Origin of the sequence: Pseudoclavibacter sp. CFCC 11306 (genome assembly GCF_008831235.1) — a bacterium.
GTDB lineage: Bacteria > Actinomycetota > Actinomycetes > Actinomycetales > Microbacteriaceae > Pseudoclavibacter_A.
This window is the reverse complement of record NZ_WBKF01000001.1, coordinates 345,680-403,152: the sequence shown is the minus strand read 5'-3', so window position 1 is coordinate 403,152 and position 57,473 is coordinate 345,680. Positions and strand designations below refer to the sequence as shown.

Annotated in this window: 48 protein-coding genes, 3 tRNA genes and 1 other RNA gene (2 of these 52 running past the window's edge); 28 read left to right on the top strand and 24 right to left on the bottom strand. The window is 64.9% G+C overall.

Going from position 1 to position 57,473, the window contains the following annotated elements; translation table 11 throughout:
• The 3 genes from F8O09_RS01775 to rnpB form a co-directional block, all read left to right on the top strand.
• A protein-coding gene (locus F8O09_RS01775) for a hypothetical protein (RefSeq protein WP_158053727.1) crosses the window boundary here: on the top strand, positions 1–11 show its end. It extends 934 nt beyond the left edge of the window; only the last 11 of its 945 coding nucleotides appear in the window; its start codon lies beyond the left edge, outside the window; its stop codon occupies positions 9–11.
• Positions 12–57: 46 nt separating this feature from the next.
• Positions 58–870: a Nif3-like dinuclear metal center hexameric protein gene (locus F8O09_RS01770; protein ID WP_158053726.1), complete on the top strand. Its 813-nt coding sequence runs from the start codon at positions 58–60 to the stop codon at positions 868–870.
• Between the two features lie 58 nt (positions 871–928).
• Positions 929–1,312: RNase P RNA component class A (gene rnpB / locus F8O09_RS01765), an RNA gene on the top strand.
• 55 nt (positions 1,313–1,367) lie between these two features.
• Here rnpB and F8O09_RS01760 read toward each other — a convergent pair.
• Together F8O09_RS01760 and map are read right to left on the bottom strand one after the other, a co-directional pair.
• Positions 1,368–2,189 carry an ROK family protein gene (locus F8O09_RS01760; RefSeq protein ID WP_158053725.1) on the bottom strand — a complete coding sequence of 274 codons (822 nt, stop codon included), beginning with the start codon at positions 2,187–2,189 and terminating at the stop codon, positions 1,368–1,370.
• Positions 2,190–2,191: 2 nt separating this feature from the next.
• Positions 2,192–3,073, bottom strand: a complete 882-nt coding sequence (gene map / locus F8O09_RS01755) for a type I methionyl aminopeptidase (protein WP_158031439.1) — start codon at positions 3,071–3,073, stop codon at positions 2,192–2,194.
• Between the two features lie 53 nt (positions 3,074–3,126).
• Between map and F8O09_RS01750 the strand changes: the two genes are divergently transcribed.
• The 3 genes from F8O09_RS01750 (at position 3,127) to F8O09_RS01740 (ending at position 7,773) form a co-directional block, all read left to right on the top strand.
• Positions 3,127–3,312: an SPOR domain-containing protein gene (locus tag F8O09_RS01750; RefSeq protein ID WP_158053724.1), complete on the top strand. Its 186-nt coding sequence runs from the start codon at positions 3,127–3,129 to the stop codon at positions 3,310–3,312.
• Positions 3,313–3,449: 137 nt separating this feature from the next.
• Positions 3,450–4,787 carry a type I glutamate--ammonia ligase gene (gene glnA / locus F8O09_RS01745; protein ID WP_158031441.1) on the top strand — a complete coding sequence of 446 codons (1,338 nt, stop codon included), beginning with the start codon at positions 3,450–3,452 and terminating at the stop codon, positions 4,785–4,787.
• Positions 4,788–4,803: 16 nt separating this feature from the next.
• Entirely contained in the window at positions 4,804–7,773 is a 2,970-nt protein-coding gene (locus tag F8O09_RS01740) for a bifunctional [glutamine synthetase] adenylyltransferase/[glutamine synthetase]-adenylyl-L-tyrosine phosphorylase (protein ID WP_158053723.1), read from the top strand.
• A 118-nt stretch (positions 7,774–7,891) separates the two neighbouring features.
• On the opposite strand, the gene glnA (F8O09_RS01735) is transcribed toward F8O09_RS01740, so the two are convergent.
• Complete coding sequence (gene glnA, locus F8O09_RS01735; RefSeq protein WP_158031443.1) at positions 7,892–9,316, bottom strand: type I glutamate--ammonia ligase; 1,425 nt, start codon at positions 9,314–9,316, stop codon at positions 7,892–7,894.
• Between the two features lie 142 nt (positions 9,317–9,458).
• Here glnA (F8O09_RS01735) and F8O09_RS01730 point away from each other — a divergent pair, with 142 nt between their 5' ends.
• Positions 9,459–9,878: an RDD family protein gene (locus tag F8O09_RS01730; protein ID WP_158037971.1), complete on the top strand. Its 420-nt coding sequence runs from the start codon at positions 9,459–9,461 to the stop codon at positions 9,876–9,878.
• On the opposite strand, the gene F8O09_RS01725 is transcribed toward F8O09_RS01730, so the two are convergent.
• Positions 9,869–10,576, bottom strand: coding sequence for a DUF4191 domain-containing protein (locus F8O09_RS01725; protein WP_158053722.1), 708 nt, complete (start codon positions 10,574–10,576; stop codon positions 9,869–9,871). The genes F8O09_RS01730 and F8O09_RS01725 overlap by 10 nt on opposite strands.
• Before the next feature lie 242 nt (positions 10,577–10,818).
• Here F8O09_RS01725 and F8O09_RS01720 point away from each other — a divergent pair, with 242 nt between their 5' ends.
• Positions 10,819–11,814, top strand: coding sequence for a hypothetical protein (locus tag F8O09_RS01720; RefSeq protein ID WP_158053721.1), 996 nt, complete (start codon positions 10,819–10,821; stop codon positions 11,812–11,814).
• A 41-nt stretch (positions 11,815–11,855) separates the two neighbouring features.
• Here the strand turns inward: F8O09_RS01720 and sucB are convergent, their stop codons facing one another.
• Positions 11,856–13,649, bottom strand: coding sequence for a 2-oxoglutarate dehydrogenase, E2 component, dihydrolipoamide succinyltransferase (gene sucB, locus F8O09_RS01715; protein ID WP_158053720.1), 1,794 nt, complete (start codon positions 13,647–13,649; stop codon positions 11,856–11,858).
• A gap of 35 nt (positions 13,650–13,684) precedes the next feature.
• Positions 13,685–15,058, bottom strand: a complete 1,374-nt coding sequence (gene lpdA / locus F8O09_RS01710) for a dihydrolipoyl dehydrogenase (RefSeq protein WP_158053719.1) — start codon at positions 15,056–15,058, stop codon at positions 13,685–13,687.
• A gap of 225 nt (positions 15,059–15,283) precedes the next feature.
• Between lpdA and F8O09_RS01705 the strand changes: the two genes are divergently transcribed.
• Positions 15,284–16,231, top strand: a complete 948-nt coding sequence (locus tag F8O09_RS01705; protein WP_158053718.1) for a proteasome assembly chaperone family protein — start codon at positions 15,284–15,286, stop codon at positions 16,229–16,231.
• Positions 16,232–16,282: 51 nt separating this feature from the next.
• On the opposite strand, the gene F8O09_RS01700 is transcribed toward F8O09_RS01705, so the two are convergent.
• Entirely contained in the window at positions 16,283–17,152 is an 870-nt protein-coding gene (locus F8O09_RS01700; protein ID WP_192496696.1) for an SDR family NAD(P)-dependent oxidoreductase, read from the bottom strand.
• A gap of 220 nt (positions 17,153–17,372) precedes the next feature.
• Between F8O09_RS01700 and F8O09_RS01695 the strand changes: the two genes are divergently transcribed.
• Both F8O09_RS01695 and F8O09_RS01690 read left to right on the top strand, forming a co-directional pair.
• On the top strand, positions 17,373–18,875 hold the full coding sequence (locus F8O09_RS01695) for an RNA polymerase sigma factor (protein WP_158053717.1): 1,503 nt from the start codon (positions 17,373–17,375) through the stop codon (positions 18,873–18,875).
• Between the two features lie 4 nt (positions 18,876–18,879).
• Positions 18,880–20,970 carry a DNA gyrase/topoisomerase IV subunit B gene (locus F8O09_RS01690; protein ID WP_158053716.1) on the top strand — a complete coding sequence of 697 codons (2,091 nt, stop codon included), beginning with the start codon at positions 18,880–18,882 and terminating at the stop codon, positions 20,968–20,970.
• A gap of 11 nt (positions 20,971–20,981) precedes the next feature.
• Here F8O09_RS01690 and F8O09_RS01685 read toward each other — a convergent pair whose 3' ends face one another.
• Positions 20,982–23,489 carry a DNA topoisomerase (ATP-hydrolyzing) subunit A gene (locus F8O09_RS01685; RefSeq protein WP_158053715.1) on the bottom strand — a complete coding sequence of 836 codons (2,508 nt, stop codon included), beginning with the start codon at positions 23,487–23,489 and terminating at the stop codon, positions 20,982–20,984.
• Between the two features lie 68 nt (positions 23,490–23,557).
• Between F8O09_RS01685 and F8O09_RS01680 the strand changes: the two genes are divergently transcribed.
• Complete coding sequence (locus F8O09_RS01680) at positions 23,558–24,706, top strand: alkaline phosphatase family protein (protein ID WP_192497513.1); 1,149 nt, start codon at positions 23,558–23,560, stop codon at positions 24,704–24,706.
• Between the two features lie 28 nt (positions 24,707–24,734).
• Here the strand turns inward: F8O09_RS01680 and sepH are convergent, their stop codons facing one another.
• Positions 24,735–25,961 carry a septation protein SepH gene (gene sepH, locus F8O09_RS01675; RefSeq protein ID WP_192497512.1) on the bottom strand — a complete coding sequence of 409 codons (1,227 nt, stop codon included), beginning with the start codon at positions 25,959–25,961 and terminating at the stop codon, positions 24,735–24,737.
• 160 nt (positions 25,962–26,121) lie between these two features.
• Between sepH and F8O09_RS01670 the strand changes: the two genes are divergently transcribed.
• Positions 26,122–26,412, top strand: coding sequence for a DUF4193 family protein (locus tag F8O09_RS01670; RefSeq protein ID WP_158031456.1), 291 nt, complete (start codon positions 26,122–26,124; stop codon positions 26,410–26,412).
• On the opposite strand, the gene F8O09_RS01665 is transcribed toward F8O09_RS01670, so the two are convergent.
• Positions 26,367–26,840 (bottom strand): DUF3093 domain-containing protein, encoded by a 474-nt coding sequence (locus tag F8O09_RS01665; protein WP_158053712.1) that lies wholly within the window; start codon positions 26,838–26,840, stop codon positions 26,367–26,369. The two genes, F8O09_RS01670 and F8O09_RS01665, sit on opposite strands and share 46 nt — an antisense overlap.
• Before the next feature lie 58 nt (positions 26,841–26,898).
• On the opposite strand from F8O09_RS01665, the gene dut reads away from it, so the two are divergent.
• From dut to dxs, 5 genes are all read left to right on the top strand, one after another.
• A complete protein-coding gene (gene dut / locus F8O09_RS01660; protein ID WP_158053711.1) occupies positions 26,899–27,327 on the top strand; it encodes a dUTP diphosphatase in 429 nt (142 codons plus the stop codon).
• A gap of 47 nt (positions 27,328–27,374) precedes the next feature.
• Complete coding sequence (locus tag F8O09_RS01655; protein ID WP_158031459.1) at positions 27,375–28,100, top strand: DUF3710 domain-containing protein; 726 nt, start codon at positions 27,375–27,377, stop codon at positions 28,098–28,100.
• Positions 28,093–28,782, top strand: coding sequence for a DUF3159 domain-containing protein (locus tag F8O09_RS01650; RefSeq protein ID WP_158053710.1), 690 nt, complete (start codon positions 28,093–28,095; stop codon positions 28,780–28,782). The genes F8O09_RS01655 and F8O09_RS01650 overlap by 8 nt, the downstream gene beginning before the upstream one ends.
• A gap of 90 nt (positions 28,783–28,872) precedes the next feature.
• Positions 28,873–31,557, top strand: a complete 2,685-nt coding sequence (acnA, locus tag F8O09_RS01645; protein WP_158042948.1) for an aconitate hydratase AcnA — start codon at positions 28,873–28,875, stop codon at positions 31,555–31,557.
• Between the two features lie 162 nt (positions 31,558–31,719).
• Positions 31,720–33,762, top strand: a complete 2,043-nt coding sequence (dxs, locus tag F8O09_RS01640; protein WP_158053709.1) for a 1-deoxy-D-xylulose-5-phosphate synthase — start codon at positions 31,720–31,722, stop codon at positions 33,760–33,762.
• 23 nt (positions 33,763–33,785) lie between these two features.
• Here dxs and F8O09_RS01635 read toward each other — a convergent pair whose 3' ends face one another.
• Complete coding sequence (locus tag F8O09_RS01635) at positions 33,786–35,006, bottom strand: HRDC domain-containing protein (protein WP_225732804.1); 1,221 nt, start codon at positions 35,004–35,006, stop codon at positions 33,786–33,788.
• Between the two features lie 20 nt (positions 35,007–35,026).
• Positions 35,027–35,626, bottom strand: a complete 600-nt coding sequence (locus F8O09_RS01630; protein ID WP_158031463.1) for a DUF3000 family protein — start codon at positions 35,624–35,626, stop codon at positions 35,027–35,029.
• 63 nt (positions 35,627–35,689) lie between these two features.
• On the opposite strand from F8O09_RS01630, the gene F8O09_RS01625 reads away from it, so the two are divergent.
• On the top strand, positions 35,690–37,060 hold the full coding sequence (locus tag F8O09_RS01625) for an alpha/beta hydrolase family protein (RefSeq protein WP_158031464.1): 1,371 nt from the start codon (positions 35,690–35,692) through the stop codon (positions 37,058–37,060).
• Positions 37,061–37,066: 6 nt separating this feature from the next.
• Here F8O09_RS01625 and F8O09_RS01620 read toward each other — a convergent pair whose 3' ends face one another.
• Positions 37,067–37,564: a SufE family protein gene (locus tag F8O09_RS01620; RefSeq protein WP_158053708.1), complete on the bottom strand. Its 498-nt coding sequence runs from the start codon at positions 37,562–37,564 to the stop codon at positions 37,067–37,069.
• 89 nt (positions 37,565–37,653) lie between these two features.
• Positions 37,654–38,565: a sulfurtransferase gene (locus F8O09_RS01615; protein WP_158053707.1), complete on the bottom strand. Its 912-nt coding sequence runs from the start codon at positions 38,563–38,565 to the stop codon at positions 37,654–37,656.
• Between the two features lie 308 nt (positions 38,566–38,873).
• Here F8O09_RS01615 and zapE point away from each other — a divergent pair, with 308 nt between their 5' ends.
• The 7 genes from zapE (at position 38,874) to F8O09_RS01580 (ending at position 43,060) form a co-directional block, all read left to right on the top strand.
• Positions 38,874–39,914 carry a cell division protein ZapE gene (zapE, locus tag F8O09_RS01610; RefSeq protein ID WP_158053706.1) on the top strand — a complete coding sequence of 347 codons (1,041 nt, stop codon included), beginning with the start codon at positions 38,874–38,876 and terminating at the stop codon, positions 39,912–39,914.
• Between the two features lie 168 nt (positions 39,915–40,082).
• Positions 40,083–41,300 (top strand): ammonium transporter, encoded by a 1,218-nt coding sequence (locus F8O09_RS01605; RefSeq protein ID WP_158031468.1) that lies wholly within the window; start codon positions 40,083–40,085, stop codon positions 41,298–41,300.
• 389 nt (positions 41,301–41,689) lie between these two features.
• Positions 41,690–41,762 (top strand) — tRNA-Gly (locus F8O09_RS01600).
• Between the two features lie 99 nt (positions 41,763–41,861).
• A tRNA-Cys gene (locus F8O09_RS01595) sits at positions 41,862–41,935 on the top strand.
• A 56-nt stretch (positions 41,936–41,991) separates the two neighbouring features.
• Positions 41,992–42,068, top strand: a tRNA-Val gene (locus tag F8O09_RS01590).
• Positions 42,069–42,353: 285 nt separating this feature from the next.
• Positions 42,354–42,581, top strand: coding sequence for a hypothetical protein (locus F8O09_RS01585; RefSeq protein WP_158053705.1), 228 nt, complete (start codon positions 42,354–42,356; stop codon positions 42,579–42,581).
• A gap of 92 nt (positions 42,582–42,673) precedes the next feature.
• Positions 42,674–43,060 (top strand): nuclear transport factor 2 family protein, encoded by a 387-nt coding sequence (locus F8O09_RS01580; RefSeq protein WP_158053704.1) that lies wholly within the window; start codon positions 42,674–42,676, stop codon positions 43,058–43,060.
• A 723-nt stretch (positions 43,061–43,783) separates the two neighbouring features.
• Here F8O09_RS01580 and F8O09_RS01575 read toward each other — a convergent pair.
• From F8O09_RS01575 to F8O09_RS01555, 5 genes are all read right to left on the bottom strand, one after another.
• On the bottom strand, positions 43,784–45,193 hold the full coding sequence (locus F8O09_RS01575) for an MFS transporter (RefSeq protein ID WP_158053703.1): 1,410 nt from the start codon (positions 45,191–45,193) through the stop codon (positions 43,784–43,786).
• Between the two features lie 236 nt (positions 45,194–45,429).
• The gene (locus F8O09_RS01570; RefSeq protein WP_225732803.1) at positions 45,430–47,028 is read right to left on the bottom strand and encodes a cytochrome b; all 1,599 of its coding nucleotides are present in this window, start codon (positions 47,026–47,028) and stop codon (positions 45,430–45,432) included.
• A complete protein-coding gene (locus F8O09_RS01565) occupies positions 47,025–48,086 on the bottom strand; it encodes a ubiquinol-cytochrome c reductase iron-sulfur subunit (RefSeq protein WP_158031472.1) in 1,062 nt (353 codons plus the stop codon). The genes F8O09_RS01570 and F8O09_RS01565 overlap by 4 nt, the downstream gene beginning before the upstream one ends.
• A 14-nt stretch (positions 48,087–48,100) precedes the next feature.
• Entirely contained in the window at positions 48,101–48,934 is an 834-nt protein-coding gene (locus tag F8O09_RS01560; RefSeq protein WP_158031473.1) for a cytochrome c, read from the bottom strand.
• 17 nt (positions 48,935–48,951) lie between these two features.
• A complete protein-coding gene (locus tag F8O09_RS01555; protein WP_158031474.1) occupies positions 48,952–49,590 on the bottom strand; it encodes a heme-copper oxidase subunit III in 639 nt (212 codons plus the stop codon).
• Between the two features lie 157 nt (positions 49,591–49,747).
• On the opposite strand from F8O09_RS01555, the gene trpD reads away from it, so the two are divergent.
• Positions 49,748–50,824, top strand: coding sequence for an anthranilate phosphoribosyltransferase (gene trpD, locus F8O09_RS01550; protein WP_158053702.1), 1,077 nt, complete (start codon positions 49,748–49,750; stop codon positions 50,822–50,824).
• Here trpD and F8O09_RS01545 read toward each other — a convergent pair.
• Both F8O09_RS01545 and F8O09_RS01540 read right to left on the bottom strand, forming a co-directional pair.
• A complete protein-coding gene (locus F8O09_RS01545; RefSeq protein ID WP_158053701.1) occupies positions 50,809–51,093 on the bottom strand; it encodes a hypothetical protein in 285 nt (94 codons plus the stop codon). The genes trpD and F8O09_RS01545 overlap by 16 nt on opposite strands.
• 234 nt (positions 51,094–51,327) lie before the next feature.
• A complete protein-coding gene (locus F8O09_RS01540; protein WP_158031477.1) occupies positions 51,328–52,113 on the bottom strand; it encodes an SDR family oxidoreductase in 786 nt (261 codons plus the stop codon).
• Between the two features lie 189 nt (positions 52,114–52,302).
• Here F8O09_RS01540 and F8O09_RS01535 point away from each other — a divergent pair, with 189 nt between their 5' ends.
• Positions 52,303–52,575, top strand: coding sequence for an RNA polymerase-binding protein RbpA (locus F8O09_RS01535; protein WP_225732802.1), 273 nt, complete (start codon positions 52,303–52,305; stop codon positions 52,573–52,575).
• Here F8O09_RS01535 and lnt read toward each other — a convergent pair.
• The 3 genes in view from lnt to tatC are tightly spaced (at most 43 nt apart) and all read right to left on the bottom strand, a layout consistent with a single transcriptional unit that may run on beyond the window.
• The gene (gene lnt / locus F8O09_RS01530; RefSeq protein WP_158053700.1) at positions 52,550–54,193 is read right to left on the bottom strand and encodes an apolipoprotein N-acyltransferase; all 1,644 of its coding nucleotides are present in this window, start codon (positions 54,191–54,193) and stop codon (positions 52,550–52,552) included. The genes F8O09_RS01535 and lnt overlap by 26 nt on opposite strands.
• Positions 54,193–56,625 (bottom strand): DEAD/DEAH box helicase, encoded by a 2,433-nt coding sequence (locus F8O09_RS01525; RefSeq protein WP_192497511.1) that lies wholly within the window; start codon positions 56,623–56,625, stop codon positions 54,193–54,195. The genes lnt and F8O09_RS01525 overlap by 1 nt, the downstream gene beginning before the upstream one ends.
• A 43-nt stretch (positions 56,626–56,668) precedes the next feature.
• Positions 56,669–57,473: the 3' portion of a twin-arginine translocase subunit TatC gene (gene tatC, locus F8O09_RS01520; protein ID WP_225732801.1), read on the bottom strand. It continues 56 nt past the right edge of the window; the window shows 805 of its 861 coding nt (coding positions 57–861); its start codon lies beyond the right edge, outside the window; its stop codon occupies positions 56,669–56,671.

Below are 57,473 nucleotides of genomic sequence, written 5' to 3'. Positions count from 1 at the left end.
CCACCAGTTAGCCTGTCCAGCCCTGAAACACCCATCTCGCGCCGTCAGGAGACGCCCATGACCACATCGTTGCAGCAGATCGTCGATGTCGCCGAGAGGCTCTGGCCGCCCTCGTTGGCCGAGGCGTGGGACAACCCCGGACTCGCTGTGGGCGATCGCACGGCGACGGTCACACACGTGCACCTCGCGCTCGACGTCACAGCTGAGACGCTCGCCGAGGCCCGACGGTCTGGCGCGCAGATGCTCTTCACACATCACCCCTCGCTCTTTCGCCCGGTGCGCACGCTCGATGCCGCATCCGCCGCCGGCGGTCTGCTCTTCGCAGCCGCTCGCGACGGCATCGCCCTCTTCAGCGCGCACACGAACGCCGACAGCGCGCCTGGCGGTGTGAACGCAGTGCTCGCCGATCTCATCGGTCTGCGAGAGCAACGCCCGCTCGTGCCAGCCGACGACGCGAATGGGGATGCTGGGCTAGGGCGCTTGGGGCGGCTGCCGGCGGGTACGACTTTGGGAGAATTCGCCTCTGACATCGCTCGCGTGCTGCCGTCGACGGCCTCGCAGGTGCGAGTCTCGGGTGACTTCGAACGTGAGGTCAGCACCGTGTCGCTGTGCAGCGGGGCAGGCGACTCGCTGCTGCTGCTGCCGCAGGTGCAGGCCACCGATGTCTATGTGACTGCCGATCTGCGTCACCACGTGACCCTCGACGCGCGTGCCGCAGGCCTGCCCGCTGTCGTGAATCTCTCACACTGGGCCAGCGAATGGGTGTGGCTGCCGGTCGCAGCCAGACAGCTTGCGGAGCGCCTGCCGCAGGTGCGTTTCACCGTCAGCGACCTGCGCACCGATCCCTGGGACTTCACGATCGCCCAGTGACCCGTTTCGATGCGGATGCAGAGTTCGGGGCGTCAGGGGAGTAGACTCTCTCGCTGGACGGGATGCTCATGCGATCGCGTGCCAGAGAGATCTGGTCCGAGGAACGTCCGGGCTCCACAGGGCACGATGGTGGGTAACGCCCACCCGGGGCAACCCGAGAGCAAGTGCAGCAGAGAGCAGACCGCCAGCGGCGACCCCGGTCGCAGCTGGTAAGGGTGAAACGGTGGTGTAAGAGACCACCAGTGGGCATGGTGACATGCCCAGCTGGGTAAACCTCATCGGGAGCAAGACCAAGCATGGAGGTGGGCGGCCCGCCTGTACCTCCGGGTAGGTTGCTGGAGCGTGTCAGCAATGGCACGCCGAGAGAGATGATCGCACCCGGTCACGGCACCTCGTGTGTTGCGGCCGGCGACAGAACCCGGCGTATCGAGCATCCCGTCCACACCTCGAATGCACCGGCACAGCATGAGGCCGCCGCATCGCCGGCAGCCCTGCCGTCAGCCGGTGGCGACCACGGCGAACTCCGCAGCCCCGATGATGCCTGCGTTCTGGTTGTACCGGGCGATGTGCACCGGCGTCTGGACGTCGAGATGCGGCAGAAAGAGCTCCGGCGCACTCGAGATGCCGCCGCCGATGACGAACAGCCTCGGGGAGAACAGCCGTTCCAACGCCTGGTAGTACCGGCTCAGTCGCGCGCCCCATTCGGCGAAGCTGATTCCGTCACGCTCGCGGGCCACCGGCGAGGCCACCCGTTCATAGTCGGGTTCTCCGTCGATCTCGAGATGCCCCAGCTCGGTGTTCGGAATCAGCAGACCGTCTTGGATCAGTGCCGACCCGATGCCTGTGCCGAGCGTGGTCACGATCGTGAGACCGCGTTGGCCGCGGGCGGCGCCGCTGTGGGCCTCAGCCCATCCGGCGGCGTCAGCGTCGTTGACGATCGCGACCGGCACGCCGAACGCGCGGCTGAAGTGGGCCGCTGCGTCGTGACCGATCCACTGCGTCGAGACGTTGGCCGCCGACAGCGTGATGCCGTCGACGACGACAGAGGGCAGCGCGACGCCGATGGGCATCTCGATGTTCCATCCGCCAGCCGCCGCATCACGAGCGGCGATTCCCTCGAGGCCGAAGGTGCCGAGCACCGCCGGCTGCTCCAGCAGAGCGGCGACCAACTGCTGGGCAGCGCTCACCACCTGTTCCGGCGTGGCCTGCTCCGGCGTCTCGACGGTCAGCCGGTCGCTGAGCAGTTCTCCTGTGGTCGTGTCGACGATGGCAGCCTTGATTCCGGTGCCGCCGACGTCGATTCCGATCGCCTGCGCCACGATCAGCTGTTCTCGACCAGCGAGCCGGTCAGGATCTCGGCGCCGTCGGCGTGGATGACGATGGTGTGCTCGAACTGCGCGGTGAGCGACTTGTCGGCGGTGACGACCGTCCAGCCGTCTTTCCACGTCGTCCAGCGCGGGCTGCCGATGGTGAGCATGGGCTCGACGGTGAAGACCATGTTCTCTTCTATGACGTCGGTGAAACGCTCTGGATCGTCGTAGTGGGGGATGATCAGTCCCGAATGAAACTGCCGCCCCACCCCATGGCCGGTGTACTCGCGGACACTGCTGTAGCCGAAGCGCTTGGCGTACTTCTCAATGGTGCGGCCGATCACGGAGACCTGCCGGCCGGGCTTCGCCGCCCGAATGCCGCGAAGCGTGGCCTCAAGCGTGCGGTCGACCAGGTCACGGGCCTCCTGGCTCACCTCACCGACGAAGAAAGTGCGGTTCGTGTCGCCGTGCATGCCGTTCTTGAAAGCGGTCACGTCGACGTTCACGATGTCGCCCTCTTCGAGCACGGTGTCGTCGGGGATGCCATGGCAGATCACCTCGTTGACCGAGGTGCACAGGCTCTTCTGAAACCCGCTGTACCCGAGCGTCGAGGGGTAGGCCCCGTGCGACACCATGTACTCATGCCCGACCCGGTCGATGTGATCGGTGGTGATTCCCGGACGGATCTCGGCGGCGATCGCGTCGAGGGCGCCAGCGGCGATTCGGCTCGACTCGCGGATGCGCTCGATCTCTTCGTCGTTGTAGGTGTCGCCGAAGCCAGTCTCATCGAAGTCTTTGACGTCGACGTAGAACGGGCGTTCGATGTCGGCCGGAACGGTGAGACGAGGAGTATGGAGACCAGGGATCATATGGCCTTGTGCATCTTTAGGCATGAGGCGATTGTACGCTGAGCAGTGACAGCACCGCAGAAATCACGGAGGAACCCATGAGCGAACAGAAGAACTTCTGGTACAACACGCGCACCGGCGAGGTCGAAGAGGGCCCGCAGTCGCTGGGCACCGACCGCATCGGGCCGTTCGCCACGCGGGACGAAGCCGCCCGCGCGCTCGAGATCGTGGCGGCACGCGCCAAGCAGTGGAACGACGAGGACGCAGCCGACGCCCAAGACTGACCCGGCATCCGTCGGCGGATGCCGTCGCCCTGTTCGCTTGTCGCGTCGCGGCCGATCTCATGCGGCTCGATGGCCTAGAGTTGTCGTGTCACTGCCGCCGCTGCGCGCACCCGGTGTCATCGTGTGAAAGGGTCCCCATGAACAAGCAGATCGACTTCGTGCTCCGCACCATCGAAGATCGCGGAGTCCGTTTCGTCCGGCTCTGGTTCACCGATGTCGTGGGCTCGCTCAAATCGGTCGCGGTCTCGCCGGCCGAGATCGAGGGAGCTTTCGAAGAGGGCATCGGATTCGACGGGTCGGCCATTCAGGGCTTCTCGCGTGTCTCAGAGTCCGACATGCTGGCGTTCCCAGATCCGACCACGTTCCAGCTGCTGCCATGGCGCGGTCAGATCGATCCCACGGCGCGTATGTTCTGCGACATCACGACGCCAGACGGGCAGCCCGCCGCCTCCGACTCTCGCAATGTGCTGCGTCGCACCCTCGCACACGCGGCAGAGAAGGGGTTCTCGTTCTACGTGCACCCTGAGATCGAGTTCTACCTGCTCGAACGCGATTCGGTCGACAACTGGCCGCTGCGTCCCGCCGACCACGCCGGGTACTTCGACAACGAGCCGGGCGGCACCGCGAACGACTTCCGACGCCAGGCAGTCAGCGTGCTGGAAGAACTCGGCATCTCGGTCGAGTACTCGCACCACGAGGTCGGTCCGGGCCAGAACGAGATCGACCTGCGCTACGCTGATGCGCTCACCATGGCCGACAACATCCAGACCTTCCGCACAGTGGTCAAAGAGGTCGGCATCGAGCAGGGTGTGCATGCCACGTTCATGCCCAAGCCCTTCCCGAATCAGCCCGGATCTGGCATGCACACGCACTTCTCGCTCTTCGAGAGCGACAACAACGCCTTCTACGACCCCAGCGGGCAGTACGAGCTCTCGCACACCGCCCACCAGTTCATGGCCGGCATTCTGCGGCACGCGGCCGAGATCACCGCGGTCACGAACCAGTTCGTCAACTCGTACAAGCGACTCTGGGGCGAAGATGAGGCGCCGAGCTCCATCGCCTGGGGCCACAACAACCGGTCGGCGCTGCTGCGCGTTCCGCTCTACAAGCCCGGCAAAGGTCAGAGCACCCGCATCGAGTACCGTGCGATCGATTCGGCGGCGAACCCATACCTGGCCTACTCGCTGCTGCTCGCCGCCGGCCTCAAAGGCATCGAAGAAGACTATGAGCTGCCCGCCGAGGCCGAAGACAACGTGTGGGAGCTCACCCGCACCGAACGTCGTGCCCTGGGCATCAAGGATCTGCCCGGCAGCCTCGAGCAGGCGCTGCAGCTCATGGAAGAGAGCGAGCTCGTCGCTGAGACGCTGGGGGAGCAGGTGTTCAACTACGTGCTGCTCAACAAGCGCAAGGAGTGGCGCGACTACCGTGCGCAGGTCACCGACTACGAGCTGTCGCACAATCTGAACAGACTCTGATCTCGAACGGCCGCTGATGAGTCACGCCCCGACGCTGACACGTCTCGAACTCGCCCGCGTCGGGTTCGCCGAGCCGAGCAGGGCGTTCGATCTGCTGCATGAGCAGCAGACGGCGCTGTCAGACGTCGTCTGCCGACGTCTGACAGCGTTCTCGACGGCCGCAGACCCAGATACGGCCCTCACCGAGTTCATCGGCATCGCCGAGCGTCACCCGGCGGTGCTCGACGTCGACGAAGCGGCGTTCACCCGACTGCTGCGTCTGATCGGCGGATCTCTCGGGCTCAGCGAGTTTCTGCTGCGTGACCCTGCCGAGCTGCACTGGTTCCTGACCCATGACGAGTCGCCGCTGACCCGTGACGAGTACCGTGAGAGCCTTGCCGAAGCCGTCGCTGCCGCTCGATACGAGACGGCGACCGGAGCATGTGCGACCCCGGCATCCGCTGCACACAGCGTCTCGGCTGCCGCACTCGCCCTGCGCACCCGGTACCGACGACACATCGCGCAGCTGGCGCACTGGGATTTCGCCACACCCGACCCCCGCGACGTCGTCGCACGAGTGAGCGTCGCCCTGGCCGATCTCGCCGATGCTGCGATGGATGCCGCCCTGCAGCTCGCCCGTGAGGAGTGCCGTTCGCAGCTGGGAGACCGCGTCGACCACGTGCGCATCGCGGTGATCGCGATGGGCAAGACCGGCGCACGCGAGCTGAACTATCTCAGCGACGTCGATGTCATCTACGTCGCCGAGCCGGTCGACGACGCCGACCCGACCCGAGCCCTGGTGACCGCCACGCGCATCGTGCAGTCGATGATGCGAATCATCTCGGCGGGCGGTGTCGAACCCGGCCTGTGGGAGGTCGATGCGAATCTTCGTCCCGAGGGCAAGGACGGTGCGCTCGTGCGCACCGTGGCGTCGCATCTGGCTTACTACGAACGGTGGGCGAAGGGCTGGGAGTTCCAGGCGTTGCTCAAGGCACGCGCCATGGCGGGCGACGTCGAGCTCGGTCGCGAGTACATCGACTCGATTCGCCCGATGGTGTGGCGATCGGCTCGGCAGGAGAACTTCGTCGAGTCGGTGCAGGCGATGCGCGAACGGGTGAGCGACCACATCCCGCCCGAGCAGGTGGCCAGACAGATCAAGCTCGGCCCAGGCGGGCTGCGCGACGTCGAGTTCACCGTACAGCTGCTGCAGCTGGTGCACGGACAGCACGACGAACGAGTACGGGCTCGCGGCACGCTGGAGGCGCTGCGCCAGCTCGCCGACAACGGCTACATCGGACGACGCGAGGCCGAGGACTTCGCCCAGGACTACCGCACCCTTCGGGTGTTCGAGCATCGCCTGCAGGTGCGACGCATGCGGCGTACCCATCTCATGCCGACCGATCCCGAAGAGCTCCGCATTCTGGCCCGCTCCAGCAGGCTCGCCGCAGATGCCGACGAACTGCTGACCGTTTGGACCGAGGTGAAGCGCTCGGTGCGCGATCTGCACACCCGCATCTTCTACAGCCCGCTGCTCGCGGCGGTCGCCCGCATCCCCGGTGCCGATTTCCAGCTCACTGAGCAGCATGCTCGCGAGCGTCTCAGCGCGATCGGCTATCGCGATCCCGCAGGCGCGCTCGATCGCATCACCGCGCTGACGACAGGAGTGAGTCGGCGCGCCGAGATCCAGCGCCATCTGCTGCCGCTCATGCTCGAGCTGTTCGCCGAGGGCACTGATCCGGATTTCGGGCTGTTGGCCTTCACCCGGGTCAGCGAGTCGATCGGAGAGGCCTATTGGTATCTGCGGATGCTGCGGGACTCTCCGGTGGCCGCCCGCCGGTTCGCTGTAGCCCTGTCTCGTTCGCGCTTCATCGGCGACGCGCTCGCCAGTCAGCCCGAGGCTGCCAAGTGGTTCGACGACGACGACGGAGTGCAGCCGCGCACCTTCGAAGTGATGCGACACGAGATGCTCGCGATCGTCGCTCGGCACCCGAAGGCCGACGACCGAGTGGTCGCGCTGCTGCAGCAGGTGCGTCGCCGCGAAGTGCTGCGGCTGGCCATCTGGAGCGTCGTTCACGAGGTGCCGGCCGAGACCATCTCACCGGCGCTCTCCGACATCTACCGGGCGCTGCTGACGGCACTGCTTGAGTGGCTCGATGCCGAAGAGCGGTTCGGCGTGCGCCTGGCGGTCATCGGGCTCGGGCGCTTCGGCGGGGCCGAGATCGGGTTCTCGTCCGATCTCGACGTCATGTATGTGTATGAGGCCGTGCACGAGCGCCCCAACATCCGTGCTGCGGCGCAGGCGCTCGGCAAGGCCGTGCAGGATTTTCGCATGCCGGTCGAACTCGACCTGGATCTTCGGCCGGAGGGGCGCAAAGGCGCCATCGCCCGCACGCCAGAAGGGCTCGCAGCCTACTATGAGCGCTGGGCAGAGCCGTGGGAGCGTCACGCACTGCTGCGGGCGGCCCCGGTCGCCGGCGACCCCGAGCTGCTCGACCGAAGCTTCGCCTCGATCAACGCCGTACGGTGGGAGAGACCGCTCACTCGCGATGACGAGCGCCAGATCAAACGGCTCAAAGCGCGCATGGAATCCGAACGGCTGCCGCGAGGCGTCGACTCGTCACGCCATGTGAAACTGGGCCGAGGTTCTCTCACCGATGTGGAGTGGATCGTGCAGCTGTATCAGCTGCGCCTTGCCGCACACGACACGACCGTGCGCACGACGCACACCCTCGCTGCGCTCTCGGCGCTCGAGACCGCCGAGGCGATCTCTCAAAGCGATGCCGAGACCCTGCGCCACGCGTGGCTGCTCGCCTCGCGGGTACGCGACGCCAACATCCTCGCGACGGGCACGGCCAGCGATGTGCTCGCCGAACCGGGCAGCGCCCTGGAGCCCACCGCACGCGTGCTCGGCTACGCGAGTGGGCAGAGCGCACGCCTCGACAACGACTATCTGCGTGCGACCCGGCGCTCCCGACGTGTGTTCGAACGGCTGTTCTACGGCGAGTGACCACTGCAGGCCGCGAGGCACGAAGATGCCGCCGAGAAATGCGGAACGCCGCTGCCTGATCGGCGCCCGGTCGGGCGACACGGTCAGGCAGCGGCGTTGCCGTCTGCGAGTTCAGCGATCAGCAGCCGTAGTACAGCTCGAACTCGTAGGGGTGCGGGCGCTGAGCGAGCGGCTTGAGCTCGGTCTCGCGCTTCATCTCGATCCAGGAGCTCAACACCTCGTCGGTGAACACGTCGCCAGCACGCAGGAAGTCGCTGTCGGCTTCGAGTGCGTCGAGCACACGGTCGAGCGATCCGGGCACCTGCGGGATGCCCTTGGCCTCCTCGGGAGGCAGCTCGTAGAGATCCTTGTCGACCGGCTCGTGCGGCTCGATCTTGTTCTTGATGCCGTCGAGGCCGGCCATGAGCTGAGCGGCGAAGGCGAAGTACGGGTTGCCCGAGGCATCGGGCGCACGGAACTCGAGGCGCTTCGCCTTCGGGTTGGTGCCGGTGATCGGGATTCGCACGGCCGCCGAACGGTTGCCGGCACTGTACACCAGGTTGACCGGAGCCTCGAAGCCCGGAACGAGGCGGTGGTACGAGTTCACCGTGGGGTTCGTGAATGCCAGCAGCGCCGGAGCGTGCTTCAGGATGCCGCCGATGTACCAGCGTGCGACATCGGAGAGTCCGGCGTACCCGGTCTCGTCGTAGAACAGCGGTTTGCCGGCGTTCCACAGCGACTGGTGGGTGTGCATGCCCGAGCCGTTGTCGTTGAAGAGCGGCTTCGGCATGAAGGTCGCCGTCTTGCCGTTGCGGTGGGCCACGTTCTTGACGATGTACTTGAACTTGAGCAGGTCGTCGGCTGCGTTGGTGAGCGTGCTGAAGCGGTAGTTGATCTCACACTGGCCGGCGGTGCCCACCTCGTGATGGCTGCGCTCGACCTGCAGGCCGGCGGCGATCAGTTCGGTCACGATCTCGTCGCGAACATCGACCAGTTTGTCGACGGGAGTGACGGGGAAGTAGCCGCCCTTGTACGGGGTCTTGTTGCCGAGGTTGCCGCCCTCTTCTTCGCGGCCGCTGTTCCACGCAGCCTCGTTGGAGTCGACTTCGTAGAAGCTGCGCCCTGACGAGATCTCGTAGCGCACCGAGTCGAAGATGAAGAACTCGGCCTCGCTGGCGAAGATCGCAGTGTCGGCGATGCCGGTCGAAGCGAGGTATTCCTCGGCCTTCTTCGCCGTCTGGCGGGGATCCTTCGAATAGATCTCGCCGTTGCGCGGGTTGAAGATGTCATGGTTGAAGATCAGCGTCTTCTCTTTGCGGAAGGGATCCAGGTATGCCGTGGTGACATCGGGGATCAGCTGCATGTCGGATTCGTCGATGCTCGCGAAGCCACGGATCGAGCTGCCGTCGAAGAGCTGACCGTCGACGAAGTAGTCTTCGTCGACGAACTCGGCAGGCAGATTGAAATGCTGCTGCACTCCGGGCAGATCAGTGAAACGAACGTCGATGAACTTGACGCCTTCGTCTCTGATGTACTTGAGAGCTTCTGAAGAATCTTTGAACATACCTGCGACTCCATGTGCTTTAAGGAAACCCCGGGTGTTCTCCGGAGTGATGAGTTTCAGCGTATGAAACGCTGATTACTCAACGGTATCCCGAATATTTCGCGCATGTTACGAGGCGCGCTCGGTTGACTAGAATCGTGGGATGCAGAACAACTCCCCGAATTCGTCGTCAGAATCGATCGATCCCTCATCGGCGGTGCCCAGCGACGCGTTGGCCGGTCTGCCAAGACGACTGCTCGGCCTCGGGCTCGACTGGGGGATCGCCACCCTGATCTCTTGGGCCTTCGCTCATGGCAACGGAATGGTCACAATGGCAGTCTGGGTCGTCATGCAGCTGACCCTCGTGTCGACCTTGGGCATGGGGTTCGGGCATCTCGTCTTCGGCATGCGCGTGGTCAACGTCGCCAACGCCGGTCGCCCTGGAGTCCTCCAGGTGCTCATTCGCACCGTGTTGCTCGCCCTCTTCGTGCCGGGGCTGGTATGGGGCAAAGACGGCCGCCCGGCGCACGATCGTGCAGCCGGAACGGCCGTCGTCTTAGCTGGCAGAACGGCTCAGCGCTGACCTTTGTGGCTCGGGCGCACCTTGTTCGGATCCATGCCCTTCGGCACACCGTATCCGTGTTCGAGCGAGGTGAGTCGATTCGCGACGGCTGCCACCTCGGCACGGGTGAGCCGGGGCTTGAACTTCGCGAGTCGACGATTGATCTGGCGCAGTCGAACAGTGCCGTCCGAGCCGTCTCCGACGACGATGCGGTTGACGTCGATGTTCGGAACGACTCGACGAATCTTAACCTGCTCGTCGTTCAGCAGACGCTGCACGCGAGTGGCGTCTCCCTCGCCGATGAGCACGATGCCCGGGCGACCGATCGCACGGTAGACGGCGTCCTGCGTGCGCGGGTTCACCGCGACAGGCAGCTCGGAGCCCTGCCAGGAGCGCTTCAGAGTGGAGCGCAGCACGGCGCCGACCGCACCGGGCTTGCCCTCGATCTGAGTGTAGGCGACTGCTTCAGCCCGACGCCCGAGCACGATCAGCGCGACCAGGATGCCGGTGAGCAGGCCCAGCAGAATCCAGGCGATCAGTCCGAAGACGTTGTCCCGGCTGATCAGCACGGCGATGACGATGCCCACGAACAGTGGGCCGAGGAACGCCAGCAGCAGCCAGCCGATCGTGCTTTTGTCGGCTTTCACCGTCATGGTGAGCACCTGCCAGAGCTGCTTCAGGCGCCCTGGTGATTTCGTGGAGGACTTGGTCTTGGACATGCTTTCTAGAATACCGAGAATCGGGGGATGCCGTGGGCACTCCGCAGATTGCCATCACGCAATACCGCGAATCCGGTCTCTGCACAGCCCGACAACGTCGTCATCGGGATGCACATGCCCACGCGGAAGGTGCCGCGGGAACTGCGATCGGTGTGAAGTGGGGGCATGCCATTCGTCACAGTTCCTGCGCACCGCTCGTCCTCTGCCTGGTGGCGTTCCGAGTCTGCCTTGGGCAGGTCACGATGAACGTGGCGCACGCCCCGGAGATCATGGTCGCCCCCGGTTCAGCGCAGCATCAGGTCTATGGGTTTCTGCGTCATCCTCATCTGCGCAGCGCTGAGGCGGTGAGCACGCACGGCACGCCTGCGGCGAGAGACCGGCACGCAGTCATGAAGCCCGATCGCGCCGAAGGAGTCCTGCTTCTGCTCTCGTCGACCGTTGGGACGCTGAACGAAGTCCTGACGAGACGGCCGCTGCAGTCCGCACATCTGTTCCACATCGCTCTCGCAGTGCTCAGCGCCCTGCACTATCTGGCTCAGAACGGCTGGAGGTGTGCATCACTCGACGCCGACGATCTCGCAATCGACTCGGTCGGGCGCATTCGGCTGGACGCTCGCGACGCGCTGAGACCTGCAGGCTTCCGGCAGTTCGATTCGTCTGATCTCGCCCTGGTCAGAGCGCTCCTGACGCATCTTGCCGCGAGCTGTTCCGAGCGGCCCGACGCTCACGAGGCGGATGGCGAGTTGCAGCAGCTCTTCGACATGATCGAACTCGGCGTCCCGCTGCGTGAGGCCTTTCTGCGCAGCCGATGCCTCTCTCAGGCTCGACTGCTGCCGGTCGGTCGCACCGTCGAGGCTGCCGAGCTTCGCGTTCGACAGTCTCATCGCTCGAAGCCCGGAAGAAGGCGCAGGCTCCGCCGTCCGAAGACGGAGCGGGTCGCGAAGCAGGCGGGCGGGTCGGCGCCGAGGTCGGCGAAGCAGGCGCAGAAAGACCGTGCACGCCGTCGCGGGACGGCTGGTCGGCTGGTCGGTCTCGCCACGCTGCTGGGCCGGCTCCAAACGCTGCTCGGTCGTTGTGACGCACAGCTGCAGCTCGGCGTGGACTGGTGCGAACGTCGTGCGCGGGCGGTCAGCGAGGATCTCTCCACCCAGCCGCTCCTTCTGCGACTCCTGACGCCAAAAGCAATGGCCACGGCTGTGGTAGCCGTGGCCATGCTCTTCGCGCTCTTCGCCCCCTGACAGTCAGGGAGCTTCAGTCGGGGTCTGGTTCCCGGTCAGGGTCAGATGCCGAGTGCTGACGAGAAGTCAGCCTGTTCGACGATTGCCTTGACCTCACCGAGGAACCGAGCGGCGTCTGCTCCGTCGATGATGCGGTGATCGTACGAGAGGCTCAGGTACGCCACCGAACGAATCGCGATGACGTCTTGACCGTCGACGGTCAGCACGCGCGGCTGCTTGGTGACGGCACCGGTCCCGAGGATCGCCGACTGCGGCAGCGAGAAGATCGGGGTGTCGAGCAGCGAACCGCGTGAGCCGGTGTTCGTAATGGTGAACGTTCCGCCGACGACGTCATCAGGCTTCAGTGAGCCGACGCGTGAGCGCTCGGCGACCTCTGCGATGCTCTTCGCCAAGTCAGCGAGGCTCTGCTTGCCTGCGTCGTGCACGACTGGCGCGTAGAGACCTTTCTCGGTGTCGACGGCGAACGCGATGTTCTCGCGATCGTGGTACACCACTTCGTCACCGTCGATCGACGCGTTGACAGCGGGGTGAGCCGGCAGCGCCTGAGCCACGGCATATGCGAAGAACGGGAGGTACGACAGCTTCTGTCCGGTCTTCTGCTGGAACTCAGCCTTGTGCTGCTGCCGGAACGAGGCGACAGCAGTCAGGTCGACCTCGACCACCGAGGTGAGCTGTGCCGCGGTCTGCATCGAATGCACCAGGTTGCGGGCGAGCACCTGGCGCAGACGTGACAGCGGGACGCGCTGACCGCGAAGGTCTGAAGGCTTCGGCAGCTCATAGCCGCGCTTCGGCTCAGGAGCAGACGAGGCCGCAGCCGTCGAGGCGGGTGAGGGCTGAGTGGCCTGGGCCGCCTGCGCGTTGAGCACGTCCTCCTTGCGGATGCGTCCGCCGACGCCGGTTCCGGTGACCTGGTCGAGATCGATGCCGAGACGCGATGCGAGCTTGCGCACGATAGGGGTCACATAGGCGTGTCCGCTGAGCGCGGCGACCTGACCGCTGCGACGCTCTGCCGAGCTCTGCTCTGCGGCCGGAGCCGGCGAAGCAGGCTCGGTCTCAGTCGCGGCTGCAGGCGCCGACTCCGGCTGCGGCGCGGCGGACGAGGTGGCTGGCTCGGGCTGCGGAGCAGGTGCCGCCTCCGGTGCAGGTGCCGCTTCCGGAGCCGGTGCCGCTTCCGGAGCCGGTGCGGCTTCGGCCGCAGCAGGCTCAGCGGCCGGAGCGGCACCGTCACCGACGACGGCAAGCACGGCGCCGACCTCGACGGTCTCGTCCTCCTGCACGAGAATCTGCTGCAGTGTGCCTGAGATGGGGGAGGGCACCTCGGTGTCGACCTTGTCCGTCGAGACCTCCAGCAGCGGCTCGTCTTCGTCTACGTGGTCGCCGACCTGCTTCAGCCAGCGGGTGACGGTGCCCTCGGTGACCGACTCGCCCAGAGCCGGAAGCACGATCTGCTCGCCTGTGGCAGACGCACCTGCAGCAGGCGCAGCGGCGGAGGCTTCCGCTTGTGCGGGTGCGGGTGCGGCGGCGGGCGCTTCGGGAGCGGGCTCGGGCTGCGACTTGGCGGGTGCGGCTTCTGTCTGTGCAGGAGCCTCAGCCGCTGGCCCGTCACCGACGACTGCAAGTACGGCGCCGACCTCGACGGTCTCGTCTTCCTGTACGAGAATCTGCTGCAGTGTGCCTGAGATGGGGGAGGGTACCTCGGTGTCGACCTTGTCCGTCGACACCTCCAGCAGCGGCTCGTCCACCTCGACGTGGTCGCCGACCTGCTTCAGCCAGCGGGTGACGGTGCCCTCGGTGACCGACTCGCCCAGAGCCGGAAGTACGATCTGCTCACTCATATGTGGTGTCTCCTTGTTGGTTCTGGTCGATCAGTCTAGATGGCGTGGAGTGGTTTGCCGGCCAGGTACAGGGCGGCCTCGCCGATGGTCTCAGTCTGCGTGGGGTGCGCATGGATGAGCTGGGCGACGTCTTCAGGGTAGGCCTCCCAGTTGACGATGAGCTGCGCCTCGCCGACCAGTTCGCCGAGCCGGCCGCCGATGCCGTGAACGCCTACGATCGGCCCGTCGACGCGGCGCACGAGCTTCACGAAGCCGCCTGTGCCGAGAATCGAGCTCTTCGCATTGCCTGCGAGGTTGTATTCGTAGGCGCTGACCTGGTCGTCGCCGAACTCCGCCTTGGCCTTCGCCTCGGTCAGACCGACAGAGAAGACCTGAGGCTCGCAGTAGGTGACCTTCGGCACGTTGACGTCTGCGACCGGAACTGGGTGGAGACCCGCGATCTGCTCGGCGACGAAGATGCCCTGCTGGTACGCACGATGGGCGAGCTGCAGGCCCGGAACGATATCACCGACGGCGTAGACGCCGGGAACGCTCGTCTGCAGCGTCTCGTCGACGGGCACGAAGCCACGATCGAGGGTGACCCCGACCTCTTCGAAGCCCATGTTCTGCGTGACGGGGCCGCGTCCGACGGCGACGAGCAGATAGTCAGCCTCGAGTGAGGTGCCGTCTTCGAGGGTGACTGTGACGCCAGTGGTCGTCTGAGCGGCCTGTTTGAAGCGCACGCCGAGGTGCTGCTTGATGCCACGCTGCTTGTAGACGCGCTCCAGGTACTTGCTGATCGACAGCTCTTCGTTGGGCACCAGATGGTCGAAGCCTTCGACGATCGTGACGTCGGCGCCCCAAGAGTTCCACACGCTTGCGAACTCGACGCCGATCACGCCGCCGCCGAGCACGATCACGCGCTTGGGAATCTCGGTGAGCTCCAGCGCCTGTTCTGATGTGATGATGCGCCCGCCGATCTCGAGACCGGGAAGCGACTTCGAGTACGACCCCGTGGCCAGGACGACGTTCTTGCCCCGATAGGTCTCAGAGCCGACCGTGACCGTGTGCGCATCGGTCAGGCGCCCCTCGCCGGCGACGACTTCGACGCCTCGAGCCTTGACCAGCCCCTGCAGGCCCTTGAACTTGGACGAGATGATGCCCGCACGAAACGAGTTGACGCCTTGGATGTCGACGCCCTGCAGTGCGGCCTCGATGCCGTACTTCCCAGCGGTGCGCACCTCGTCGGCGATCTCAGCCGTGTGCAGCAGTGCCTTCGTCGGCACGCAGCCACGGTGCAGACAGGTGCCGCCGAGCTTGTCTTTCTCGATGAGAGCAACGGTGCTGCCCAGTTCGCGTGCCCGCAGCGCAGCGGCGTAACCGCCACTGCCGCCGCCGAGAACCACGAGGTCAAATTCATGCTCAGACAAGTTTCGCTCCTTGCGTTCCGCAGTGTTGAGGGGGAGGCACTCCGCTTCCTGCATCGAGCCTACTACGAGCGCCATGACTGTCAGGACATGACGCAGCCGCACGGCCGGTCGTATTCGATACCGAGTCGAGAGCTGACTCCCACCGCATCCGGCCGTATGATTTCGTGCGCTGCGGGCGAACACCCAACCGGCCGATCGGCGCCCGTCAACCGGTAGAATCGCCACATGTCTTTCCGTCATCCCCTCTATACGCTGCGCGCTCAGTTGCAGGATCTGCCCCGCGGCATCCCGCTCGTCGCCGCGTTGAAGGGGTATGCCGATGCCGGCTCGGTCGTCGAAGTGTTCACCGAGAACCTGATGTCTCGCCTGCAGCCTGAGACGATCGTGGAATTCGATCCCGACGATCTGCTCGACTACCGGTCGCGGCGACCGGTCGCCCAGCTGGTGGTCGACCACATCACCGAGATCACTGTGCCGTCGCTCACGCTGGAGCTCGTGCACGACCAGACGGGCGCGCCTTTCTATCTGCTGCGAGGCTTCGAGCCCGACTTCCGCTGGCTGGCCTTCCTCGACGACTTGGTGGCGCTGCTCGACGACCTCGAGGTCTCAGAGGTCACCTGGGTGCATTCGATTCCCATGCCGGTTCCGCACACGAGGCCGATCGGCACCGCTGTTTCGGGCACTCGGCGCGACATGATCGATCAGTTCGGCGTCTGGCAGCCCACCACGACGATGCCCGCCAGCGTACTGCACATGCTCGAGAACCGTCTGAGCGAAGCCGGCTACGAGGTGACCGGCTTCGTCATGCTGACACCGCACTACCTCGCCGAGACCGAGTGCCCGCCAGCAGCGGTGGCCGCGACAGAGCGCGTCGCCGTGGCCACAGGGCTCGCACTGCCCACGGACGAGCTGCGCGACCAGGCGAAGGAGTTTCTCACGAAGCTCGACGAGCAGGTGAGTGAGAGCGACGAATTGCAGACCATGGTGCAGAACCTCGAAGAACGTCACGACGAGTATCTCGCCTCACGCGCGCCGACCCTCGACCAGACCGATGTGCCCAGCGCCGACGAGATCGGCGCCGAGTTCGAGAGCTTCCTCGCCAAGCACCAGGACAGCGGCAAGCGCTCGAACGACGGCGACGGCTCTGACAACGGCCTGCCGCCGATCGTCTGATATCACCGGTCACGCATATCAACGGTCATCAAGTCGCAGAGCGACTCACGACTACCACGTCACGCGGGTGAGCTGGTCGGAGATTCGCCACAGACGCTTGGCCTCGGTCTGCTCTTCGGGCAGCTGCAGCCCCGTCACCCGGACTGGATAGCCCGAGTGATCGGCAGCGACTGCAGGTGCGAACAGCTCGCCGCCATTGCCATGATCGTCGATGACCAACTGGGCAGCCGCCTCGCCGGCGATCTGGTCGAGCGATGGGCCGAAGCGGCGCAGCGGATGCGTCAGTCGGTTCGCGAGCAACGGCTCACGCTGCAGCGCGACCGACCGAACCCCATGCGGGTACTGGCGCGCGCGAGTGCTGCGGCATCGCCGATCGAGCTCACGGGCGAAGAGCAGTTGTGCTCGCTTGCTCTGCGCGAAGGCTCGCGAACCCTTGTAGCCGTTGTCGAAGCGCAGATCATGGAAGCGGATGCTGGTCGAACGGTAGCGTGCCGACGTGAGTGAGACGACCTTGGCCTGCTGAGCCGCTCCGGGCAGCAGTAGACCGGTCAGAGCGAAATGGCCGAGGAAGTTCACGCCGAAGTTCCACTCGAAGCCGTCTTCGGTCAGCACGCGCCGGCCGATTCCGGAGACCTCGGCGAGATTCAGCAGTGCGCTCCAGGGGTCGTGGCTGACCAGATACTCTGCGGCCGCCTCTTTGATCTCGCTGATCGAAGCCAGATCGAACTCAAGCACATCGACCTGGGCGTTGGGCTTCTGTTCGCGGATCTCGTCGGCGACGCGGTCTAGTCGTGTCTTCGAGCGGCCCGCGAGGGTCACCGCGAGGCCTGCTTCGGCGAGTGCCGCTGCGGCGCTGCGCCCCACACCGGCGTCAGCACCGGTGATGAGTGCTGTGGCAGGCTGGGCAGTCTTCGAGGTCACGTCGTCGATTGTACCCACGACCTGCGACGCGCCGCCCCGATCGTACCCCGGTTTCGAATCACGAAAGCATCACGATTCTCTTCGAGCGGCCCGGCAATAAGTCGGGAATAGCGGCACTCGGCGCAATGTTGTACACAATCGGCGGGGATACATGCCTGCTGGCCAACCCGTGCGATAATGGGTTGTTCGAGTGCGCGTTGATCAGGAAGGTTCGAAGCCAGTGGCTGAGAAGAAGAGTGCGTCCACGGCCCCAGCGGCCGACGAGAAACAGACGACGGCCAAGAAGGCCGCTGCCAGAAAGACGAGCACTGCTTCAGCGTCTGCGACCACCGGAGCGAAACGCTCCACAGCGAAGAAGACGACACGGGCGAAGGCCTCCACGACGAAGGCTGCGACAGCCAAGACCGACAGCAGCAAGTCCGGCAGCACGAAGACCGAGCCCAGCCGGGCCACGGCCGCCAAGTCCGGCACCGCCAAGACGACGGCGAAGAAGACCACCGCAAAGGCTGCCGCGTCAGAGCCCGCCGCAAAGACCTCCGCACGACAGACGGCGGCCAAGAAGAAGGCCCCAAGCAGAGCCAAGGCCGATTCGGCCAAGGCGACCGCAGCATCCGCTGACGCTGTGACGACGAGCGGAGAGTCAAGCGTCGACACGAAGCCTGCAGCCGGCAGCGCCACAGCCGATCACGAGGCCGCCCCAGCCAAGTCGAAGCCCTCGAATCTGCCGAGCGGGGGCTACGTGCTCTCGATGAAGGAGGAGGAAGAAGTCCCGTCGATCTCGACCGCGATCACCGGCGCGACCGTCGACCCGGTCAAGGACTACCTCAAGCAGATCGGCAAGGTCGCGCTGCTCAACGCCGTGCAAGAGGTTCAGCTGGCCAAGCGCATTGAGGCTGGCCTCTACGCACAGGAGCTTCTGCGCCGCGACGAGGCCGGCGAGCTCAAGAAGCACTACAGCCCGGCTGAACGCCGCGAGCTCAAATGGGTGTCACGCGATGGCACCAAGGCGAAGAACCACCTGTTGGGCGCCAACCTGCGCCTGGTCGTCAGCCTCGCCAAACGCTACACCGGTCGTGGCATGCAGTTCCTCGACCTCATCCAAGAGGGCAACCTCGGCCTGATCCGCGCCGTCGAGAAGTTCGACTTCACCAAGGGTTTCAAGTTCTCGACCTACGCCACTTGGTGGATTCGTCAGGCCATCACTCGCGCCATGGCCGACCAGGCGCGCACCATCCGCATTCCCGTGCACATGGTCGAGGTCATCAACAAGCTGGCCCGCGTGCAGCGCCAGATGCTGCAGGATCTCGGCCGCGAGCCCACGCCCGAGGAGCTCGCCGAAGAGCTCGACATGACGCCTGAGAAAGTGGTCGAGGTACAGAAGTACGGCCGCGAGCCCATCTCGCTGCACACCCCTCTGGGCGAAGACGGCGACTCCGAGTTCGGTGACCTGATCGAAGACACCGACGCCGTCGTGCCGGCTGACGCCGTGGGCTTCACAATGCTGCAGCAGCAGCTCGAGAGCCTGCTCGACTCACTGAGCGAGCGCGAGGCGGGCGTCATCCGCATGCGCTTCGGCCTGGGCGACGGGATGCCCAAGACTCTCGACCAGATCGGCGACACCTTCGGCGTCACCCGCGAGCGCATTCGCCAGATCGAGTCGAAGACCATGGCCAAGCTGCGCCACCCGTCGCGTTCGCAGGCCCTGCGCGACTACTTGGAGTAAAGCGGTGGCGGCGGCAGACTATTCGGCCAGTCAGCTCTCAGTTCTCGAAGGTCTCGAGGCTGTGCGCAAGCGGCCCGGCATGTACATCGGCTCGACCGATTCACGCGGGCTCATGCACTGCCTCTGGGAGATCATCGACAATTCGGTCGACGAGGCGCTCGGCGGGTTCGGCGAGTCGATCGAGATCGTCGTCCACGACGACGAGAGCATCGAGGTTCGCGACCACGGTCGCGGCATCCCGGTCGACATCGAGCCCAAGACCGGGCTCAGCGGCGTCGAGGTCGTGCTCACGAAGCTGCATGCCGGCGGCAAGTTCGGGGGTGGGTCATACGCCAGCTCCGGGGGTCTGCATGGCGTGGGCGCCTCGGTGGTCAACGCACTGAGCGAACGTCTCGATGTGCAGGTCGATCGCGACGGCAAGACCTGGCAGCTCTCGTTTCATCGGGGCACGCCCGGCTTCTTCGACGATGCTCAGGGCATCGGCCCGAAATCGCCGTTCACGCCGCTGGCGGATGCCGCCTCGGCTGATCGGCTGCGTGTCGTCGGCAAAGTGTGCAAGGGCGTCACCGGCACGCGAATTCGGTATTGGGCAGACCCGCAGATCTTCACGAAGGGGTCGCGATTCAGCCTCGCAGACCTCGAGGATCGGGCCCGGCAGACGGCGTTTCTGGTGCCCGGACTCGAGCTGGCGCTGAACGACGAACGCAGCGAGGAGGTCGCCGAGGAGCGCTTCCGCTTCGACGGCGGCATCAGCGAGTTCGTCGACTACCTCGGTGCCGACACGGCGGTGACCGACACCTGGCGCATCGAGGGCGACGGCGACTTCACCGAGACCGTTCCTGTGCTCGGCGACGGCGGAGAGATGATCGACACCGAGGTCGAGCGCACCTGTCACGTCGATGTGGCTCTGCGGTGGGGAACCGGCTACGACACGACGGTCAAGTCGTTCGTGAACATCATCGCGACGCCCAAGGGGGGCACCCACCAGACCGGCTTCGAGCAGGCGCTGCTGAAGACGCTGCGCGCACAGGTTGCCACGAACTCGCGCCGTCTCAAAGCGGGCACTGACAAGGTCGAGAAAGACGACGTGCTCGCGGGGCTGACCGCAGTGGTGACCGTGCGGGTTCCGGAGCCTCAGTTCGAGGGTCAGACCAAAGAGGTGCTGGGAACTCCTGCCGTACGCCAGATCGTCAGCCGCATCGTCTCGAAGGGGCTGACCGAGCGGTTCACCTCGAAGAAGCGCGACGACAAGGCGCAGTCCTACCTGCTGCTCGAGAAGGTCGTCGCAGAGATGAAGTCGCGCGTCTCGGCGCGCACCCACAAAGAGACGCTGCGCCGCAAGAACGCGTTGGAGTCGTCGAGCCTGCCTGCCAAGCTGGTTGACTGCCGATCGAACGAGTCGAATCAGACCGAGCTCTTCATCGTCGAGGGCGACTCGGCGCTGGGCACTGCGAAGATGGCACGCAACAGCGAGTTCCAGGCGCTGCTGCCGATCAGAGGCAAGATACTGAACGTGCAGAAGGCCAGCGTCGCCGAGATGCTGAACAACGCCGAGTGCGCCAATATCATCCAGGTGGTCGGCGCAGGTTCCGGACGAACCTTCGACCCGGAGCAGGCTCGCTACGAACGCATCATCATGATGAGCGACGCCGACGTCGACGGCGCACACATCCGCACCCTGCTGCTCACGCTCTTCTTCCGCTACATGCGCCCGATGGTCGAGGCGGGACGCGTCTTCGCCGCGGTGCCGCCCCTGCATCGCCTCGTGGTGCCGCGCAGGGGTAAGCGTCCGGCTGAGACGATCTACACATATTCCGAAGACGAGCTGCACGAGAAGATCGCGATGCTGCGCAAGCAGGGTCGCACCTACAAAGAGCCCATTCAGCGGTACAAAGGCCTGGGCGAGATGGACGCCGATCAGCTCGCCGAGACGACGATGGACCCACAGCATCGCCTGCTGCGGCGCGTCAAGCTGAGCGACCTGCATGCCGCCGAGGGCGTCTTCAACGTGCTGATGGGCTCAGAGGTGAATCCTCGCCGCGAATTCATCATGGATGCCAGCGGCGAGATCGATCGCGCGAACATCGACGCCTGAGTCGGCACCTGTCAGCAGTGCCCGCCGACGGTGAGCACCGGGGAGGTCAGCACTTCGCCGGACGCGTCTCTGCGAACGAGAGTGAGGGGCAGCTCGACGGCGGCACCTTTCGCACCTGAGGCCAGAGGAACGCCGGCGCCCACCCAGGCACGTGCGAGCTGGTCTTCGCCTTTGAGCATCCTCTGTGCCCGCACCCCGCCGGTGCCACGCCCTTTGGCCGGAAACTCGCTGAACGGCGAGATCTTGGCCGACCCGGGCACGATGTCGGCGAATGCGGTCGAATCGTTGGCGATGGTCAGCACAGTGGCCTGCCCGGCAGTGATCACCGCCTTCGGAATGACGCCGAACCACAGAATCTCATCGTCGGCGCCCAGTCGCATGCCGGCCATTCCCTGTGCACTGCGCCCTTGAGGGCGCACGCTGCTCGCGACGAAGTGCAGCAGCTGAGCCTGACGCGAGACGAAGACGAGTTCGTCATCGTCAGCAGCCGGTGCCGCACCGACGATGCGGTCGCCCTTCTTGAGTGCGATGATCTCCCAGTCGGGTTTGTCAGGCACGTCTCGCTGCACACGCTTGACCACACCGGAGGCGGTGCCGACGGCCAGCGGACGCGAATCGTCGAGAGACACCACCGTCACGACGCGTTCGCCCTTCTCGAGGGTCACGAGCGTCTCTGGGCGCACACCGCCGGAGAACTGCACGAGGCCAGGAGCACCGGCGGGGATGCCCAGCACCGACGCTCGAAGCATGCGGCCTCGGTCGGTGACGACGCCGAGCTCGGAGCGTGTGGTGGTCTCAAGTCGTGCCGCCAGGCCGTCTGATCTGCGCCGGCTGCCGCCGTCGAGCTGGTCTCCGACCTGGAGTGCGGGCTCGGCCACGATCTCAGGCTCAGCCGTCGGCTGAGCCTCGGCAGCAGCGTCGTCGCCTTGCTCGTCTGCGAGCGCTTGGCGCACCAGCTTGCCATTCGCGCCCAGCAGCACTGCACATGGCTCGTCAGGAATCTCAAGAGGCACGTCGGCAGCCACTGTGCGGGCGTCTTCGGTCAGCAGCACGGTGCGGCGCGGCTGGGTGAGCACCTTGGCGACCTCGTCGAGTTCGCGAGCCACTTGGTCGCGCAGTCGACGTTCGCTGCCCAGCAGCTCGCTGAGTTTCTCGATGCGTCGCAGCAGGTCGTCTCGCTCGGCCTCGAGCTCGATCTGGCTGAACTTCGTCAGGCGGCGCAGCCGCAGTTCGAGGATGTAATCGGCCTGAGGCTGGCTGAGGTCGAAGACGCTCATCAGTCGGGCGCGGGCCGTCTCGGTGTCGTCGCTGGAGCGGATCAGCGCGATGACCTCGTCGATGTCGACGATCGCGATCAGCAGGCCTTCGACGAGATGCAGACGTTCCTGCGCCCGGTCGAGACGATGCTGGCTGCGCCGTCGCACGACCTCGATGCGGTGCGCGTTGTAGACGCCGAGCAGCTCGACGAGCCCGACGGTGCGTGGTCGACCGTCGATCAGCACGACGTTGTTGATGCCGAAGTTCGTCTCAAGCGGCGTGTGCCGGTAGAGCGACGAGAGCACGGCCTCGGGGGAGAAACCGGTCTTGACGTCGATGATCAGGCGCAGGCCGTTGTTGCGATCGGTGAGGTCGTGCACGTTCGAGATGCCCTGCAGCTTCTTCGCCGTCACACCGTCTTTGATCTTCTGAATGACCGACTCGGGGCCGACCATGTACGGCAGCTCGGTGATGACGATGCCCTGCCGACGCGCACTCACCCGCTCGATTGACGCCTTGGCACGCATGGTGAAGATGCCGCGGCCGCGTTCGTATGCGTCGTGCACGCCGTCCAGGCCGACGATGCTGCCGCCGCTCGGCAGATCGGGGCCGGGCAGCAGACGCATGAGGTCGTCGACGGTGGCATGCGGATGCCGAAGCAGATGCACAGCCGCCGCGATCGCCTCGCGAGGGTTGTGCGGTGCCATATTCGTCGCCATACCGACTGCGATGCCGCTCGTGCCGTTGATCAGCAGGTTCGGGAAGGGCGCCGGAAGCACACTCGGCTGCTGCAGCTGGTTGTCGTAGTTGGGTACGAAGTCAACGACGTTCTCGTCGAGACTGTCAGTCATCAGCATCGCGGCGGCCGTCAGGCGCGCCTCGGTGTAGCGTGACGCCGCGGGGCCGTCGTCCAACGAGCCGAAGTTGCCGTGACCGTCGACCAGCGGCACCTCCATCGCGAAGTCACGCGAGAGTCGCACGAGCGCGTCGTAGATCGCGGAGTCGCCGTGAGGATGCAGCTTTCCCATCACCTCGCCGACCACACGAGCCGACTTCACATGACCCTTGTCGGGGGAGAGACCCATCTCGCGCATCATGTAGAGGATGCGCCGTTGCACGGGCTTCAACCCGTCGCGAGCATCCGGCAGTGCGCGCGAGTGAATCACCGACATCGCGTACTCGACGTAGCTGCGCTGCATCTCTGTCGTGACGTCGATGTCTTCGATGCGCTGCTTCGGCTGATCGGTCGCGGTGCTGCTCATGGTCTCCAGTCTGCCTGCTCGGTCTGCACCGGCCTGGGGTCGTGCGCCTGCTGTGCGAGACTGTACCGGTGAATCGGATTCTACCCGCACCCACCGACAACACCGCGTTCATCGAAGACGTGGCGCGAGAAGGCCTCGAGGCCGTCTCGGGTCGGCGCACCCGCTCGACGCTCGACCTGCCCGCATGCGATCACTTCGCCGTCGTGCTCGTCGACGGGTTGGGCAGCCACAACCTTCAGGCCCGATCCGGGTACGCGCGCCACCTGTTGCAGGCCGACCGTCAGCATCCGCATCGCCCGCTCAGCGCGCGGCTGCCCACCACGACAGCTGCGTCGCTCACCTCGTTGGCGACCGGCCTCGCCCCGGCGCAGCACGGCATCGTCGGCTACAGCGTCTACGATCGCGACGCCGGGATCGTGCGCAATCAGCTGAGCGGCTGGGGCCCTGAGATGTCTCCAGAGGCCTGGCAGCCGCACTCGACCCTGTTCGAGCGGGCAAGCGGCGTCGACGTCGAGGCCTTCGCCATCGGCCCAGCCGAGTACGAGCACAGCGGCTTCAGCGCAGCGACCCTGCGTGGCGCGCGTTACGTCGCGGCCGACGATCTCGAAGACCGGTTCGCCGCCCTCGCCGACATCCGACGACATGCGAAGCGGTCGCTCGTCCAGGTCTACGTGCCAGAGCTCGACAAGATCGGCCACCGCAGGGGCTGGGAGTCACCTCGTTGGTCAGAGATGCTCGAGCAGATCGACGCGGTGACGGCAGACGCCCGTCTCGAGCGCCGCGGCTGGAGCACCGTGCTCACCGGCGACCACGGAATGCTCGACATCGACGAGGCCGACCACGTGCTGCTCGCCGAATGGTCGGGAGCCGAATCCATTCTGGCGACGGCAGGAGAGCCGCGCTGCGTGCAGCTGGTGCTGAAGGACGAAACGGACCATCCCGCCGCAGCGCTCGACCTGCAGCGCCATCTGGACGACGTGGCCGGCACCGGAGAGTTCGTCACGTGCACGCGTGCCGAGCTGTGTGACAGCGGGCTGCTCGGCCCGTCGATGGATGCGATGGCTCGGCACCGGCTCGGAGACGTCGCAGCGATCGCGCTGGGAGACCACGCGGCGATCTATCGTGGGCTGCCGGCCGATGAGGCGTCACGGCGCATGGTCGGCCAGCACGGCGGCTTCAGCAGGTGGGAGCGCGAGGTGCCTCTGATCCGCTGGTGAGCGAGGCGACGCGCCTGCGCCGCCAAGACTACTTCTCGTCGTGCGGCTTGGTGCCGAACACGATCTCGTCCCAGCTCGGCAGACTCGGCCGACCCTTGCGCGGGGCGCCTGCGTCGGGAGCGGCAGCGGTGTGATCGGCCTGATCGTCGGACGGCGCGGAGGCGTCGGGCAACTGCTCTGGAACGACGTGCAGCCGCGTCTGCGGTGCCGGACGCAGCCCGGCCGTCTCTTCGACCTCGGGCTTCTTGTCGGCGTCGTGGCGACGCCGCAGCGCCTGCAGCAGGTCTTCGGTCTCACTGTGCACTTTCGGGCGTTCGCCGCGAAGTCCGTCAGCAGCAGTGCGCCCGACGTGGTCCGTCGGCGCCACACGCTCCGACCGACCAAGTCGATCGCTGCGTCCCTCGCGGCCGAGTCGAGCCTGGACGTCGCTCGTGGAGTCATGCGCGGCCGCCGAATCGTCTGCCTCGGAGCGATCTTCATGCTGACCATGCCGGGTGCGTATGGCGTTCTCCCACAGCCGGGCGCCATCGGCGCGTGCAGTGGTCGGATCAGGGATCTGAGTCGATGACGATGCCGCAGCGGCAGCGTCGTCCTCCTCGCTGCTCTCGAGCGGAAAGGTGTCGACAGTCGTCGCCGCATCGACCAGGCGCAGCCGCACCGGTTTCACCGGCTCGAGATCCTGTGCGCTTGAGAGCTGATCGGCCTCTTCGTTCGCAGGGGTCAGCTGGCGACGGCGAGGATCGAAGAACCAGCGCGCGGCTCGATCGGCGTCATCAGCGGTGTACGCGACCTGAACGGTCCATCGGCCGTCGTCTTCGCGCCAGCTCGACCACATCGTGTGCTCGGCGCCGCGGTTGACCAGTCGGTGAGCGATGATGTGGCCGAAGGTCGACGTCTCTGCGCCCTCTTCGTTGAAGTGCAGCGGAACCTCTTGAGCCATGTCGACCATGTGCTCCAGCTCGGCGATCACAGGAGCCTCGAACTTGGCGATGTACTCCGCCTCGACGCCGAAGTGATCGGCGACCTGTTCGCTGGTGAGCCCGGAGCGCAGCAGCTGCTGCACGTCACGCGGCGCCGGCAGCGCACTGCGCGGTGCTGCGGAGGGAAGGGCGCGTCGCACCCGAATCGCCTGCCTCAGCTCGGGCGTCACCGGTACGGCGAACTGCTCGCCCTGGGGATCGACCAGCAGCAGCCGATCGTCCTCGGTTCCGACGAATTTCAGCTCGCGCACCATGGCCTCCTCGCGGTCTCTCATCACTGTCCCTGACATCTTGCCACCTGCGCAGGCCGGAGGTCTGCAGGCTTGCCGTGTTTTCTGCGGCGTCGTGCCGGAGCCAAATCGAATCGCACGGTTTGCGAAACGTCAGACAATGATGCATGCTATCTGCGCCACAGCAAGCAGAACGGACACAGACATGGCCACAGACTACGACGCGCCTCGGCGCCAAGAGGACGAATCCGACTCACTCGACGCGCTGAAGCAGAGCATCCCGTCGAAGCCGAAGACGACCGCCGATGACGAGAACGACACCAGCGAGTACGCGCTGGCCGACGGACCCGATCTGTCAGACGCCGAGCTCGACGTCGTCGTCCTGCCTCCGCAGGAGAACGAGTTCACCTGCGTGGAGTGCTTTCTGGTGAAGCACCGCACGCAGTTCGATCACGAGAGCTCACTCGGGCCGGTCTGCAAAGACTGCGCCGCCTGAGCCAGCCGGATCTCGGCGGCCAGCTCGTCTGCATGCCGTGATCCGATCAGCCAGTACGGCGTCGGATCCTCTGGGTCGATCACTGGAATCCGGATGAGGTCCACCCCGCCTCTGAAGGCTACGAACGCGCGCATGTCGAGCTGCCCGCGAATCTGTTCGAGGGCTTCATCGCCTCTGCGGTAGACAACGGGGTCGCCCAGAGCCGCGACCGGAATGCTCGCGCGACCGACCGTCAGGCGGTCGGAGGCCAGCGTGATCAGGGGAGAGGCCAGCCAGCTCATGGCGGCGAAGAGCACGAAGAGCACCGGGCCGACGATGAACCCGGTCACCGGACTCACCTTGTAGAAGACCGTCGCGAAGGCGGGGATTATCAGCAGCAGCGCGATATAGGCCCCGCCATGAGGTCGCAGACGTTCTCGATAAATCATCAGTCACCGGTTCTTCATACGCTGACCCACACGCACACGGGCATGTAGGCTGGACACCGTGAATTCTAACGTCCAGGTGCTCTTCGCCGGAGCAGCCGCGCCCGTTTACGCACGTCCCGGAGACGCAGGAGCCGACCTCTGCTCCAACGAATCGGCGACCGTGCCCGCCAAACAGAGGGCAGTCATCGGCACCGGCCTTTCGATCGCTCTGCCCGAGGGCTGCGTCGGGCTGGTGCATCCCCGCAGCGGCCTCGCTCTGCACAGCGGAATCACAGTGCTCAACGCACCAGGCACCATCGATGCGGGCTATCGTGGCGAGATCAAGGTCATTCTGCTCAACACGTCAGACCAGGATTTCACCGTCAGACCGGGTGACCGCATCGCTCAGCTCGTCGTGCAGCGTTTCGAGCATGTGGAGTTCGTCGAGGTCGAGCGTCTGCCCGGCAGCGCAAGAGCCTCACAGGGTTTCGGCTCGACCGGCGTCTGAGCGCCCCGTTGCACCTCTTAGGCCATTTGAACTGAAAGGATCCGAACGTGTTCGGAAGAAAGTCACGTGCCGATCGGCACGACGACCAGCAGACCGCAGACGCAGTCGACACAGAAGATGCCGTGCGTGAGTCTGCCGAGAAGCAGAGCGCGGATGCGACAGACGAGTCGTCCGACGTGTCAGACGCTGACGAGCTCGTCGAGCCGAAAGAGCTGCTCGAAGGCCGTGACGCACAGGGTCCGTTCGACTTCGGTGAGTTCACCGCGTCTCAGCCGCTGATCGACTTCGGTTCGATCCTGCTGCCGCCTAGGCCAGGACTCACCATCCGCGTCGAGGTGGAAGAGCCCTCCAAGCGACCGGTGGCCGTCACATTCGAAGACGAGGGCACCCAGCTGCAGGTGCAGGCGTTCGCCGCGCCGCGCAGCGAAGGCCTGTGGCACGAAGTGCGCGAGCAGATCACCCAGCAGCTCGGTGCGCAGAAGGCCGCGCACCGTGAGTTCCAGGGAGAGCTCGGCCTCGAGGTGCACGCCGCGGTGCAGACGCCGGAGGGCACTCAGGTCGTGCGTTTTCTCGGCGTCGACGGTCCGCGCTGGTTCCTGCGCGGCGTCGTCTCCGGCGCAGGTCTCGACAACGAAGAGACCGCCGAACGCGTGAACGCGCTCTTCCGCTCCATCGTGGTGCGCCGCGGCTCCGAACCTCGTGCGCCGCGCGAGCTGCTGCCGCTGAGCCTGCCGCAGCAGAACGCCGCAGACTCCGTGCCTGCGAATGCGTGAGCTGCTCGACCAGGACACACTCGACGCGAAGACCGTTTGGGCGTCGCTCGGCGGCGTGCGAGGCCTGGCCGAGTCGGTGCTGCCCGGCGTCGTCTTCATCCTGATTCAGACGATCACCCGACAGCTGGCGTGGGCGGTCGGCGCCAGCCTCGTGCTGGTGGCGGTCTTCGTGATCTGGCGCCTGGCCCGCCACGAGTCGCTGCAGTCGGCGCTCTCCGGTCTCTTCGGCGTGGCGCTGGGGGCGGTGTTCGCTCTGGTCACCGGCCGCGCCTCAGAGAACTATCTTCCCGGGCTGATCATCAATGCGGTCAGCGCGTTGGCTCTGCTCGTCTCGCTGTTGGTGCGCCGGCCGCTGGTCGGTCTCGCCGTCGGTGCGCTGCGCGGGGATGCCTCGCTGGCGCACGAGAATCGGCTGCTGCTTCGGGCGGGCGCGCTGGCGACCGGAGTCTGGGCCGCCATCGCCGTGCTGCGTCTTGCCGTTCAGCTGCCGCTCTATCTGCAGTCGCGCGCCGACGACGACATCGTCGCGCTGGGCGTCGTGAAGCTCGCGATGGGGCTGCCTCTGCTCGCGGTCGGAGCACTGCTGACCTGGCTGCTGCTGCGGCCGGTCATCGTCGCCCTCGACGAGATCGCGCGCCGTGATGGCTCGCCTGTCAACACGGATTCCGACGCACAACAGTGATCATCGACAATAAGTGAGGGCATCCTTACTGGAATTCGCACTGTGAATCGGATCATTCTAAAGAAGAATTTCAATGATGAGAGGGGCAGCATGTCCGTAAACAGTTTCGGTGCTCGCGACACACTGACCGTCGGCGGCCAGGACTACGAGATTTACCGGTTGGACAAAGTCCCCGGCCATGAGGTGCTGCCGTACAGCCTGAAGGTGTTGCTCGAAAACCTGCTGCGCACCGAAGACGGTGCCAACATCACTGCCGAACACATCAAGGCGCTCGGCAGCTGGGATCCCAATGCTCAGCCTGACACCGAGATCCAGTTCACCCCGGCTCGCGTGGTCATGCAAGACTTCACCGGCGTTCCCTGCATCGTCGATCTGACGACGATGCGTGAGGCCATGAAGAACCTGGGCGGCGACCCCACCAAAATCAACCCGCTTGCTCCCGCCGAGCTCGTGATCGACCACTCCGTCATCGTCGACGTCTTCGGTCAGTCAGACGCCGTGCAGCGCAACGTCGAGATCGAGTACGAGCGCAACGGCGAACGCTATCAGTTCCTGCGTTGGGGGCAGCAGGCATTCGACAACTTCAAGGTGGTTCCCCCGGGCACCGGCATCATCCACCAGGTGAACATCGAGTACCTCGCCCGCGTGGTGTTCGACAAGCATCTCGAAGACGGCACTGTTCAGGCCTACCCTGACACCTGCGTCGGCACCGACTCGCACACCACCATGGTGAACGGCATCGGCGTGCTGGGCTGGGGCGTCGGCGGCATCGAAGCCGAGGCGGCCATGCTGGGGCAGCCGGTCTCCATGCTCATTCCGCGCGTGGTGGGCTTCAAGCTGAGCGGCGAGATCCCCGCCGGAGTGACGGCAACCGACGTCGTTCTCACCATCACCGAGATGCTCCGCGAACACGGTGTGGTCGGCAAGTTCGTCGAGTTCTACGGCGAGGGAGTGGCCAGTGTGCCGCTCGCGAACCGCGCTACCATCGGCAACATGAGCCCCGAGTTCGGCTCGACTGCGGCGATCTTCCCGATCGACGACGTGACGCTCGACTATCTGCGCCTGACCGGTCGCAGCGATGAGCGCGTCGCCCTCGTCGAGGCCTACGCCAAAGAGCAGGGCCTCTGGCATGATCCGAAGCACGAGCCGCACTTCTCGGAGTACATGGAGCTCGACCTGTCGACCGTCGTGCCCTCGATCGCCGGCCCGAAGCGCCCTCAGGACCGTATCAAGCTGAGCGAGTCGAAGCAGTCGTTCGAGAAGACGCTGCCGACCTACGCCGGTGAGACGAGCGAGGCTCCGGTCGAGTACGCAGGTCAGAACTTCGATCTGAAGAACGGCGCCGTCGCGGTCGCCGCCATCACTTCGTGCACGAACACGTCGAACCCCTCGGTCATGATCGCCGCAGGCCTGGTTGCCAAGAAGGCGGTGGAGAAGGGCCTCAAGCAGAAGCCCTGGGTCAAGACCTCTCTGGCCCCCGGCTCGAAGGTCGTCACCGACTACTACGACAAGTCGGGTCTCACCCCGTACCTCGAGGGCGTCGGCTTCTACACCACCGGCTATGGCTGCACGGTCTGCATCGGCAACACCGGCCCGCTGCCCGAACCGATCAGCGAGGCGATCAACGAGAACGATCTGGCTGTGACCGCCGTGCTCTCAGGCAACCGCAACTTCGAGGGCCGCATCAGCCCCGACGTCAAGATGAACTACCTCGCCAGCCCGCCGCTGGTGATCGCCTACGCACTGGCCGGTACGATGGACTTCGACTTCGAGACACAGCCGCTCGGCCAGGACACCGACGGCAACGATGTGTACCTCAAAGACATCTGGCCGACGGCCGAAGAGGTGCAGCAGACGATCGATTCGTCGATCGACCGCGACATGTTCACATCGAAGTACGCTTCGGTCTTCGAGGGCGACGAGAAGTGGCGCGGTCTGCCCACTCCCGAAGGAAAGCTCTTCGAGTGGGACGACGACTCGACCTATGTGCGCAACCCCCCGTACTTCGACGGCATGTCGAAAGACCCGGAGCCGGTCGCGGACATCACGGGTGCTCGTGTGCTGGCGAAGCTCGGTGACTCGGTCACCACCGACCACATCTCGCCCGCAGGTTCGATCAAGGCAGACACCCCGGCCGGCAAGTACCTGCTGAGCAAGGGCGTCGACCGCCGCAGCTTCAACTCGCTGGGCTCGCGTCGAGGCAACCACGAGGTGATGATCCGCGGCACGTTCGCGAACATCCGTCTCAAGAACCTGCTGCTCGACGGAGTCGAGGGTGGGTACACGCGCGACTTCACGCAGGAGGGCGGCCCGCAGTCGTTCATCTACGATGCCGCAGAGAACTATCAGAAGGCCCAGACCCCGCTGGTCGTGCTCGCAGGCAAGGAGTACGGCACGGGCTCCAGCCGAGACTGGGCTGCGAAGGGCACGCGCCTGCTGGGCGTCAAGGCGGTCATCGCCGAGAGCTTCGAACGCATCCACCGTTCGAACCTGATCGGCATGGGCGTCATCCCGCTGCAGTTCCCGGCAGGGGAGTCGTACGAGTCACTCGGCATCGACGGCACTGAGATCTTCTCTTTCTCGGGCATCGAACGCCTCAACGACGGTGAGACGCCGGCGACGGTCACGGTGACAGCGGCTCCCAGCGAGTTCTCTGCTGCGGGCAAAGAACCTGTGACATTCGAAGCAGTCGTTCGCATCGACACCCCTGGAGAGGCGAACTACTACCGCAACGGAGGCATCCTGCAGTACGTGCTGCGTCAGCTCGCTGCGTAGCCTGAACTGCCACCGAAGCCCTGAACGTCACCGTCGAGGTGACACAGAGGTCTGCGGAGATTCCGACGAAAGGGCTCGCGCCACTCCAACCGAGTGGCGCGAGCCCTTTCGCACAGTCGCAGCACGTAGCATGAGTCAAAGCACTGAGAGGTCACCATCGGCATGGCAGAGCACAGCGACATCGGACGATCATCCTCGACCCCGGCTCACGAGGCGGGGCCGGACGCCTCCGCCGGTCTGCTCTCGGGCATCCACGGACCAAGCGACCTCGACCGGCTGTCGGCCGCACAGCTGCGCGATCTCGCCGACGAGATCCGTGCGTTTCTGATCACTTCCGTCGCACGCACCGGAGGCCATCTCGGGCCGAACCTCGGCGTCGTCGAGATCACCATCGCGCTCCACCGGGTCTTCGATTCGCCGCATGATCCCATCGTCTTCGACACCGGGCACCAGTCGTATGTGCACAAACTCCTCACCGGTCGCCACGACTTCGCGCATCTTCGCCAGCGGGGCGGTCTCGCAGGCTACCCGCAGCGCTCCGAGAGCCCGCACGACATCGTGGAGAGTTCGCACGCTTCGTCTTCTCTGTCTTGGGCTGACGGCATCTCACGCGCGCTCACGCTGCGCGGCGAGACGGATCGCACCGTTGTGGCAGTGATCGGCGACGGCGCTCTGACCGGCGGCATGGTCTGGGAGGCCATCAACAACATCTCAGATCAGAACGACCGCCATCTGGTGATCGTGGTCAACGACAACGGACGTTCGTATGCTCCGACGATCGGCGGCATGGCTCGCTACATGAACGAGCTCCGCACACATGGCGGCTACGACCGCGCCTACAAGGCCAGCCGTCGGTTCTTCTATCGCCTCGGACGCCCCGGCCGTTTTCTCTTCAACAGCGTGCGCGGCGGTCTATACGGCCTGTTGCGGGCGCAGAGCGGCGAGGACTACGCCCTCTTCTCGAACCTGGACATCAAGTACATCGGCCCGGTCGACGGCCACGACATCGAGGCGATGGAGGTCGCCCTGCGTCAGGCGAAGCGCTTCGGCCACCCGGTGATCGTGCATGCGGTCACACAGAAGGGGCACGGCTACGAGCCTGCGCGCGCTGACAAGGCCGACCAGTTCCATGCGGTCGGTCGCATCGATCCCGACACCGGTCAGCCGATCTCGACGGTGAAGTCGATCACCTGGACGGCCGTCTTCTCGGACGAGATGCTCGAGCAGGCACGCCGACGTCCCGAGGTCGTGGGCATCACCGCAGCGATGCGGCTGCCGGTCGGTCTCGACGCGATGTCGCAGGCCTTCCCCGATCGGGTCATCGACGTGGGCATCGCCGAAGAGCACGCGGTGGCCTCAGCCGCCGGCCTGGCGTTCGGCGGCGCGCACCCGGTCGTCGCGCTCTACGCGACCTTCCTCAATCGCGCCTTCGATCAGGTGCTCATGGACGTCGCTCTGCACCGCGCCGGCGTCACCTTCGTCCTCGACCGGGCAGGCGTGACCGGCCCCGACGGCGCCAGCCACAACGGGCAGTGGGATCTCTCGACGCTGCAGCTGGTGCCCGGCATCCGCATCGCCGCGCCTCGCGACGCCGCGACGCTGCGCGAAGAGCTCGGAGAGGCCCTCGACGTCTCAGACGCTCCGACTGTGCTGCGATATCCGAAGGGCACTGTGAACGAACCACTGCCCGCTCTCAGCCGCTCGACAGACGGCGTCGACGTGCTCTTTCGATCGACGAGCCGCGATGTGCTCATCGTCTCGATCGGCGCGATGGCTCCCGTCGCCCTCGACGTCGCGCGTCGGCTGCACGAACAGGGCATCGGCACGACCGTGATCGATCCTCGGTGGGTCGTGCCGGTGCCGCACACGGTGCTCACGCGGGCGGCCAGACACCGACTGGTCGTCACCATCGAAGACGGCCTGCGCACCGGAGGCATCGGCACCCGCATCCGTCAGGACATGCGTGATGCCGGCATCGACACGGGACTCACTGAGTTCGGCCTGCCTGATGAATTCTTCCCGCACGCGACCCGCGACCAGCTGCTGCACGACTCGGGGCTCGACGCGGCGGCTATCACCGAGCAGGTCATCCAGATGGTGCTCGGCACGCGTGTGCCCAACGCTCGCGGAGCCCGCCATGACGGCTTTCCAGATGCCACCGACTTCGACGTCACCGATCACCGTGCGGCCTCCGACGGGCACTGAGCCCGACTGAGGCGACGTCGCGGCTACGCTGAGGCGGCCTCGCGGAAAGCCTCTGCGATCGGTGCCGCGGTGAGCTCGGTCTGCCAGGGCCGGGCACCGAGCTCTGCAAGACGTGTGGCGACTTCGGCCGCGTCGATCGGCTCCGAGGTCTCCCAAGCGAGTTCACGAAGCACTCGGGGCTGCAGCAGGTTCTCGACCGGCAGATCGTGAGCCTCGGCGATCTCGATCAGCGCCGACCTGGCTGTGCGCAGACGCTGATCGGCCTCCGGGTGCTGCCGACCCCAGGAGCGATGATGTGGCACGCCCTCGTGCGGCACGCGCACGCTGATGGGCTCTTGGCTGGCTCGCGCGCGCTGCACGGCCGCCCACCAGTGTCTCAGCTCGGAATGGGCGCCGCGCCCGTTGAACTCGCGCAGAGCCAGCAGCTCGTGCTCGTTGCGCACTGCGTTGGTCGCCGCGGCCATGATGGCGCGATCGGGGATGAGCCGGTGCGGCGAGAGATCGCGCTGCCGAGCCAGCGCATCGCGTTCGTTCCAGAGCTCGCGCACGATGCGCAGCTGCCGCGGCGTGCGCGCAGCTGTGATCCCGCTGGTGCGACGCCAAGGCTCGCCCGGCTTCTGCCGCGGTTCGAAGTCCATCTCGGCGGCGAATTCCTGCCGAGCGATCTCGAGCTTTCCCTGATCGGTCAGAAGACGTTCGACCTCGTCTCGCAGCTCGACGAGATACTCGACGTCGAGAGCCGCGTAGGCGAGCCATTCCTCAGGCAGTGGGCGTCGTGACCAGTCGGCTGCCGAGTGCTCCTTCTTCAGATGGATGCCGAAGAGATCGTCAAGCAGACCGCCGAGTCCGACATGCGGCAGATTCAGCAGTCTCGCACCCAGCTCGGTGTCGAAGAGCGCGGCGGGAGAGAGCCCGAGCGCATGCAGCGAGGGCAGGTCTTGGGTCGCCGCGTGCAGCACCCACTCTTGTCGCCCGATGACGCTCTGCAGCTCGGCCATGGCCTCGCCGTCGAAGGCGACCGGGTCGAGCAGCACCGCTGGCTCGTCGCCGCGACGCATCTGCACCAGATAGGCGTTGTCGTGATAGCGGAAACCGCTCGCGCGTTCGGTGTCGAGAGCAAGCGGGCCGTCAGCTCCTTCGAGTCGGCGCATCGCCTCCTCAAGCCCTCTGGGCGTCGCCACAACCGGTGGAATGCCGTCTGCCGGCTGCACGACGAGATGTGAGGGTTGGTCTTCGACGTTCACAGTGTGGATGAGCCTTTCGCCTACGAGTGCGTGTCAGTGAGAGTGGGCAGAAGCACCGAGATCTCGCCCGGCACCGGGGGCAGGCTCGCCGCTTCGCTGATCAGATCGATCCAGGCGAGCAGGTGGGGAGTCACCGGCTGACCGACCTCAGCCGACCATGAGGCTCGCAGTTCGATCTCTGTGCCGTCGGTCTCGGTGCTCAGTGCCCCGAAACCGGAGTTGATCGTCTTGGTGACCGTGCCCGAGATGCTGTGATAGCGCGCATGCTGCTGATGGAGTCCGTCTTCGAGCCAGGACCAGACCACGCCCGCAACGAACGGATCAAGACCGAGATCGGCCTCGAGCGGCGCCTTGAGATAGGAGATCACGCGCAGTGTCGACCCCCAGCCCTCTGGCGGCTCTGGGTTGTGCAGCAGTACGAAGCGTGCGCTGGCGCGCGAATGCACGAAAGTCGATTTGGCGTCGACCTCGACGGCGAAGGCGACGGCCTCGGGTGCGATGTGCGACGGAGCGTCGATGCGTTCGAGCACGATGTCAGAGCGGTGACGCACAGCCGAGAGCTCGCGCAGGAGGTTTGCGAACTCCGGGCTCATCTCATCGTCTCTGCGAACTTCGGTCACGCAAGCAGACTAAAATGACCGAAGGCAGACTGGCGTCAGACTCGCCGCGCTGGAGAGGATCACATGCCCGAGCACAGAGACAACCGTTCAGAGGCCCCGCAGCGCTCCGGCAGAGGACTCTCGCTGCTGGGTGTGGTGGCCGGTGTGACCGGTGCGGCAGCTGCCGTGATGGCCGCCGGAGCCGCCGCGAGCGCCCATGTCGCTCGCGAAGTCGTGATGCCGCCGAGGCGCCGCACCGAAGACGTCAGCGTCCAGGCGGTCTGGTCGGATGCGGACGGTCTCTTGATCACCCTCAAGTCGACTCGGGACTCCAGGCTGGCCGGCGTGCCGGGCGAGTACAGCTTCTGGTTCGACGAAGGTCGCGGGCATGCCGTCATCGGCGAGATCGTCGATCAGACGTGGGACAGCATCACGCGGCGCGTGCTGCGCGTCGACTTCGGCGTGCTCGACGGTCGCGTGCGTCGCGGACGTGTCAACGGATGGGTCTGGCTGACGCCGGAGTCGGCGGGTTTCGACGCCCAGAACGTGCTCATCGACGGCCCGCTCGGCCCGAACCCCGCCTGGCTGGTCTCGCATGAGCCCAGCGGCCGCCCGGTCTACGCCGTCGACCGGCCAGACGACGTCGACGAGGCTGCATCGGCACATCCGGCCGAAGCGAGCGAGCCGCCGACGGAGACCGCCGAATCCGGTGCCGACCGATCACAGACATGGGTCATCCATGTGCACGGGCGTGCCTCGGCTCGACCAGAGGTCGTCCGCGGTCTCGGCGCGGTGCAGCAGCTCGGCCTGACGTCGCTGATCGTGAGCTATCGCAACGACGGCGAGGCGACGCCCAGCGCAGACAACCGCTATGCCCTCGGCGAGACTGAATGGGAGGACGTCGAGGCGGCGATCGACTACGCGCTCTCGCACGGTGCGAAGAAGGTCTTTCTCTTCGGCTGGTCGATGGGAGGAGCCATCGTGCTCCAGACTCTGGCCAGAACGCGGCACGCCCGACGCATCGGGGGAGTGCTCCTCGACTCACCGGTCGTCGACTGGGGCGACGCCCTGGCATATCAGGCGGATGCGTCCAGCGTGCCGGCCCCGGTGCGCGAGTTCGCGCTGACCCTTTTGGGCCGACGCTGGGCCACGCCTGCGACGGGGCTGCAGAGCCCCATCGACCTCGACGCGCTGAACTGGGTCGCACGGGCGGGAGAGCTGCGCAAACCGGTGCTGCTCATGCACAGCGACGACGACGGGTTCGTGCCGAGCGGCCCGTCACGGGAGCTGGCCGCAGCACGCCCAGATCTGGTGACCTTCGTACCGTTCAAGACGGCACGACACTGCAAACTGTGGAACCACGATCGCGAACTGTGGGAGAGCAGCGTGACGGACTGGCTGACCGAGCGTTTGGCCCCGACCGCGGCTGGCACGCCGCGTGCCCGGCGCCGCTGAGCGTCGTCAGGCGTCTCGCTCAGCGATCCGGCGCCGAACTTGGGCCTTGATGCGCTCAAGGATTCCGGTCATGCCGCGCAGACGCAGCGGTGACACCGTTCGAGCGAGACCGAGTTCGAACGGGTAGTCGCTGGGTACGTCGAGTACCTGCTGCACGCTCTCACCGTCGAGGCCCTGGACCAGAATCGAGGCGAATCCGCGGGTGGTCGGTGCCTCACGCGGAGCCGTGACGTGTGGGTGCACCGTGTCGCCGTCGACGTCGACCTTCAGAAAGACGGGAGACTGGCACTCGGGCACGGGCTCAAGCAGATCGGGATCGTCGCGGTAGCGTTCCGGCAGCTCGGGCAGCTCGTCTGCGAACTCCAGCAGCAGCTGCAGCCGGTCTCGCTCACCGAGGGCGTTGAAATCCTCGGCCGTCTCGATGAGCCTGGGCGGCAGGTGCTGCGCATCGAGCTCATGGGGTGCGTCAAACAGGTGTGACGAGGGGGAGTCGGAGGTGCTCATGGACGACGAGTCTACGCTGCAGCGGGCGTCGTGCCCCGGGCCGGATGATCTGCCACAGCCCATGAGCGACTCTCTGCTCTGCAGACGGTTCAGCGGCTGACGGGAGCGGTGCCGGGTTCTGCTCCGGTCACCACCGGCACGCGCACCGCTGAGCCCCATTCAGTCCACGAGCCGTCATAGTTGCGCACGTTCTCGAAGCCGAGCAGATACTTCAGCACGAACCAGGTGTGGCTCGACCGTTCGCCGATGCGGCAGTACACGATCACGTCATCGCCCTCGCGCAGACCGGCGCCACCCGTCTCGTAGATTGCACGCAGCTCGTCGGCTGTCTTGAAGGTGCCGTCATCGTCGACGGCCTTCGCCCATGGCACACTCTGCGCGGTGGGAATATGGCCGGCCCGAAGCGCCCCTTCTTCGGGGTAGTCCGGAGCTGTGGTGCGCTCACCGAGGTATTCGGGTGTCGAGCGCACGTCGATCAGATGCTCGACGCCGATCGCGGCAAGCACGTCGTCACGATACGCACGGATTGGCGCATCTTCCCGTCGGACCACCGGATAGGCGGTCGGGGTGCGCGGGCGAACCTCGCGAGTCAGATCGCGTCCCTCGGCGATCCACTTCGATCGGCTGCCGTTGAGCAGACGCACATCTTCGTGACCGAAGAGCGTGAACACCCAGAGCGCGTAGGCCGCCCACCAGTTGTTCTTGTCACCGTAGATCACGACCGTGTCATCGCGGTCGATGCCCTTCTCACTGAGCAGCTTCGAGAAGCCCGCGCCGTCGACATAGTCGCGCACGACCGGGTCGTTGAGATCGGTGTGCCAGTCGATCTTGACCGCACCGGGGATGTGCCCGGTCTCGTAGAGCAGCACGTCTTCGTCGCTCTCGACGACGACGAGTCCGGGTTCGCCCAGATGTTCGGCGAGCCACTCGGTGGTGACCAGGCGCTCAGGATGCGCGTAGCCTGCGGTCTTCGGATCTGACGAGTCGACGGCGACAGTCATGATGTTCTCCTTCGTTGCCTCGACTCGTTCGAGTCTCGGTGATGTCGATCACGATACTGCACCCGACTCGCCTGCGGCAGCGTTCCGCAACAGCAGGTCATGTGATGGCAAGTGCGCACCGTCGTCGCTCATGTCTGCACGAGCCGCCCCACGAACCCGCTACAGTGAACAGGGTGCCGCGAACAGGGTGCCGCGCTGGATCTCATGCACGCGCATCCGCATCACGACGCTCACTCGGATATGACGCGGGTCGCCACGATTCGGCCACCGCCACACACGCGTGCACTGCCGCCGCCAGAGAGGAACGCATGATCTCGCATATCGTCGATGTGCACCCGAATCTCGATCCCGACGAGCTCGTCGCGAACCTCGTGCCGCCACCGCTCTTCCAGACCGCGTCGTTCGAGAGCTACCAGCCCAGTGCCGATTACCCGTCGCAGCTGGAGGCCGTCGAGGCCCTGCGCACGTTCTCCGACCGCTGGGGAGCAGTGAAGCGCCGCAGCCTCTTCGGCAGAAGCAAAAAGGCGGCGAAGCAGGCCAGCGGCATCTATCTCGACGGCGGCTTCGGCGTCGGCAAGTCCCACCTGCTGGCAGCGCTGTGGAACACCGCTCCGCAGCCCAAGGCCTATGGCACCTTCTTGGAGTACACATCGCTGGTCGGCGCACTCGGATTCGAGAACGCCGTCGCCAAGCTGCGCGGCTACTCCCTGCTGTGCATCGACGAGTTCGAACTCGACGACCCCGGCGACACAATGATCATGACCCGGCTGCTGAAGGAGCTCGCGGCGACCGGCACCTCGATCGTGGCCACATCGAACACGCCGCCGAACGCCCTCGGCGAGGGCAGATTCGCCGCCTCCGACTTCATGCGCGAGATACAGTCGCTCGCCTCGATCTTCCAGGCGCTGCGCATCGACGGTCAGGACTACCGACGGCGCGACGTGAACAGCGAGGCCATCCCCTGGGAGCCCGCACAGATCGATCAGCTCGTCGCACAGCATCAGTCGGACGACCTGCGCGTGTCGCAGGACGCCTTCGCCGACGTCATCGATCACATCTCGACGCTGCACCCAGTGCAGTACTTCGCCCTTGCGCGCTCTGCCGACACGTTCGTCTGGTCGGGAGTCGGACGCCTCACGAGGCAGGACGACGCGCTGCGTCTCGTGGCGCTGATCGACCGTCTGTACGACGCACAGAAGCCGATCGTGGCAGCAGGCCTGCCGCTGACCGAGGTGTTCAGCCAGGAGATGATCGACGGCGGATACCGCAAGAAGTATCTGCGCTGCGTCTCGCGTCTCGACGCGCTCACCACACTCGCTCACGAGACCTACGACGTGGCCAAGGCCTGACGCTTCTCGAAACACTACCGTAACAGCGGCCTCCGACGCGTAACAGCGCCGTAACCCTTGCGCATATCATGCGAAATCTCTGCACCCGAGACTGAACTCAGTTCGTGATAGTCGTCGCATTATGATGCGCGGTCGCGATCCCATGATCAGTTCGAGAGAGGTTTCACCATGACAGAGACAGTCACGACCGGCACCATATGGTTGCTGGTGTCGACCGCGCTGGTGTTGTTCATGACGCCCGGCGTCGCCTTCTTCTATGGCGGCCTTGTACGGGCAAAGTCCGTCGTCAGCATGCTCATGCTCAGCTTCGGGTCCATGGGACTCATCGGGCTGCTCTGGGTGCTCTACGGGGCGAACATGACGAGCATCGCCGAAGACGCGAGCCCGTGGTCGTTCGCTGGCAACCCGTTCTCGGCCTTCGGGCTCAGCGGGGTCAGCGGCGAGGATCTCGTCTCGACCGTCTACGGTTCGACCTTCGCCATCATCACCGTGGCACTGATCTCGGGAGCCATCGCCGATCGCGCGAAGTTCGGCTCGTGGATGATCTTCGCAGCACTCTGGGCGACTCTCTCGTACTTTCCGGTCGCGGCCTGGGTCTGGGGCGGCGGCTGGATCGGCACCGTGGTGCCTGAGTGGTTCGGCGTAGACGGCGTGCTCGACTTCGCCGGCGGCACGGTCGTTCACATCAACTCCGGTGCCGCGGCTCTGGCCCTCGCCATCGTTCTCGGCCGCCGCATTGGCTTCGACAAGGGCATCGCGAAGCCGCACAACGTGCCGCTGGTTCTGATCGGTGCATCAGTGCTGTGGTTCGGCTGGTTCGGCTTCAACGGAGGCGCAGCGACAGATGACGCGACCGCCGGTCTCATCTACCTGAACACCATGGTGACGCCTGCAGCTGCGATTCTGGCCTGGCTCGTCGTCGAGAAGCTGAAGACGGGCAAGGCGACCGCGGTCGGTGCCGGAACGGGTGCTGTGGCGGGTCTGGTCGGCATCACCCCGGCGTGCGATCAGCTCACTCCTGGTGCGGCCATCCTGTTGGGCCTCATCGTCGGCGGCGTCTGCGCACTCGCCGTCAACGCGAAATGGGTGCTCGGCTACGACGACTCGCTCGACGTGGTCGGCGTGCACCTCGTCGGCGGACTCATCGGCTGTGTGTACCTGGGCTTCTTCGCCAACGACTCGGGACTCTTCTACGGCTACGGCTGGGGACAGCTCGGCGCTCAGATCGTCGGTTCGGTACCAGTGGCGATCTACTCCTTCATCGTCGCCTTCATCATCGGCAAGGTCATCGACAAGACCATCGGCTTCCGCGTCAAGAACGAAGACGAAGTGGCCGGCATCGACCTGCGTGTGCACGGCGAGTCCGGATACGCCCTGCAGAACTGAGGGTTCATGCTGAAAGCCGCTCCTGAGCGGCAGAAATGAACAAAGCAGCGCTTCACACGTGAAGAGGGTGCGGCAGCCGTCACAGGCTCCGCACCCTCTTCGTGTGTGTCCCAAGAACAACCATGTGTGACGTGGCGCCAGGCGGCGGTGATCGACCGAAATCTGATTCCAGGGCACATGGACCGCAGCCGTCTGGCTGATGCCTCAAGCGCCGCTCTCGGCTCAGCTGCACCCCGGTCGAAGGCCTGAAGTCAGGCAGCAGACGGTGCGACACGCCCGCGATACCTGGATCGGTTCACCCCGATTTTGCATTCGCGCGGAGTTACGGTACATTATTCAAGTCGCCGGAACACGGGGACAACGTTGAGAAGCTTCAAGCTGATCGACATGCGGATGTGGCTCAGTTGGTAGAGCACCACCTTGCCATGGTGGGGGTCGCGAGTTCGAATCTCGTCATCCGCTCGGAGGGTTCTTTCACTTGTGAAAGACCTGCCACAGGCTCCGCTTCACAGGGGCCGCTTCACAGGTACTGCTTCATTGAGAACCTGTGTGGTCTGGCATGGTGGAGTGGCCGAGTGGCGAGGCAGCGGCCTGCAAAGCCGTATACGCGGGTTCGACTCCCGTCTCCACCTCCAACCGGCTTCGGCCGGAGTCGACGCAAGTCGGCATACGCACTCGACGGTTCGAGTACGGGCGATTGGCGCAGTCTGGTAGCGCGCTTCCCTGACACGGAAGAGGTCAGCAGTTCAAGTCTGCTATCGCCCACCACCGGATAGGCCCGGAATCACGCGGAAGACGCGGGGTTCCGGGTCTTCTTTCGTTAACGCGCGGATAGCAGACGGAGAGCAGGCCTGCGTCACGCTTCGCTCGTGCAGGCGACTGCGGAGGTTTCCTGCTGTACTCGGGGATTCCTCACGTGCGCATGAGGAGAAGATGCGGCTGGTCGTGTGTGCATCATTGCTGAGACAGCCATGCAGACAGCGGTAACGCCCAACCTGGCTTGCACCGGGCGGGCGGATACGTGTGTCTGCGGCTCGTGCCACACTGGCCCGTATGAAGGGCGAAGCGACAGCAACCTACGACGCCGGCAGAGTCACGATCGAGATTCATACCTCGGGTGTGCTGATCGGCCGGTGGGCTGTGCGCGCTGCCCGCGTCTCGGACGTCCAGCGGGTCATGGTCGACGAAGGCTGGCGCGTTCAGCTGCGCAAGACGATGTCGGGTGGGGCGGTCTGGCGCGGTGAGGCGGTACGGCCGGACGACTGGGCGAAGCATCTCTGATGCGAATAGATGCCTCTTCGGGTGGGCAAGATCGCTATCTGTGCTATCACTAGGACTGCAGCCCGCTTTATCGACTTTGAATTGAGAATCCCGTGACCACACTTGCACTCGCACTGTCCGACCTCCTCAACGATCACCAAACACCTCTCGAGACTCTGTTGGACCGTCACTTCAATGCCGACTACCGCCAGCGCACCAATGGCGACTGGACCACGCGTGAGCAGTTCGCTGAGCACATCAAGCACCTTCGCGCCATCACCAGCAACGCTGAGGTCAAAGTGCTGGACGAGCTCACCGATGGCAGCCACTATGCAGAGAGACACCGCGTCGTTGTGACAAAACGAGACCAGTCAACCGTCGAGCAAGAGGTCTACGTGTTCGCACAACTGGACTCTGACGGAAAGTTCCTCTCACTCGAGGAAGTGACTCTCATGGTGCAGGGAGCTGAACAGGATCGGAATATCGGCAGTGCACGTTGACAAAAGGTCGTGTGCTGGACGAAGAGCCAGCTTGCGCCCTTTCGCCCTCATTCCATACATGCCACCCACCGCTCACATGCTTCCGCTGACGGCGGTGCATGCTGCGGTCCAGACTGCTTCTCATCTCTGTCATTCATGCTCTTGAGCATGTTGGCTTGCGGCGCTCCGCAGGCCTGGGCACAGGGGAGTGGCTTCGTCTGTCGGAGAGCAAACGGAGAGCAGATTTCAGTGCCAGTGCTTGCTCGATTGGGCCGACGTCCCGCAGCACGCCCACGACGTCCGCTCTGCGGCGACAACAGCTGACGAACAGGGCACCTACCCACCAGGCACGGTGAACGGCCGGCGCTCAGCGGCTGCTCATCGCGGTGCTGAACAAGCGGCACGGAGATCCACCTTCCTCAGCCTCCGCTTGAAGGGTACGTCTCGTGGAATATGCGATCACTCCGCATCTGTGGTCACAGGCAGTTCTGGTTCTGCTCGAGTCATCCGCGCGAATAACTGGGACCCGCTGCGTGCGTGCTCACAGGGCGCCACAGACGCAGATGAGGGGCTCCCGCCGCCCCCTCCACGGCAGGAACCCCTCTGTGAGCGCTGCATCACTGCTGTCGACCACGTCTATAGATTAGATGACCCGACTGACATGCCTCAATGGTGATAGCTCACCACAGCATCGGTGAGCATGGGCCAGCACGTTCCGTCGGCGCATGTGCAACGGCCGGAGAGTCAGTCGGTCAACGCCTGGCCCATGTGTTCGTCGAGCAGCAGGGCTGACAGAGCCGCCAGCACGAATGCCACGCCGAAAATGCTGAAGAGCACTCCGGTGCCGCCCCAGGCCGCCGCAAGCACGACCGGCACCAACAGGGGCGCGATGATGGATGCCACACGACCGAACCCCGCCGACCACCCGGTGCCGGTGCCACGCAGTGCAGTCGGGAAGACTTCTGGGGAGATGGCATAGAGCGCGCCCCAGGCGCCCAGATTGAAGAAGCTCAGCAGACATCCGCTGACCAGAATGGCCGTCACCGAGCCGGCTGTGCCGAAGAGCACTGCCGAGACGGCTGAGCCGATCAGGAACGACGCCAGCGTCCAGCGACGCCCCCAATGCTCGATCAGCCATGCTGCAACCGCATAGCCGGGCAGCTGCGCCAGTGTGATGATCAGGGTGTATCCGAAGCTCTTCACCAGATCGTATCCCTGTGCTGCGAGAATCGAGGGGATCCAGATGAAGGCCCCGTAGTACGAGAAGTTCACCAGGAACCAGACCAGACTCAGCGCGACGGTGTTGCGAACCTGCCCACGCCGCCACAGCCCGCCGAAACCACTGGTCGCAGTTCTGCTCGCGGCTTCGTCTGCGCCTTCAGCGGAGGCCGGGGGGAGTGTAGCAGCCTCACCCGCGGCCTGCACCCGGAACATCACTGGCGAATTCTCGAAGCGGCGCACGATCTGCTCGGCCTCATCATGGCGGCCGCGCGTCTCGAGAAAGCGGATCGACTCCGGCAGCCCGAACCGGACGAACGCCGCGTAGAGTGCTGGCACCGCGCCGATCAGCATGGCGATGCGCCAGCCCCAATCTCCATGTGGGACCAACAGGTAGCCGAGCAGCGCTGCAAGCAGCCAGCCGATGGCCCAGAAGGCCTCAAGCACGACGATGATGCGACCGCGGATGCTCGGGGGCGCGAACTCGCTCACGTATGTGCTGGCAACAGGCAGCTCAGCGCCGAGCCCCAGCCCCACTATGAAGCGCATGACGAGGAAGAACGCGAGCACCGGTGCGAACGCGCTCAGCGCTGCGCCAAGGCCAAAGATCAGCAGAGTCAGCGCGAACACCGTGCGCCTGCCGAAACGATCGGCGAGCCTGCCACCCAGCATTGCGCCCAGGGCCATACCGATGAACCCGAGCGAGACGATCCAACTCTGCTCGGTCGAAGAGAGAGCCCATTCGCTCTTCAATACGACGATCACGTACGAGATGAGCGCGACGTCGAGAGCATCGAGCGCCCATCCGATCCCCGAAGAGGTGACCAAGTGGGCATGAGCCCGAGTGAAGGGAAGTCTGTCCAAGCGCTGGGTGAGCGTCGGAGCTCCGGCAGAGGCCGCCGACGGCGGCACGTCATTATTGGTTGTGTCTGTCATAGAAGACAGTATTGCACAGGTCTGAACAGGTATGTTCGATTGTACCGAACGAAACGATGTGCTTGTCTGCGGACGACCGGCAGGGAAGTCCGCGGCTGACGGCCCAGAGCGGCGGATACCGCCCAAGCCGTTACCGCCCGAGGCCATGAGACACAAAGAGGGCCTCGCCACAATGGCGAGGCCCTCTTCGAATGCTCAGCAGGCCATGAGGGCGTGCCGCACACGGGTGCAGAGCATCAGTGGTGCTCGTGCTGTGCCGCAGCAAGCTCCTCCGGAGTGACCGGCTTGACCCGGCTCTCGAAGAAGAAGCGGCTGAACCATGAGCGACGACGATCCTTGTTGTAGATCTTGCCGTCGGAGCGCGGGCGAACCGGCACCGGAACGTTCTCTTCGAACGAGACGAGACGCCAGCGCTCGTACTCATCGAGAGGACGGTGCAGCTCCTGGAACTCCCCGTGAGGATACCGGATGACATGACCAGTCTCGACACCGTGCAGAACCAGATCACGATCCTTTCGCTGCAGAGCGAAGGCAACGCGGCGAGTGATGATGAAGGCGATGATCGGCCCGAGGATCAGCGATGCCTGCAGCACGTGAGTGACCAAAAACACATTCCAGTGGAAGAAGACGCTCATCACGTCAGACGATGCCGCTGCCCACATGGTCGCGTAGAAGGCAATGCCTGCCGCGCCGATCGCCGTGCGGGTCGGCGCGTTGCGCGGGCGATCCAGAACGTTGTGGTTGCGGTCGTCTCCGGTGATCCACTTCTCAACGAAGGGGTAGGCCACCAGCACGGCGATGAAGCCACCGAGCAGCACCACAGGAGCCATGATGTTCCACGAGAACGTGAAGCCGAAGATCACCGATTCCCAGTGCGGCGGGATCAGTCGCAGTGCGCCATCCGCCCAGCCGATGTACCAGTCCGGCTGCGTGCCTGCCGAGACTGGCGACGGATCGTATGGCCCGTAGTTCCAGATCGGGTTGATCGTGAACGTAGCGGCGATCACTGTGAGCAGACCGTAGACGATGAAGAAGAAGCCGCCGGCCTTGGCTGCGTACACCGGGAGCACCGGGTAGCCGACGACGTTCGTCTCACGGGCACCGGGGTTCGGGTAATGCGTGTGCTTGTGCAGAACCACCATCAGCAGGTGCACGGCGATCAACAGGATGATCAGCGCAGGGATCAACATGATGTGCAGCATGTACAGACGGTTGATCAGGTCGGTGCCGGGGAACTCGTTGCCGAAGAACAGGAACGAGAGCCAGGTGCCGATGAGGGGGAGCCCCTTCATCAGACCGTCGATGATGCGCAGACCGTTGCCCGAAAGCAGATCGTCAGGAAGTGAGTAGCCGGTGAACCCGGCTCCCATGCCGAGCACCCAGAGCAGCACACCGACGATCCAGTTCAGTTCACGCGGCTTGCGGAACGCACCTGTGAAGAAGATGCGAGCCATGTGCAGTGTCGCTGCCGCGACGAACATCAGTGCCGACCAGTGGTGCAGCTGGCGCATGAGCAGCCCGCCGCGGATGTCGAACGAGAGATCCAGCGTCGAGGCATAGGCCGCGGACATGTGGATGCCCTTCAGCGGGATATAGGAGCCGTCGTACGTGGTCTCGACCATCGACGCCTGGAAGAACAGGGTCAGAAACGTTCCGGAGATCAGCAGCGCAACGAAGCTGTACAGCGCCACCTCGCCGAGCATGAACGACCAGTGGTCGGGAAAGATCTTGCGCCCGAACTCCTTGACGACCCCTGCGACGCCGAGGCGTTCGTCGAGATAGTCAGCGGCACGACCCGCCTTGGTCGTGGGTTTTGTCGTCACTGTCGTGGTCACTTTTCAATCTCCCAGAAGCTCGGTCCGACTGGTGCGCGGAAGTCACCCTTCGACACCAGATAGCCTTCGCTGTCAACCGTGATAGGCAGCTGGGGCAGCGGACGGTTCGCCGGGCCGAAGACGACCTTGGCGCCGTCTGCGATGTCGAACGTCGACTGGTGGCACGGGCAGAGCAGATGATGCGTGTGCTGCTCGACCAGAGCGACAGGGCATCCCACGTGCGTGCAGATCTTTGAGTATGCGAGGATGCCGTGATATCCGTCTTCGGCGCCCGACTTGATCTCGTTCTCGGGCAGACGGACGAGCAGCACGGCCGCCTTGGCCTTTTCGATGATGCGCTGCGAATGATTCTCGATTTCGAGCAGGTTCTCGGGGATCACGTGGAAGGCCGAGCCGAGCTGAACATCTGAGGCCTTGATCGGGCGACCGTTCGGATCCCGAACGAGCTTCAGGCTGTCCTGATCGCCCCAGATGGTGTGGCGCAGTTTCTCAGCCGGATTGACCAGCCCCTGGCTGACCGGAGCGAGGTCACGCAGCATGACGATGCCCGGCAGGGGAGCGACGACCGCCGCACCGATCAGCGAGCGACGCAGCACCGTACGACGGCTGATGCCGCTCTCTTTGTCTGCCGTCTGCAGAATCTCGATGGCCTCTGCACGAGTCTCGTCCGAGGAGCGAAGCGTGTGCCGTTCCTCTTCCATCTCGTGCGCCGGCATGAGCTGCTTCGCGAAGTGCACGGCACCGATGCCGATCGCCAGGAACGCGAAGCCGATCGACAGACCGAGCCACAGGTTGTTCGGATGGACCGTCGACATGTCGTCGGCCTTAATCGGCACGGCGATGTAGACGATGATCGCGATGACGCTCGCCACCGCCGAGGCGATGAACCAAGCGGTAACCTGACGCTCGGCGCGCTTGGCGGCCTTCGGGTCGCGGTCAGTGACGCGCTCGGGTGAGTGGGGCTCGATGCCCGGGTTCTCGAACCCATGTTCGAGCACTACCGTCGTGCTCTGTGGCTCGTGTTCTGACACAGGAGTCTCTTCCTTGTTCTTTGCCATAGTGTTCTCTCCGCTCAGTCAGCCCGTGCACCAAGCCAGATGGTGAATGCGACAATCGCACCGATGCCGAAGATCCAGATGAACAGCCCCTCAGACACCGGACCGAGCGATCCGAGATCGACGCCACCGGGAGACTGATTCTTCTCGACGTACTTCAGGTACGAGATGATCCCGGCCTTCTCTTCAGGCGAGAGGTTGGTGTCGTTGAACACCGGCATGTTCTGCGGGCCGGTGATCATGGCTTCGTAGATGTGCGTCTCAGAGACCCCCATCAGCGAGGGCGCGTACTTGCCCTCGGTCAGCGCACCGCCGGCGCCGGCGACGTTATGGCACATCGCGCAGTTGATGCGGAAGAGCTCGGCACCCGATGCGACCTTCTCGGAGTCAGTGGTGTCGACCTGCTTCGCGATGTCACTCGGTATGGCCGGGCCGGAGCCGACCGATGCCACGTAGGCCGCGAGAGCCTTGATCTGTTCGTCGGTGAACTGCGGAGCTTTGACCTGCGCCTGCGGGCCCTGCATCTGCATCGGCATACGGCCGGTGCCGACCTGGAAGTCGACCGATGCGGCCCCGACGCCGACCAGCGACGGGCCGGCGTCCGAACCCTGAAGATTGAGTCCGTGGCACGTGGCGCAGTTTGCCTGGAAGAGCTTCTGGCCCTCGTCGACCTGCTCCTGGGTGTTGGCCACCTTCTCGATGTCGGTCGACGACGAGCTGGCCTGTGCCACAGCAGCGTAGCCTCCACCGGTCACAGCGAGACCGATGGCGAGCAGACCGATGGTGGCGAGCGGTCCGCGACGCTTGGAGCGGCGGCTCACCTTGGACTTATGGTTCTTGCGAATCTTCATTCCTGCTAACTCCAGTCTCAACCGATGAGCGGAAGGATGTAGACGGCCGTGAACAGAATCAGCCAGACGACATCGACAAAGTGCCAGTAGTACGACACCACGATGGCGCTCTGCGCCTCACGGTGGCCGAACTTGCGCGACGCGTACGTGCGGCCGATGATCACGAGGAACGCGATCAGGCCACCGATGACGTGCAGCGCGTGGAACCCGGTGCCGACGAAAAACGCAGACCAGAAGGTGTCGGTCGACATGGCCACACCCTCGTGGTACAGCGTCGCGTACTCGAACACCTGACCGGTCACGAAGATGGCACCCAGAGCGAAGCTCAGGAAGAACCACTCGGCGACGCCCCAGTTCTTAATGCCCTTGCCGGTCTTGCGCGGCTGCAGACGCTCTGCCGCGAAGACGCCGAACTGACACGTGACTGACGAAAGCACCAGGATCACGGTGTTGACCGCAGCGAAGGGAATGTTCAGGACGGCGATGCCGTCTTGCCATTGGCCCGTCGAGGTCGTCCACAAGGTGAAGTAGACGGCGAAGATGGCCGCAAAGAACATGACCTCGCTGGCAAGCCAGACGATGGTACCTACGGCTGTGGCGCTCGGCCTGTTGACACTCGCCTGCGCAGACTTATTCGTTAATGCTGTACTGGACACGCTTCTATTATGACCTATGAATCACCCATGTCTTGACCAAACGGAGCGGTTCGAGAGAATTCCCTCATCTAGAGTCGGAGTGCGTCCGGTGTGTTCCCACCGGAATCCAGCACAGTGTCGGTCGGGCCAATGGTCTTGCGGCGTACAATCTTGAGACATGTCATCCCAAATCTCATGGCCGATCCTGCTCACCAGACTCATCGACGACGTCGACCTCGAAACGGTGCAGGCCAGGTGGGCCATGGACCAGATCATGACCGGGACGGCAGACCCCGCTGCGATCGGCGGCTTCCTCATCGCGCTGAAGCAGAAGGGGGAGTCTCTCGAAGAGGTCTCTGCCTTCGTCTCCTCGATCCTGACGCACGCCGTTCCGCTGGACATCTCGCGGGACGCGCTCGACATCGTCGGCACTGGGGGAGACCGCTCGGGAACAGTCAACATCTCGTCAATGGCCGCCCTCGTGATCGCCGGAGCTGGCGTTCCGGTGATCAAACACGGCAACCGCGCGGTCAGCTCTCGCTCCGGATCCTCCGACTTCTTCGAAGCCTTGGGCGTGAACATCAGTGCGACCCCAGAGGCGACCGCCGCCGCCTTCGCACAGGCGGGCATCGGCTTCGCCTTCGCGCAGCGGTACCATCAGGGCTTCCGGCACGCCGGTCCTGTTCGCAAAGCCCTCGGCGTACCGACGGTGTTCAACTTCCTCGGCCCGCTGTGCAACCCGGCGCGCCCGCGCATCAATGCTCTCGGTGTCGCCGATCGCGGTCGGGTCGATCTCGTCGCCGCACTGCTGAGCTCTCGTGGCGACGTCGGTCTCGTGTTCCGCGGAGAGGACGGCCTTGACGAGCTGACCACGACGGGCCCGAGTCGCCTCTGCCAGGTCGACGAACAAGGTGGCATCACTGAGTTCGCACTCGACCCGGCACAGCTCGGCATCAGGCCGGCCGTTCTCGAAGACTTGGTCGGGGGAGACGCCGAAGAGAATGCCGAGATCGGCCGGGCGCTGCTCGCCGGCGAGACCGGTTCGGTGCGCGACATCGTGCTGCTCAATGCAGCAGCCGGTCTGGTCGCCGCAGATCTGCTCTTTCATCCAGAGACAGCGAAGACGTCGATGCTCGAACGCTTCTCGGCAAAGCTCGAAGTCGCGACCGAGTCGATCGAATCAGGTGCGGCAGCACACGTGCTGGATCGCTGGATCGAGGCACTGCCTGCGGACGAAGCTCAGTCGAAGAACTGATCAGGCGCGAAGTAGTCGTCGACCGTCGGCGGATCGCCGATCGTCGTCAGATCGTCTGGCAGCTGCGGTTCGACCCGTCCGGGTGCAGTCGGCCTGATCCCGACACGGATGCGCGGCGGCGGTCCGTCGCGCATCCGGTGGTGTGCAGCTGAGCTGAGCTCAGGAGCGATGCGCACCTGAGCTGGCTCAAGCGGCCGGTCGTCATTCGTCTTGATGCGCGGCGGCGGAATCGCTCGGCGATTCGGAGTCGTCACTCTGATCTGTCTCATCTGGCCAGACTGGCATGCGACCGAAGAATCATCACCGCAGACATGAAGGCAGTGCATGACATCGATGTGATGGCCGCGCTGTGCAGAAAGCGCGACAGTGTCATTCGCCGGCCCGGAAGAGGAGAACCCCTCTCCGAGAATCCACGATATATGACATAACATACATTATCGGATTACTGGAGAGGGGTCACCATCATGTCTCTCGACGCCCGAGACGAGCGTCGAGGCTCACGCTCACTTGCCGGTGAAGAACGAGATGTCTCCGACGTACTTCGTATTGTCCGCCGGGATCGGCTCGAGCACGGCGTCGCGAATCTGCTCGGCGAACTCCTCGACGGTGTACAGCTTGCCGACCTGCTCGGTGCGCTCGTCGAGCACGCCCGGGTTGATGCGGTTCAACAGCGTTGCGGTGATCGTGCCGACGATCATGTCGCCTGAGACCACCACGAAGCCGACACCGCGTTTCGCGAGCTCCGGGATGCGCTCACGCAGCGCATCCTCACCGGCGCGCTTCGACTCGGCCACCGGGCGGTACTCCGGCAGCGTCGGCGTGGTGCGGATGAAGTGCGCCTGATGACTGGTGATGAAGACGACGCGCGAGCCCTCTTTCAGCAGCGGCTCGGCCAGCGTCAGCGCACGCACCTGCGCGTCACGGTTGAGCTGCAGCGCGTAGTCGTCGGCCATGTTCTTCTCCATGCCTCCCGAGGCATTGAGAATCAGCACGTCGATGCGGCCGAAGGCCTCGCCGACGCGGTCGAACAGCGCCGTCACCGATGCCTCGTCCGTGAGGTCGCCCTGGACGACCAGAGCGTCTCCGCCGGCGGCACGCACTTTGTCGGCCACCTGCTCGGCTCGACGAACCTTCGATCGGTAGTTGATCACTACGGTCGCACCCAGCGCGCCGAGAAGTTCGGCCGTCGCCGCACCGATGCCGCGCGACGAACCGGTGATCAGCGCAACTCTGCCTGCAAGTGGCTTCTGCTGATCGCCCGTCGTCTGTTCCGTCGTCTGATCGCTCACGTGCTCACCTTTCGATCGAATGGCACGTCGCGCGACGTGCTCACAGCAGGCAAAACTGTATCAGTCCAGAACGCTTCGACGACCGCTGCCCCGCCGGCGGGAACAAATCTCGGCCCACAGTCGTTGTGCTGAGCGGCTACAATGAACGGTCGGCGTATCTTCTGCCGGCAGACGAGACGAAGGCATCGAATGGCAACCAAAGCAACTTCTTCGAAGACCACGGCGAAGACCGCTTCGAAGTCGACGACGAAGACCGCGTCCAAGTCGAAGGCCAAGACCAAGACCACGGGCAAGAAGAAGGGCGAGCCCGCCTCACAGCGCACCCCATGGGACATGCTCCTGGAGCGCCGCAGCGAGACGGAGCTCAAAGAGATTCTCGACGAGCGTCTCGACTACCTGCATGATCGCCGCAAGCGCGCGCTTGAGCTCTCTCGTATCAAATCAGACCCGAACGAGCAGTGACCTGCTGACGTAGCCTCCGGTCTCGGCGGCGCGTCACCACCTCGCCGACCAACAGCAGCACGGTGGCGGCGACGCTCCCCCAAGTGATCACCGGCCCGGCGAAGAAGCTCGGCGCCAGTGAGCGCTGCAGCGGAACGTTCTGCACCATGGCGCCCGGTTCGAAGTCGGGCAGCCGATCCATGAATCGTCCGTCCGGCGCGATCACCGCACTCGACGAGACGGTCGAGATGTTCACGAGCGAACGCGCGGATGCGACGGCATTGGCTCTCGCGATCGCCATCTGCTGCGCCGACTCCGGGGTGCGGCCGAAATCCGCGTTGTTCGTCGGCGCCAGAAGCAGCTGCGCTCCCCCAGCGACTGCCGCATGAATCAGGTCGGTGTCGCCTGTCTCGAAGCAGATCAGCACCCCGGCGTTGATCGCGTCGTCACCCGTCGGTATCTGGAAGTTGCCGGTGCGCTGCCCGAATGTGTACCCGCGTGGCACCAGGTCAACGAGATCTGGGGCGATCGGATGGAACAGCCAGCGATCGGGCATGTACTCTGCGAACGGCACCGGATGCTTCTTGTCGTAGATCTGCACCGGTCCGCCTGACGTCGTGGTCGGATCGACACCGAGCACCACCGAGTCGGCAGCCGTGTCGACTCCCCCATCCGTCAGGCCCGTCGGCGCCGACATGCCCTTCGGCAGCCAGAGCACGACGCTGTTGAAGAAGTCGTCGCCGCGCTTCGTCACGCTGCCCAACACGAGCGGGCGACCCATCTCATTGACGAAGGCCTCGATCTCGGCGTGGGCCTGACGGCTGCGCAGCACGTCGAGGTCGACCGCGTTCTCAGGCCAGACCATCACGTCGAAGTCGTCGTGCATGATCTCTCTGGCGGCCGCGAGATGGTTCGCCAGTATCTCACCAGGCTGCGCGTTCGAAAAGAGACCGGCATTCGCGTTGCCCTGAACGGCTGCTATGCGCACTGATCCCTGCGATGGCACGATCGCTCCCCAAGCCGGCACCAGCATTCCCAGCACCAGCAGAGCCATGCCGACGACCAGCGGCCGACGCACCGGCCGACGCGAGAGCATCCACGTCACGGGCAGCGTCGAGACGAAGACCAGCGCGAGGCTCAGGCCTGCCAGACCGACCCACGACGAGAGCCCGATCGTCGGCGCGTTCGACTGGCTGTGCGCCGCCTCTCCCCACGCGAACCCGCCATACGGCATCCGTGAGAACACCGCTTCGCGCGCCGTCCAGACGACCGCCCAGATCAGAGCGATCAGCGCCGGATGCGTCTGCCGCACCAGTCGACGTCGGGTCAGGTATCCGCCAAGCGCACAGCCGAATGCGCAGAAGAACGTCATGGCGCCGCTCAGAGCGATCCAGGGCACCGCCCCTAGGTATTCGGTCAGCCACATGATGTGGCCCGACCAGAACCCTGCGCCGAACAGCGCCCCGCACAGCGCCCCGAACCAGAATCCGCGACCGAGCACAGCCCAGGCGATCAGCGCCATCGCAGGCAGCGTCAGCGGCCAGATCAGATAGGGGGCGAACGCGTACTGGTAGAGCACACCGGCCGCAAGGGCGACGACTGCCCGAACGATCGCATCTGCGCGGTGCTGGTGCCGCATCACCCGACGCTCGAGTACTCGACAATGCCGCGCAGCAGCAGATCCTTGGCGCTGCGAGCCACAGCCCCGACCCCGTCTGGCTGCGCGGCGCCGATCTGGTCGAGCAGGTCGATGACCATCTTCATGAGTCGCACGAAGTCGCCTGCGGGCAGCTCTGCCTCTTCGAGCACGTGATCGAGCGTGGCGCCCCGGCTCCATCGCAGCACCGCCGTGCACACCAGCGCGTTCGGCTCGGGGAACCTCGGCAGATCGCGGCGCTGCTCTTGGTCGTCGATCTCATGCCAGACCGACACCGTGTCGGCGTAAGCCTTCTGCAGGGCGCCTCGAGGCAGCCACACCTCTTCGTCGCCGCGGTCGCGCCGTGGCTCGTAGACCAAAGCCGTGACGATCGCGGCGAGCTGATCCGGTTCGAGTCCCTTCCACACCTCTCGGCGCAGACACTCGGCGACGACCAGATCGCGTTCTCCATAGATCTTGTCGAGGAGCCCGGCCTGATCGGTGACCGCGACCTCGGCCAGATCTGCATCGGCAGAGAGATAGCCGAAATGTACCAGTACGCGCACGACGCGTTCGAAGGTCAGCGCGATGTTGCTCACTCTGTGCTCGATCTCGCGTTGGAGGTCTTCTGTCTGGCGCTGCAGACGCCACCAGCGCTCGGCCCACCGGGCCCGATCCTCGACATCGTCGATGCGAGCGGCCGGATGCTGCCGCAGCTGGACCTTCAGGTCGCGGGCGTGAGCGATGAGGTCGTCACGTCGACTGCCGCTGCGGCGCTCCTTCTTCGAGATGTGCTGGATGCTGCGGTCGGTCTCTGAGAGTTCGTGACGCAGGTCGAAGAAGTCGCGCAGCAGAGGATCGTCCAGCCCGGCCGCCTCGGCGTAGCCGTCGAGCGAGGTGCGCTGCTCTTTGAGCTTTCGAGCCAGGCCGACGACCGACCGGTCGGCCTGGAACTGGGCGAACGACGATTCGAGGATCTCTCTCGTCGCGCTGAGGCCGAACTGCCCGATCAGGTTCACCGCCATGTTGTAGGTGGGGCGGAACGCCGACTTCAGTGGGTAGGTGCGACGGCTGGCCAGAGAAGCGACCCGTTCGAGGTCGACACCGGGCTGCCACACCACGACCGAATGCCCCTGGTCGTCGATGCCGCGACGGCCCGCACGCCCGGTCAGCTGGGTGTACTCCCCCGCTGTGATCGGCACACGAGCGACGCCGTTGTACTTCTCAAGGCTCTCGATGACCACCGTACGCGCCGGCATGTTGATGCCGAGCGCCAGCGTCTCGGTCGCGAAGACCACCCGAACGAGTCGACGCTGATACAGCTCTTCGACGGTCTCTTTGAACGCGGGCAGCAGCCCGGCGTGGTGCGCGCCGACACCGCGCAGCAGGGCGCCCTTCCAGTGTTTGAAACCGAGCACTTCGCGATCCTGGTACGGGATGTCACGGCAGTGGCGGTCGATGATCCGTTTGATCTGGTCGCGCTCCTGCTTGGTCGTCAGTGAGATGCCGGCCAGCATGCACTGACGCACTGCGGCATCGCAGCCGACGCGGCTGAAGATGAAGCCGATCATCGGCAGCAGGTCGGCGCGCTCGAGCGTCTTCACCAGCGCTGCCCGGTCGACGCGCTGCTGACGGTGATGACCTCCGCGCCGTCGTTCCCGGTTCGATCGCGGCCCGTCAAGACCAGAGAGCCGGTGCAGGTGCCGGTTGAGCTGGCCGGGACGGCCGGGTTCGAAGAGGTCGTCGAGATCACCCCGCACCAGCACGTGCTGGTTGAGCGGCACTGGACGAAACTCCGAGACGATGACGTCGGTGTGTCCGCGCACCTCCTGCAGCCACGCTCCGAACTCTTCAGCGTTCGAGACCGTCGCACTCAGCGAGATGAGCCGAACGTGCTCGGGCAGCTGGATGATGACCTCTTCCCAGACCGGCCCGCGCATGCGGTCGGCGAGATAGTGCACTTCGTCCATCACCACGAAAGAGAGCGAGCCCAGCAGATCGCTGCGCTCGTAGATCATGTTGCGCAGCACCTCGGTGGTCATCACCACGATCGGTGCAGTCGCGTTGATGTTGTTGTCACCGGTCAGCAGGCCGACGTTCGACTCTCCGTAACGCTCCTGCAGCTCATGGAACTTCTGATTGCTCAGCGCCTTGATCGGGGTCGTGTAGAAGATCTTCTCATCGGCTGCCGACTGCATCGTCAGGTAGACGGCGAAGTCGGCGACGATCGTCTTGCCTGCGCCGGTCGGGGCGGCGACCAGCACTCCCCGACCATGAACGATGCTGCGCGCGGCCTGCACCTGAAAGTCGTCGAGCGCGAACCCGACCGTGCGCTGAAAGGCCACCACTTCGTCGGGCAGCGGGGCGTGCGCCGTCTGCTCCGTCTCCACAGTCTCGCCAGAGTCATCGCTCGGCATCGCCTTCTCAGTCGTCATCGCTTCTCAATCGTCGTCATTCGTCCAGAACGTTCGCCCTGGGTCACTTCGTCGTGCTGCCCGCATCGGATGCACCGGAGGTCTCGGTCAGGTCTGAGGTGCCGGGGATGTCCGGGTCGGGCAGTGCATCGTCTTCGAGCAGTGTCTGTGCCCGCTTCGCCGCGCGTCGGTCGTGCAGCCAGGAGATGAGACAGGCGATCAGGTAGAGCCCGAGCATGGGGCTGGAGAGCAGGAACATGCTGAGGATGTCGGTCGGCGGGGTGATGAACGCCGCGAAGATCAGTGCGACCACGATGGCCACGCGCCAGCCCTTGATGATGGTCTTCGCGCTCATCACGCCGACGAAGTTCAGCAGCACGAGCAGCAGCGGCAGCACGAACCCGAGCCCCATGAACAGCATCAGGTTCATCACGAATCGCAGGTAGGTGTCTGCGCTGATCAGCTGCACATCGTCGGCCGATGCGAAGCTCGACATGAACGACACCAGGTTCGGGAACGCCCACCAGCCGAACAGACACCCGCCGAGGAACAGCGGGATGGCCGTGCCGACGAACCCGACGGCGGTGAGCTTCTCTTTGCGCAGCATGCCGGGAGCGAGAAACCGCCAGAGCTCGTAGAGCCAGATCGGAGCCGCGATGATGATGCCAAGCACCATCGTGATGTGCATGCGCACATTGAGCGGACTCGACACGTCCGAGTAGTTGATCTGGGTCTGTCTGCCGGTCTTCTGCATGACCATCAGCAGAGGCTCTCGCAGCGCGTCGAGCACGAACGGCGCGATGAACCACGCACCGATCGCGGCGGCCACGATCGCGATCGCGCAGATGATGATGCGCTTCTGCAGCTCC

Excerpts from the sequence above, each read along its gene's own strand:
- F8O09_RS01770 (WP_158053726.1), top strand. The coding sequence starts at position 58 with ATGACCACATCGTTGCAGCAGATCGTCGATGTCGCCGAGAGGCTCTGG.
- map (WP_158031439.1), bottom strand. The coding sequence starts at position 3,073 with ATGCCTAAAGATGCACAAGGCCATATGATCCCTGGTCTCCATACTCCT.
- F8O09_RS01750 (WP_158053724.1), top strand. The coding sequence starts at position 3,127 with ATGAGCGAACAGAAGAACTTCTGGTACAACACGCGCACCGGCGAGGTC.
- glnA (WP_158031441.1), top strand. The coding sequence starts at position 3,450 with ATGAACAAGCAGATCGACTTCGTGCTCCGCACCATCGAAGATCGCGGA.
- F8O09_RS01740 (WP_158053723.1), top strand. The coding sequence starts at position 4,804 with ATGAGTCACGCCCCGACGCTGACACGTCTCGAACTCGCCCGCGTCGGG.
- glnA (WP_158031443.1), bottom strand. The coding sequence starts at position 9,316 with ATGTTCAAAGATTCTTCAGAAGCTCTCAAGTACATCAGAGACGAAGGC.
- F8O09_RS01730 (WP_158037971.1), top strand. The coding sequence starts at position 9,459 with ATGCAGAACAACTCCCCGAATTCGTCGTCAGAATCGATCGATCCCTCA.
- F8O09_RS01725 (WP_158053722.1), bottom strand. The coding sequence starts at position 10,576 with ATGTCCAAGACCAAGTCCTCCACGAAATCACCAGGGCGCCTGAAGCAG.
- F8O09_RS01720 (WP_158053721.1), top strand. The coding sequence starts at position 10,819 with ATGAACGTGGCGCACGCCCCGGAGATCATGGTCGCCCCCGGTTCAGCG.
- sucB (WP_158053720.1), bottom strand. The coding sequence starts at position 13,649 with ATGAGTGAGCAGATCGTACTTCCGGCTCTGGGCGAGTCGGTCACCGAG.
- F8O09_RS01705 (WP_158053718.1), top strand. The coding sequence starts at position 15,284 with ATGTCTTTCCGTCATCCCCTCTATACGCTGCGCGCTCAGTTGCAGGAT.
- F8O09_RS01685 (WP_158053715.1), bottom strand. The coding sequence starts at position 23,489 with ATGAGCAGCACCGCGACCGATCAGCCGAAGCAGCGCATCGAAGACATC.
- sepH (WP_192497512.1), bottom strand. The coding sequence starts at position 25,961 with ATGAGAGACCGCGAGGAGGCCATGGTGCGCGAGCTGAAATTCGTCGGA.
- F8O09_RS01670 (WP_158031456.1), top strand. The coding sequence starts at position 26,122 with ATGGCCACAGACTACGACGCGCCTCGGCGCCAAGAGGACGAATCCGAC.
- F8O09_RS01665 (WP_158053712.1), bottom strand. The coding sequence starts at position 26,840 with ATGATTTATCGAGAACGTCTGCGACCTCATGGCGGGGCCTATATCGCG.
- F8O09_RS01650 (WP_158053710.1), top strand. The coding sequence starts at position 28,093 with ATGCGTGAGCTGCTCGACCAGGACACACTCGACGCGAAGACCGTTTGG.
- acnA (WP_158042948.1), top strand. The coding sequence starts at position 28,873 with ATGTCCGTAAACAGTTTCGGTGCTCGCGACACACTGACCGTCGGCGGC.
- dxs (WP_158053709.1), top strand. The coding sequence starts at position 31,720 with ATGGCAGAGCACAGCGACATCGGACGATCATCCTCGACCCCGGCTCAC.
- F8O09_RS01625 (WP_158031464.1), top strand. The coding sequence starts at position 35,690 with ATGCCCGAGCACAGAGACAACCGTTCAGAGGCCCCGCAGCGCTCCGGC.
- F8O09_RS01620 (WP_158053708.1), bottom strand. The coding sequence starts at position 37,564 with ATGAGCACCTCCGACTCCCCCTCGTCACACCTGTTTGACGCACCCCAT.
- F8O09_RS01615 (WP_158053707.1), bottom strand. The coding sequence starts at position 38,565 with ATGACTGTCGCCGTCGACTCGTCAGATCCGAAGACCGCAGGCTACGCG.
- zapE (WP_158053706.1), top strand. The coding sequence starts at position 38,874 with ATGATCTCGCATATCGTCGATGTGCACCCGAATCTCGATCCCGACGAG.
- F8O09_RS01605 (WP_158031468.1), top strand. The coding sequence starts at position 40,083 with ATGACAGAGACAGTCACGACCGGCACCATATGGTTGCTGGTGTCGACC.
- F8O09_RS01585 (WP_158053705.1), top strand. The coding sequence starts at position 42,354 with ATGAAGGGCGAAGCGACAGCAACCTACGACGCCGGCAGAGTCACGATC.
- F8O09_RS01575 (WP_158053703.1), bottom strand. The coding sequence starts at position 45,193 with ATGACAGACACAACCAATAATGACGTGCCGCCGTCGGCGGCCTCTGCC.
- F8O09_RS01565 (WP_158031472.1), bottom strand. The coding sequence starts at position 48,086 with ATGGCAAAGAACAAGGAAGAGACTCCTGTGTCAGAACACGAGCCACAG.
- F8O09_RS01560 (WP_158031473.1), bottom strand. The coding sequence starts at position 48,934 with ATGAAGATTCGCAAGAACCATAAGTCCAAGGTGAGCCGCCGCTCCAAG.
- trpD (WP_158053702.1), top strand. The coding sequence starts at position 49,748 with ATGTCATCCCAAATCTCATGGCCGATCCTGCTCACCAGACTCATCGAC.
- F8O09_RS01545 (WP_158053701.1), bottom strand. The coding sequence starts at position 51,093 with ATGAGACAGATCAGAGTGACGACTCCGAATCGCCGAGCGATTCCGCCG.
- F8O09_RS01535 (WP_225732802.1), top strand. The coding sequence starts at position 52,303 with ATGGCAACCAAAGCAACTTCTTCGAAGACCACGGCGAAGACCGCTTCG.
- lnt (WP_158053700.1), bottom strand. The coding sequence starts at position 54,193 with ATGCGGCACCAGCACCGCGCAGATGCGATCGTTCGGGCAGTCGTCGCC.
- F8O09_RS01525 (WP_192497511.1), bottom strand. The coding sequence starts at position 56,625 with ATGACGACTGAGAAGGCGATGCCGAGCGATGACTCTGGCGAGACTGTG.